The organism is Salmonella sp. 32070601201500089SM, assembly GCF_017573605.1.
In the GTDB taxonomy this organism is placed as follows: Bacteria; Pseudomonadota; Gammaproteobacteria; order Enterobacterales; family Enterobacteriaceae; genus Salmonella; species Salmonella enterica.
In genome coordinates, this window is the sequence record NZ_JAGETK010000014.1 from 56,912 (window position 1) to 113,019 (window position 56,108).

General features: G+C 52.3%; 51 protein-coding genes, 1 tRNA gene and 1 pseudogene (1 of these 53 cut by a window edge). 38 read left to right on the forward strand and 15 right to left on the reverse strand.

All coding sequences use genetic code 11. The features are described from left to right. The 4 genes from gcvT to J4728_RS19405 form a co-directional block, all read left to right on the forward strand. On the forward strand, positions 1 to 105 hold the end of the coding sequence (gcvT, locus tag J4728_RS19390) for a glycine cleavage system aminomethyltransferase GcvT (RefSeq protein WP_000068738.1). Its footprint begins 990 nt before the window's first position; the window shows 105 of its 1,095 coding nt (coding positions 991-1,095); the start codon falls outside the window, past its left edge; its stop codon occupies positions 103 to 105. A gap of 25 nt (positions 106 to 130) precedes the next feature. After that, positions 131 to 520, forward strand: coding sequence for a glycine cleavage system protein GcvH (gcvH, locus tag J4728_RS19395; RefSeq protein ID WP_001295377.1), 390 nt, complete (start codon positions 131 to 133; stop codon positions 518 to 520). Between the two features lie 162 nt (positions 521 to 682). Beyond that, a complete protein-coding gene (gcvP, locus tag J4728_RS19400; RefSeq protein WP_208212253.1) occupies positions 683 to 3,556 on the forward strand; it encodes an aminomethyl-transferring glycine dehydrogenase in 2,874 nt (957 codons plus the stop codon). 455 nt (positions 3,557 to 4,011) lie between these two features. Next, positions 4,012 to 4,905 carry a transporter gene (locus tag J4728_RS19405; RefSeq protein WP_208212255.1) on the forward strand — a complete coding sequence of 298 codons (894 nt, stop codon included), beginning with the start codon at positions 4,012 to 4,014 and terminating at the stop codon, positions 4,903 to 4,905. A gap of 47 nt (positions 4,906 to 4,952) precedes the next feature. On the opposite strand, the gene bglA is transcribed toward J4728_RS19405, so the two are convergent. Continuing rightward, the gene (gene bglA / locus J4728_RS19410; protein WP_001230140.1) at positions 4,953 to 6,386 is read right to left on the reverse strand and encodes a 6-phospho-beta-glucosidase BglA; all 1,434 of its coding nucleotides are present in this window, start codon (positions 6,384 to 6,386) and stop codon (positions 4,953 to 4,955) included. Positions 6,387 to 6,543: 157 nt separating this feature from the next. Between bglA and yqfB the strand changes: the two genes are divergently transcribed. Next, a complete protein-coding gene (gene yqfB, locus J4728_RS19415) occupies positions 6,544 to 6,855 on the forward strand; it encodes a N(4)-acetylcytidine aminohydrolase (protein WP_001182976.1) in 312 nt (103 codons plus the stop codon). A gap of 163 nt (positions 6,856 to 7,018) precedes the next feature. Continuing rightward, a complete protein-coding gene (gene trhA / locus J4728_RS19420; protein WP_000250289.1) occupies positions 7,019 to 7,678 on the forward strand; it encodes a PAQR family membrane homeostasis protein TrhA in 660 nt (219 codons plus the stop codon). Between the two features lie 115 nt (positions 7,679 to 7,793). Here trhA and ygfZ read toward each other — a convergent pair whose 3' ends face one another. Continuing rightward, positions 7,794 to 8,774 (reverse strand): tRNA-modifying protein YgfZ, encoded by a 981-nt coding sequence (ygfZ, locus tag J4728_RS19425; RefSeq protein ID WP_208212257.1) that lies wholly within the window; start codon positions 8,772 to 8,774, stop codon positions 7,794 to 7,796. Between the two features lie 249 nt (positions 8,775 to 9,023). Here ygfZ and sdhE point away from each other — a divergent pair, with 249 nt between their 5' ends. Both sdhE and J4728_RS19435 read left to right on the forward strand, forming a co-directional pair. Continuing rightward, positions 9,024 to 9,290 carry an FAD assembly factor SdhE gene (gene sdhE / locus J4728_RS19430; RefSeq protein ID WP_000351186.1) on the forward strand — a complete coding sequence of 89 codons (267 nt, stop codon included), beginning with the start codon at positions 9,024 to 9,026 and terminating at the stop codon, positions 9,288 to 9,290. Beyond that, positions 9,271 to 9,684, forward strand: a complete 414-nt coding sequence (locus J4728_RS19435; RefSeq protein WP_058116119.1) for a protein YgfX — start codon at positions 9,271 to 9,273, stop codon at positions 9,682 to 9,684. Before sdhE ends, J4728_RS19435 begins: the two co-directional genes overlap by 20 nt. A 52-nt stretch (positions 9,685 to 9,736) precedes the next feature. Here J4728_RS19435 and fldB read toward each other — a convergent pair whose 3' ends face one another. Further along, complete coding sequence (gene fldB, locus J4728_RS19440; protein ID WP_001055885.1) at positions 9,737 to 10,258, reverse strand: flavodoxin FldB; 522 nt, start codon at positions 10,256 to 10,258, stop codon at positions 9,737 to 9,739. Positions 10,259 to 10,370: 112 nt separating this feature from the next. Here fldB and xerD point away from each other — a divergent pair, with 112 nt between their 5' ends. The 5 genes from xerD (at position 10,371) to lysS (ending at position 16,473) form a co-directional block, all read left to right on the forward strand. After that, complete coding sequence (gene xerD, locus J4728_RS19445) at positions 10,371 to 11,267, forward strand: site-specific tyrosine recombinase XerD (RefSeq protein ID WP_000434302.1); 897 nt, start codon at positions 10,371 to 10,373, stop codon at positions 11,265 to 11,267. Positions 11,268 to 11,290: 23 nt separating this feature from the next. Beyond that, a complete protein-coding gene (gene dsbC / locus J4728_RS19450) occupies positions 11,291 to 12,004 on the forward strand; it encodes a bifunctional protein-disulfide isomerase/oxidoreductase DsbC (protein ID WP_000745614.1) in 714 nt (237 codons plus the stop codon). A 5-nt stretch (positions 12,005 to 12,009) separates the two neighbouring features. Continuing rightward, on the forward strand, positions 12,010 to 13,743 hold the full coding sequence (gene recJ, locus J4728_RS19455) for a single-stranded-DNA-specific exonuclease RecJ (RefSeq protein WP_000813394.1): 1,734 nt from the start codon (positions 12,010 to 12,012) through the stop codon (positions 13,741 to 13,743). Positions 13,744 to 13,847: 104 nt separating this feature from the next. Further along, positions 13,848 to 14,946, forward strand: a protein-coding gene (prfB, locus tag J4728_RS19460; RefSeq protein WP_010989230.1) for a peptide chain release factor 2 whose coding sequence is annotated in 2 segments (ribosomal slippage) — positions 13,848 to 13,922 and positions 13,924 to 14,946 — 1,098 coding nt in all. Because the reading frame shifts where the segments join, the coding sequence is not laid out codon by codon here. Between the two features lie 9 nt (positions 14,947 to 14,955). Next, a complete protein-coding gene (lysS, locus tag J4728_RS19465) occupies positions 14,956 to 16,473 on the forward strand; it encodes a lysine--tRNA ligase (protein ID WP_000003339.1) in 1,518 nt (505 codons plus the stop codon). 75 nt (positions 16,474 to 16,548) lie between these two features. Here lysS and idi read toward each other — a convergent pair whose 3' ends face one another. Next, positions 16,549 to 17,094, reverse strand: coding sequence for an isopentenyl-diphosphate Delta-isomerase (idi, locus tag J4728_RS19470; RefSeq protein WP_000133994.1), 546 nt, complete (start codon positions 17,092 to 17,094; stop codon positions 16,549 to 16,551). A 264-nt stretch (positions 17,095 to 17,358) separates the two neighbouring features. Here idi and actS point away from each other — a divergent pair, with 264 nt between their 5' ends. Together actS and J4728_RS19480 are read left to right on the forward strand one after the other, a co-directional pair. Next, on the forward strand, positions 17,359 to 18,117 hold the full coding sequence (actS, locus tag J4728_RS19475; protein ID WP_208212259.1) for an amidase activator ActS: 759 nt from the start codon (positions 17,359 to 17,361) through the stop codon (positions 18,115 to 18,117). A 79-nt stretch (positions 18,118 to 18,196) separates the two neighbouring features. Then, positions 18,197 to 18,270: transfer RNA gene (locus J4728_RS19480), tRNA-Gly, on the forward strand. Between the two features lie 131 nt (positions 18,271 to 18,401). On the opposite strand, the gene J4728_RS19485 is transcribed toward J4728_RS19480, so the two are convergent. Next, the gene (locus tag J4728_RS19485; RefSeq protein WP_001574939.1) at positions 18,402 to 19,208 is read right to left on the reverse strand and encodes a DUF1460 domain-containing protein; all 807 of its coding nucleotides are present in this window, start codon (positions 19,206 to 19,208) and stop codon (positions 18,402 to 18,404) included. A 195-nt stretch (positions 19,209 to 19,403) separates the two neighbouring features. Here J4728_RS19485 and vapC point away from each other — a divergent pair. The 9 genes and pseudogenes from vapC to J4728_RS19530 all read left to right on the forward strand — a co-directional run. Further along, positions 19,404 to 19,574 (forward strand): annotated as a pseudogene (vapC, locus tag J4728_RS19490) (tRNA(fMet)-specific endonuclease VapC); the annotation flags it as partial. Between the two features lie 803 nt (positions 19,575 to 20,377). Further along, a complete protein-coding gene (locus J4728_RS19495) occupies positions 20,378 to 20,914 on the forward strand; it encodes an STM3031 family outer membrane protein (protein ID WP_208212261.1) in 537 nt (178 codons plus the stop codon). A 46-nt stretch (positions 20,915 to 20,960) separates the two neighbouring features. After that, a complete protein-coding gene (locus J4728_RS19500) occupies positions 20,961 to 21,593 on the forward strand; it encodes a YfdX family protein (RefSeq protein ID WP_000835265.1) in 633 nt (210 codons plus the stop codon). A gap of 718 nt (positions 21,594 to 22,311) precedes the next feature. Beyond that, positions 22,312 to 22,893, forward strand: coding sequence for a fimbrial protein (locus J4728_RS19505; RefSeq protein ID WP_208212262.1), 582 nt, complete (start codon positions 22,312 to 22,314; stop codon positions 22,891 to 22,893). A 119-nt stretch (positions 22,894 to 23,012) separates the two neighbouring features. Further along, positions 23,013 to 25,502 (forward strand): fimbrial outer membrane usher protein StdB, encoded by a 2,490-nt coding sequence (gene stdB / locus J4728_RS19510; protein ID WP_208212264.1) that lies wholly within the window; start codon positions 23,013 to 23,015, stop codon positions 25,500 to 25,502. A gap of 40 nt (positions 25,503 to 25,542) precedes the next feature. Continuing rightward, on the forward strand, positions 25,543 to 26,286 hold the full coding sequence (gene stdC, locus J4728_RS19515; protein ID WP_208212266.1) for a fimbrial biogenesis chaperone StdC: 744 nt from the start codon (positions 25,543 to 25,545) through the stop codon (positions 26,284 to 26,286). Then, positions 26,283 to 27,365 carry an adhesion protein gene (locus J4728_RS19520; RefSeq protein ID WP_208212269.1) on the forward strand — a complete coding sequence of 361 codons (1,083 nt, stop codon included), beginning with the start codon at positions 26,283 to 26,285 and terminating at the stop codon, positions 27,363 to 27,365. The genes stdC and J4728_RS19520 overlap by 4 nt, the downstream gene beginning before the upstream one ends. A gap of 107 nt (positions 27,366 to 27,472) precedes the next feature. Next, entirely contained in the window at positions 27,473 to 27,979 is a 507-nt protein-coding gene (locus J4728_RS19525) for a CaiF/GrlA family transcriptional regulator (protein WP_064000870.1), read from the forward strand. Next, on the forward strand, positions 27,966 to 28,724 hold the full coding sequence (locus J4728_RS19530) for a transcriptional regulator (RefSeq protein WP_000134800.1): 759 nt from the start codon (positions 27,966 to 27,968) through the stop codon (positions 28,722 to 28,724). The genes J4728_RS19525 and J4728_RS19530 overlap by 14 nt, the downstream gene beginning before the upstream one ends. A gap of 209 nt (positions 28,725 to 28,933) precedes the next feature. On the opposite strand, the gene J4728_RS19535 is transcribed toward J4728_RS19530, so the two are convergent. Then, positions 28,934 to 29,776: a nickel/cobalt efflux protein RcnA gene (locus tag J4728_RS19535; RefSeq protein ID WP_000503710.1), complete on the reverse strand. Its 843-nt coding sequence runs from the start codon at positions 29,774 to 29,776 to the stop codon at positions 28,934 to 28,936. Between the two features lie 121 nt (positions 29,777 to 29,897). Between J4728_RS19535 and rcnR the strand changes: the two genes are divergently transcribed. After that, positions 29,898 to 30,170, forward strand: a complete 273-nt coding sequence (gene rcnR, locus J4728_RS19540) for a Ni(II)/Co(II)-binding transcriptional repressor RcnR (RefSeq protein ID WP_000019953.1) — start codon at positions 29,898 to 29,900, stop codon at positions 30,168 to 30,170. Positions 30,171 to 30,200: 30 nt separating this feature from the next. Here rcnR and J4728_RS19545 read toward each other — a convergent pair whose 3' ends face one another. Both J4728_RS19545 and J4728_RS19550 read right to left on the reverse strand, forming a co-directional pair. After that, a complete protein-coding gene (locus J4728_RS19545) occupies positions 30,201 to 31,430 on the reverse strand; it encodes an amino acid permease (protein ID WP_000036837.1) in 1,230 nt (409 codons plus the stop codon). 141 nt (positions 31,431 to 31,571) lie between these two features. Further along, positions 31,572 to 32,027 (reverse strand): multidrug/biocide efflux PACE transporter, encoded by a 456-nt coding sequence (locus J4728_RS19550; RefSeq protein ID WP_001519547.1) that lies wholly within the window; start codon positions 32,025 to 32,027, stop codon positions 31,572 to 31,574. Positions 32,028 to 32,130: 103 nt separating this feature from the next. On the opposite strand from J4728_RS19550, the gene J4728_RS19555 reads away from it, so the two are divergent. The 6 genes from J4728_RS19555 (at position 32,131) to J4728_RS19580 (ending at position 38,971) form a co-directional block, all read left to right on the forward strand. Then, complete coding sequence (locus J4728_RS19555) at positions 32,131 to 32,994, forward strand: LysR family transcriptional regulator (RefSeq protein ID WP_001270779.1); 864 nt, start codon at positions 32,131 to 32,133, stop codon at positions 32,992 to 32,994. Positions 32,995 to 33,116: 122 nt separating this feature from the next. Further along, positions 33,117 to 34,295, forward strand: coding sequence for an acetyl-CoA C-acetyltransferase (locus J4728_RS19560; RefSeq protein ID WP_208212271.1), 1,179 nt, complete (start codon positions 33,117 to 33,119; stop codon positions 34,293 to 34,295). Between the two features lie 429 nt (positions 34,296 to 34,724). Then, entirely contained in the window at positions 34,725 to 35,561 is an 837-nt protein-coding gene (kduI, locus tag J4728_RS19565; protein ID WP_000383270.1) for a 5-dehydro-4-deoxy-D-glucuronate isomerase, read from the forward strand. Between the two features lie 56 nt (positions 35,562 to 35,617). Further along, positions 35,618 to 36,379: a 2-dehydro-3-deoxy-D-gluconate 5-dehydrogenase KduD gene (kduD, locus tag J4728_RS19570; protein ID WP_208212274.1), complete on the forward strand. Its 762-nt coding sequence runs from the start codon at positions 35,618 to 35,620 to the stop codon at positions 36,377 to 36,379. Positions 36,380 to 36,732: 353 nt separating this feature from the next. After that, complete coding sequence (araE, locus tag J4728_RS19575) at positions 36,733 to 38,151, forward strand: arabinose-proton symporter AraE (RefSeq protein WP_000253650.1); 1,419 nt, start codon at positions 36,733 to 36,735, stop codon at positions 38,149 to 38,151. A 112-nt stretch (positions 38,152 to 38,263) separates the two neighbouring features. Next, positions 38,264 to 38,971 (forward strand): aspartate/glutamate racemase, encoded by a 708-nt coding sequence (locus J4728_RS19580; protein ID WP_000848633.1) that lies wholly within the window; start codon positions 38,264 to 38,266, stop codon positions 38,969 to 38,971. On the opposite strand, the gene J4728_RS19585 is transcribed toward J4728_RS19580, so the two are convergent. Continuing rightward, on the reverse strand, positions 38,943 to 39,878 hold the full coding sequence (locus tag J4728_RS19585; RefSeq protein ID WP_208212276.1) for a LysR family transcriptional regulator: 936 nt from the start codon (positions 39,876 to 39,878) through the stop codon (positions 38,943 to 38,945). The two genes, J4728_RS19580 and J4728_RS19585, sit on opposite strands and share 29 nt — an antisense overlap. A 117-nt stretch (positions 39,879 to 39,995) precedes the next feature. On the opposite strand from J4728_RS19585, the gene lysA reads away from it, so the two are divergent. After that, positions 39,996 to 41,258: a diaminopimelate decarboxylase gene (gene lysA, locus J4728_RS19590; protein WP_000056587.1), complete on the forward strand. Its 1,263-nt coding sequence runs from the start codon at positions 39,996 to 39,998 to the stop codon at positions 41,256 to 41,258. Between the two features lie 9 nt (positions 41,259 to 41,267). On the opposite strand, the gene J4728_RS19595 is transcribed toward lysA, so the two are convergent. Together J4728_RS19595 and galR are read right to left on the reverse strand one after the other, a co-directional pair. Next, positions 41,268 to 42,290: a LacI family DNA-binding transcriptional regulator gene (locus tag J4728_RS19595; RefSeq protein ID WP_000968338.1), complete on the reverse strand. Its 1,023-nt coding sequence runs from the start codon at positions 42,288 to 42,290 to the stop codon at positions 41,268 to 41,270. Positions 42,291 to 42,300: 10 nt separating this feature from the next. After that, positions 42,301 to 43,329, reverse strand: coding sequence for an HTH-type transcriptional regulator GalR (gene galR / locus J4728_RS19600; protein WP_000201030.1), 1,029 nt, complete (start codon positions 43,327 to 43,329; stop codon positions 42,301 to 42,303). Positions 43,330 to 43,921: 592 nt separating this feature from the next. On the opposite strand from galR, the gene aas reads away from it, so the two are divergent. Both aas and lplT read left to right on the forward strand, forming a co-directional pair. Next, the gene (gene aas, locus J4728_RS19605; protein ID WP_080150211.1) at positions 43,922 to 46,081 is read left to right on the forward strand and encodes a bifunctional acyl-ACP--phospholipid O-acyltransferase/long-chain-fatty-acid--ACP ligase; all 2,160 of its coding nucleotides are present in this window, start codon (positions 43,922 to 43,924) and stop codon (positions 46,079 to 46,081) included. Further along, complete coding sequence (gene lplT / locus J4728_RS19610) at positions 46,074 to 47,276, forward strand: lysophospholipid transporter LplT (RefSeq protein ID WP_000004680.1); 1,203 nt, start codon at positions 46,074 to 46,076, stop codon at positions 47,274 to 47,276. Before aas ends, lplT begins: the two co-directional genes overlap by 8 nt. 86 nt (positions 47,277 to 47,362) lie before the next feature. On the opposite strand, the gene J4728_RS19615 is transcribed toward lplT, so the two are convergent. From J4728_RS19615 to mutH, 4 genes are all read right to left on the reverse strand, one after another. Then, positions 47,363 to 48,403: an NADP(H)-dependent aldo-keto reductase gene (locus J4728_RS19615; protein ID WP_000558960.1), complete on the reverse strand. Its 1,041-nt coding sequence runs from the start codon at positions 48,401 to 48,403 to the stop codon at positions 47,363 to 47,365. Positions 48,404 to 48,593: 190 nt separating this feature from the next. Continuing rightward, positions 48,594 to 48,812 carry a YgdI/YgdR family lipoprotein gene (locus tag J4728_RS19620; RefSeq protein WP_000758662.1) on the reverse strand — a complete coding sequence of 73 codons (219 nt, stop codon included), beginning with the start codon at positions 48,810 to 48,812 and terminating at the stop codon, positions 48,594 to 48,596. Positions 48,813 to 48,981: 169 nt separating this feature from the next. Further along, positions 48,982 to 49,695 (reverse strand): TerC family protein, encoded by a 714-nt coding sequence (locus J4728_RS19625; protein ID WP_000895635.1) that lies wholly within the window; start codon positions 49,693 to 49,695, stop codon positions 48,982 to 48,984. Positions 49,696 to 49,875: 180 nt separating this feature from the next. Then, the gene (gene mutH / locus J4728_RS19630) at positions 49,876 to 50,571 is read right to left on the reverse strand and encodes a DNA mismatch repair endonuclease MutH (RefSeq protein WP_001274930.1); all 696 of its coding nucleotides are present in this window, start codon (positions 50,569 to 50,571) and stop codon (positions 49,876 to 49,878) included. A gap of 682 nt (positions 50,572 to 51,253) precedes the next feature. On the opposite strand from mutH, the gene rppH reads away from it, so the two are divergent. From rppH to thyA, 4 genes are all read left to right on the forward strand, one after another. Continuing rightward, positions 51,254 to 51,784 carry an RNA pyrophosphohydrolase gene (gene rppH, locus J4728_RS19635; protein WP_000564481.1) on the forward strand — a complete coding sequence of 177 codons (531 nt, stop codon included), beginning with the start codon at positions 51,254 to 51,256 and terminating at the stop codon, positions 51,782 to 51,784. Between the two features lie 12 nt (positions 51,785 to 51,796). Beyond that, entirely contained in the window at positions 51,797 to 54,043 is a 2,247-nt protein-coding gene (ptsP, locus tag J4728_RS19640) for a phosphoenolpyruvate--protein phosphotransferase (RefSeq protein WP_000957888.1), read from the forward strand. Between the two features lie 215 nt (positions 54,044 to 54,258). Beyond that, positions 54,259 to 55,134 (forward strand): prolipoprotein diacylglyceryl transferase, encoded by an 876-nt coding sequence (lgt, locus tag J4728_RS19645; protein WP_000204647.1) that lies wholly within the window; start codon positions 54,259 to 54,261, stop codon positions 55,132 to 55,134. Positions 55,135 to 55,140: 6 nt separating this feature from the next. Further along, positions 55,141 to 55,935, forward strand: a complete 795-nt coding sequence (gene thyA, locus J4728_RS19650) for a thymidylate synthase (RefSeq protein WP_000816247.1) — start codon at positions 55,141 to 55,143, stop codon at positions 55,933 to 55,935. Positions 55,936 to 56,108: the final 173 nt, after the last annotated feature.

The following is a 56,108-nucleotide window of genomic DNA, read 5'->3' on the forward strand; positions in this document are numbered from 1 at the left end:
CCGGCGGGCATCGGCGAGACGGCGATTGTACAAATTCGTAACCGTGAAATGCCGGTAAAAGTGACTAAACCTGTTTTTGTGCGTAACGGCAAAGCCGTCGCGTGATTCATCCTTTTTTGGAGATTAATTGATGAGCAACGTACCCGCAGAACTGAAATACAGCAAAGAACACGAATGGCTGCGTAAAGAAGCGGATGGCACTTACACTGTTGGCATTACTGAACACGCTCAGGAGCTGTTGGGCGATATGGTTTTTGTTGATCTGCCGGAAGTCGGCGCGACCGTAAGCGCGGGCGACGACTGCGCCGTGGCGGAGTCCGTAAAAGCGGCGTCCGACATTTATGCGCCGGTAAGCGGCGAGATCGTGGCGGTAAACGATGCGCTGAGCGACTCCCCGGAGCTGGTGAACAGCGAACCGTATGCCGGTGGCTGGATCTTTAAAATCAAAGCCAGCGATGAAAGCGAACTTGAATCGCTGCTGGATGCCACCGCGTATGAGGCATTGTTAGAAGACGAATAATGTTGTGCCGGATGGCGCTAATGCTTATCCGGCCTACTCACTGCAACGCGAATGATTTTGCGTATTCGTTTTCGCACGCGTAGGCCCGGTAAGCGTCAGCGCCACCGGGCAATTGAGTTAGAGACAATCACGATTCACTGCACGTTTCAGGAACCATCGCCCATGACACAGACGTTAAGCCAGCTTGAAAACCGCGGCGCTTTCATTGAACGCCACATCGGACCGGACGCCGCACAGCAACAAGAGATGCTGAATGCGGTTGGCGCCGAGTCGTTAAACGCGCTGACAGGTCAGATTGTGCCGAAAGACATTCAGCTCGCGACTCCGCCGCAGGTTGGCGAGGCGGCAACCGAATATGCCGCACTGGTGGAATTAAAAGCCATCGCCGGGCGTAACAAGCGCTTCACGTCGTACATTGGCATGGGCTACACCGCCGTGCAGCTACCGCCGGTTATCCTGCGCAACATGCTGGAAAATCCAGGCTGGTACACCGCTTATACCCCGTATCAACCGGAAGTCTCTCAGGGGCGTCTGGAAGCGCTGCTCAACTTCCAACAGGTGACGCTGGACCTGACGGGGCTGGACATGGCTTCCGCCTCGCTGCTGGATGAAGCGACCGCCGCCGCTGAAGCGATGGCGATGGCAAAGCGCGTCAGCAAACTGAAAAATGCCAACCGGTTCTTTGTCGCCTCTGATGTCCATCCGCAAACTCTGGACGTCGTGCGTACTCGCGCCGAAACCTTTGGCTTTGACGTCATTGTGGATGACGCGGCGAAAGCACTGGATCACCAGGATGTGTTTGGCGTGCTGTTGCAGCAGGTTGGCTCCACGGGCGAAATTCACGATTACAGCGCGCTGATTAGCGAACTCAAAGCCCGTAAAGTGATTGTCAGCGTCGCCGCCGACTTTATGGCGCTGGTGCTGCTTACCGCGCCGGGTAAACAGGGCGCGGACATTGTTTTCGGCTCTGCGCAACGCTTCGGCGTACCGATGGGGTACGGTGGCCCGCATGCGGCGTTCTTTGCCGCCAAAGACGAATTTAAACGCTCCATGCCAGGCCGTATTATCGGCGTCTCAAAAGATGCGGCGGGCAATACCGCACTGCGCATGGCGATGCAGACTCGCGAGCAGCATATCCGTCGTGAGAAAGCGAACTCCAACATTTGTACCTCGCAGGTACTGCTGGCTAACATCGCCAGTCTGTATGCCGTTTATCATGGTCCGGTTGGTCTGAAGCGCATCGCTAATCGTATCCACCGCCTGACCGATATTCTGGCGGCAGGTCTGCAACAGAAAGGCTTAAAGCTGCGTCATGCGCACTACTTCGACACCCTGTGTGTGGAAGTGGCTGATAAAGCTGCGGTACTGGCGCGTGCGGAAGCGGCAGAGATCAATCTGCGCAGCGATATTCATAACGCGGTTGGTATTACGCTCGATGAAACCACCACCCGTGAGAATGTGGCGCAGTTGTTCAATGTTTTGCTGGGCGGCAGCCACGGTCTGAACATTGAAACACTGGATAAAGACGTGGCGCTTGATAGCCGTTCCATTCAGCAAAGTATGCTGCGTGACGATGCGATTCTGACGCATCCGGTATTTAACCGTTACCACAGCGAAACCGAGATGATGCGCTATATGCACTCGCTGGAGCGTAAAGATCTGGCGCTGAACCAGGCGATGATCCCGCTGGGTTCCTGCACCATGAAGCTGAACGCCGCCGCCGAGATGATTCCTATCACCTGGCCGGAATTCGCTGAACTGCACCCGTTCTGCCCGCCGGAACAGGCCGAAGGATATCATCAGATGATTAGCCAGCTTTCTGACTGGCTGGTGAAACTCACCGGGTACGACGCCGTCTGTATGCAGCCTAACTCCGGCGCACAGGGGGAATACGCGGGGCTGCTGGCGATTCGTCACTATCACGAAAGCCGCAACGAAGGGCATCGCGATATCTGCCTGATTCCGGCCTCTGCTCACGGCACTAACCCTGCTTCTGCACATATGGCAGGAATGCAGGTGGTGGTAGTCGCCTGTGATAAGAACGGCAACATCGACCTGGACGATCTGCGGGCAAAAGCAGAACAACATGCTGCGAACCTTTCTTGCATCATGGTGACCTATCCGTCCACCCACGGCGTGTATGAAGAAACGATCCGTGAGGTGTGTGAAGTTATGCACCAGTTCGGCGGTCAGGTTTACCTTGACGGCGCGAACATGAACGCTCAGGTCGGCATTACCTCACCGGGCTTTATTGGCGCGGACGTTTCGCATCTTAACCTGCATAAAACTTTCTGCATTCCGCACGGCGGCGGTGGCCCAGGCATGGGACCGATCGGCGTGAAAGCGCATCTGGCACCGTTCGTACCGGGCCATAGCGTGGTGCAAATCGAAGGCATGTTAACCCGTCAGGGCGCGGTTTCTGCGGCGCCGTTCGGTAGTGCCTCTATCCTGCCAATCAGCTGGATGTACATCCGCATGATGGGCGCAGAAGGCCTGAAGCAGGCAAGCCAGGTCGCGATTCTTAACGCTAACTACATTGCCAGCCGTCTGAAAGATGCCTATCCGGTACTGTATACCGGTCGCGATGGCCGTGTGGCGCACGAATGTATTCTTGATATTCGCCCATTGAAAGAAGAAACCGGCATCAGCGAGCTGGATATTGCCAAGCGTCTGATCGACTACGGTTTCCATGCGCCAACCATGTCGTTCCCGGTGGCGGGCACGCTGATGGTAGAGCCGACGGAATCTGAAGGTAAGGCTGAGCTGGATCGCTTTATCGATGCGATGCTGGCTATTCGCGCAGAGATTGACCAGGTGAAAGCGGGTGTCTGGCCGCTGGAAGATAACCCGCTGGTGAACGCGCCGCACATTCAGAGCGAACTGGTCGCCGAGTGGGCGCATCCGTACAGCCGTGAAGTTGCCGTATTCCCGGCAGGCGTGGCAGACAAATACTGGCCGACGGTGAAACGTCTGGATGATGTTTATGGCGACCGCAACCTGTTCTGCTCCTGCGTACCGATTAGCGACTACCAGTAATTTACTGATTCGACTGTTTTCTAAAGGCGCTTCGGCGCCTTTTCAGCTTGTTAATAAAATGCGCTTTGTTTATGTCGGATGCAGTGTGAGTGCCTTATTCAGGCTACAAATTGTTACTAATTCAATATATTACAGTAAATCGTTGGCTCCTGTCAGGCAACCTGGCGTTTGTATCAGTGTATTAGCCAGAATTAAATTACCGGTTTTTTAGAGCCTAATGATTCATTGTGCATCATTTTTACCTTGCTGTTATTTAATCAAAACAACACAGTATATTTACATGTAGTTACAAATAGTTTCTCTCCGGAATCGTTATTTACCTCTCAATATAGTTACAAAAATTTCCGTATATTAAATTCATCAAGTTATTAATTTAAATTATAAATTAAAAATAAGCATAAATAACGTAAATATTTATTAACTTAGCGCTTTGTTTTTTATACCTGGAGGGAATAATGAAACGATTTATATTTCTGCCATTAATGACATATTTTCTATTAATGAATGCAATGGCAGCTAACGGAGAAAATAATCCCAGTAATCTATTAGGTGCACCAGTTAATACCGCTATTTCTGGTGGTTCAGTATTGCCGGAAGGAAAGTTATTAACCGCCGTGAATAGCTCATTTCGCGATAAAGATCATCAAATCGAGGGGCACGGAAGTCCGGATGTTTACTCCCAGATATGGTTATTGAAGATTCGTTACGGTTTGACCGACAGACTGGAATTATCAACTGTGGGTTCCTATATCAATAACAAACGAGACAATCTGTCTCCTGAGCACATAGAGGGAATGGGCGACCAATCGGTGGGGGTCAATTATGCTTTAATGAGCCAGCGAATAGGTGATCCGTTTTGGGTTACGGTAGGCGGGGCATTATTACTACCCACCGGGCAAGATGGAGATAATCATTTGCCTGGGAATAGCGCCTGGGGAGGAAGAGTAACACTCACTTTAACAAAATTATTTACTCCTAACATTAAAGGGGATATGGGTTTTGTCTATCAGGGACCATTTGAGCGCGGTAATCAGGACGTGAAACGAGGTAACGAATTCCAGTGGAATACCCAGGTGCGGTATATGTTTAGCGATTTACCGCTGGATCTTGGTCTGGAAAGTGCCTACAGCAATAATGCCTCTGGAACGAAAAAACTGTCTAATGGCAGCGTAATTAATAACCATTCTGGAACTACCGAATGGGTTGTTGGTCCGTCATTTAATATTGCCGTCGATTCACTGAAATTATGGTTTGGTGCCGGAGCCTTCTTCCCGGTAATGCAGGAGGCGAAGTCGCCAACCAAAATGGAAGATGTACGCTGGGAATTTAAAATAGGTAAGGCCTGGTAAGACTCGTTCAAAGTATTACCCGCCGACTGGCGGGTAACGTGCAGGAGTTAAAGCTTCTCGCCGTTGCTGGCAATCACCTCTTTGTACCAGTTGAAGCTCTTCTTACGCGAACGCGACATATCGCCCGTACCGTCATCGTGCTTGTTCACGTAGATGAAGCCGTAGCGCTTGCTGTACTGACCGGTGGTGAACGACACGCAGTCGATGCAGCCCCACGGCGTGTAGCCCATCAGGTCGACACCATCGTAAGTCACCGCTTTTTTCATCTCTTCAATATGGGCGCGCAGGTAGTCAATTCGGTAGTCGTCGTTGATGCTGCCATCTTCTTCTACTTTGTCGTAAGCACCAAAACCGTTTTCGACAATAAACAGCGGCTTTTGATAGCGTTCGTACAGTTCACACAATGAATAACGCAGGCCCACCGGGTCAATCTGCCAGCCCCAGTCAGAGGCTTTAACATAGGGGTTCGGTACGCTGCCTTCAAAACCGGAAATCGCATCGCCGCTACCGCCTTCGGCTTTGACCGCGTTGGTCATGTAATAACTGAAACCAAGATAATCGCAGGTGCCTTCGCGCAGCACTTCAAGATCGCCATCGTCCATTTTGATGTTAAATCCGCGGCGCTCCCACTCGTTCAACACATAGGACGGGTAGTAGCCGCGCAACTGCACATCAGTAAAGACATAGCGTTCACGCATCGACTCCTGAGCAAACATCACATCTTCTGGTTTACAGGAGAAAGGATACAGCGCGACCATCGCCAGCATACAGCCCACTTTCATCTGCGGGTTAATGCGACGTGCCGCTTTTACCGCCAGCGCGCTGGCGACAAACTGATGATGTAAGACCTGATACATGGTTTCTTCTGGATTCTCATGCTCGGTATACACCACGCCCGAACAGCAGTAGCCAAACAGCGGCGCGCGCCAGTTTCGCTGGTTGTTAATTTCGTTGAAGGTCATCCAGTATTTGACCTTATGTTTGTAGCGTTCAAACACGACTTCAGCAAAACGGACAAAGAAATCAACGACCTTACGATTGGTCCAGCCGCCGTAGTGCTGTACCAGATGTAATGGCATTTCAAAGTGGGAAAGGGTGATGACCGGTTCGATGTTGTATTTGAGTAACTCATCAAACATGTCGTCGTAGAATTTCAGACCGGCCTCGTTTGGCTGGGATTCGTCGCCATTCGGGAAGATACGCGTCCAGGCAATAGAGGTACGGAAGCATTTGAACCCCATTTCGGCGAAAAGACGGATGTCTTCTTTGTAATGTCCGTAAAAATCCACCGCCTCGTGGTTCGGATAGTATTTGCCAGCAACGACATTCTGGGTGATTTCGCGTGGCACGCCGTGTGCGCCGCCGGTTAGCACGTCGCAGATGCTGGGGCCTTTACCGTCTTTATTCCAGCCGCCTTCAACCTGGTGTGCAGCAACCGCGCCGCCCCATAAAAAATCTTTTGGCAAGGTGAGTTTTCTCATTGTTGCATAATCTCAATTTATTTAGTCTGTTATCATTCATTCTGCACCAAATGACATGTAAAGCGTACGCAAAATTCCAGGGTGCTCGCGTGTCGGGACAAGAGCATATTCAGATCGTAACATTCACTTCAACGGGGCATATTCAAGGGATAACCACATGCAGCCAAACGACATTACTTTCTTTCAACGTTTCCAGAATGACATTCTGGCAGGGCGTAAAACCATCACTATTCGTGATGCCTCCGAGTCCCACTTTAAAGCAGGCGATGTGCTACGCGTGGGGCGGTTCGAAGATGATGGCTATTTTTGCACAATTGAAGTGACAGGAACGTCAACTGTGACGCTGGATACGCTGAACGAAAAACATGCGCAACAGGAAAATATGTCACTTGATGAGCTGAAACGGGTCATTGCTGAAATCTATCCCAACCAGACGCAATTTTATGTGATTGATTTTAAATGCCTTTGATAAATATGAACGCGTGTTAGTTGAGTTTTTGTAATTAACTTATTGAATGATAAACAAAATTTAATTTTGCGAATTTATTTTAGCTAACATGTGTTCACTGGAACCATTCTCAGTTACGCTAGAGGTGCAGTTCATCGTTATGAACGTTTCTCCGGAGTAAGTTATGGTGCAAAAACCATTAATGACGCAGGGGTATTCGCTGGCTGAGGAAATCGCCAACAGTATTAGCCACGGCATTGGATTGGTATTTGGTATTGTCGGCCTGGTGCTGTTGTTGGTTCAGGCGGTAGAGGCGAATGCGGGTATGACGGCTATCGCCAGCTACAGTTTATATGGCGGGAGCATGATCCTGCTTTTTCTTGCCTCAACGCTTTATCATGCCATTCCTCATCAGCGGGCAAAAATCTGGTTAAAGAAATTTGATCACTGCGCTATCTATCTGCTCATTGCCGGAACCTATACGCCATTTCTGCTGGTAGGTCTGGATTCGCCGCTGGCGCGCGGACTAATGATTGTGATCTGGAGCCTGGCGCTATTCGGTATCCTCTTCAAGTTGACGATTGCGCACCGATTTAAAGTGCTTTCACTGGTTACGTATCTGGCAATGGGCTGGCTGTCGCTGATAGTGGTTTATCAGTTGGCGATTAAGCTGGCGATAGGCGGCGTGACGCTGCTGGCGGTAGGTGGCGTCGTTTACTCGCTGGGCGTAATTTTCTATGTTTGCAAACGCATACCTTATAACCACGCCATCTGGCATGGCTTTGTGCTGGGCGGCAGCGTGTGCCACTTCCTGGCTATCTATTTGTATGTGGGACAGGCGTAATTCCCGGATGCCCGTGCCGGATGGCGGCGCTGTCGTACCTTATCCGGCCTACGAGAGCAGCACGTGCGAGCCTGATGGCGTTGCGCTATCAGGCTATCCGGCTTTTAACGTGATATCACTCTTCCAGCGAGTAAGGCAGCGGGACGATATGCAGGGTGTTGGCATCGTCGCGAACGCGGAAGACGCTTTCGGCTTCTAAATCGTTATTCATGACGGCCTGAACCAGTAACTGACCGTCGTCTAACTGCGTCGCCGCCAGAATAGCGCCGGTACGACGCCAGTTCTCGCCCATCTGTAGCTCCAGAGCTTCTCCTGCTTCCGGTACCCGGCTGGCTTTGCCCGCCAGCAACCAAAGCGCGCGTTTATTGGCGCCGCGGAATTTTGCCCGTGCGACCATCTCCTGTCCGGTGTAGCAGCCTTTCTTGAAGCTGATGCCGCCCAGCGCCTGTAGGTTAGTCGCCTGGGGGATAAACTGACCGCTGTTCGCCGCGTCAATCACCGGAATGCCTGCTTCAATATCCAATGCCAGCCACTGTTGGCTGTTATTCAGTTCGGCTTCGCCATGTAACTTCTCCGTTAACATGTTGGCCGTCGCGACATCGGTGACAAGCAGGAATCGTTCCGCAGGATGTTCAAACCATAGCAGCGTGGAGGCGCCGTCTCTGACCACCTGATTTTCGCTATTGGGCAGTTCGCTAAAGACATTAGCCAGCGCCGCGCGGGCCTGAAAACCGGCCACGCCAAGCAATACGCGTTCGTCATCCGGCGCGATGACCACTTTGGAAAATACGGCGTACTTTTTCAGCTCCGTTAATTGTGCTTCACGCACGCTACGGCGTTCAATCCAGGCGAAACCGTCGTGCTCACGGAACAGGCGCAGAGTGCTCCACATCTTACCTTTAGCATCGCAGTGGGCGGCGAGAAGGTGTTGCTGTTCGGTCATCTGGCTTACGTCAGCGGTGACCTGGCCCTGAATATACTTTTCACTGTCTACGCCGGTAATGGTCGACAGCGCCCAGTCGTCAAGCGCGATCAGCGTCAGCGGCAGGCGGGCTGACGATGAAGGATGACGTGGTGGAAAGGAGATAAAAGCCATAAATAATGTCCTGGTTAGCTGCAACAATAATGGTTAATGGTAAAAGAGCCATCGGTCATTGCAAGTGCTTTAAATAGCCCATTGAGAGCGGATTGATCGTTTTGCGAGACGGTATCCAAAATGGATGAACATATTGATTCCCAGCCTTTTATTTCGCGATCGCGTTCCAGATTACTGAGATTCCCGTAAAACAACGCCAAAAACACGTTACAATAGCCCGGTACTTCATTTTCGCGAGGCAGGAAGAACATGGATATTCACAATAAAGCACGTATTCACTGGGCATGTCGTCGCGGTATGCGCGAACTTGATATTTCCATCATGCCGTTTTTTGAACATGAGTACGATAGTTTAAGTGATGAAGAAAAGCGTATTTTTGTCCGTTTGTTGCAGAGTGATGACCCGGATTTATTTAACTGGTTAATGAATCACGGTAAACCGGCTGACGCTGAACTGGAACAGATGGTCCGACTCATTCAGACACGGAATCGGGAACGTGGTCCTGTGGCAATCTGATTTACGCGTCTCATGGCGCGCTCAGTGGATCTCATTGCTCATTCATGGGCTGGTTTCTGCGGTGATTTTATTGATGCCCTGGCCGCTGAGTTATACCCCGTTATGGATGATACTACTGTCGCTGGTCGTGTTTGACTGTGTACGTAGCCAGCGCAGGATTAATACCTGTCAGGGAGAGATCAAGCTACTCATGGACGGGCGCTTACGCTGGCAGGGGCAGGACTGGACGCTCTTGCGTCCGCCCTGGTTACTGAAGAGCGGGATGGTGTTGCGTTTACGCGCAGAGTCTGGACGTCATCAGCATTTATGGCTGGCGGCGGATAGCATGGAAGAAGCGGAATGGCGTGAGTTGCGTCGGATACTGTTACAGCAGCCGATATCGCGCCAACACTGACGGAACGGCGTAAACGCGGTTCCGTCGAGAGGGAAATACAGCGAGTAAGGCTTCAGGCGTAGTGTTCGGCCATTTCGCCGAGAATTTGTTCACACCAGGTCTGTATACGCTCATCGCTGAGATCGTACTGGTTCGTTTCATCCAGCGCCAGGCCGACAAACAGTTGCCCATCCGCAATGACCGGTTTATTGCTGGTAAATTCGTAGCCTTCTGTGGGCCAGTAGCCGACAAATTTAACGCCTTTGAGGGCAAGTTTGTCATGCAACATACCCAGCGCATCCAGGAACCACTCACCGTAGCCGAGCTGGTCGCCCATACCGTAAAGCGCAACGATTTTGCCTTCCAGATTGAGATCGTCCAGTTGCTCCCAGACGGCTTCCCAGTCCTCCTGAATTTCGCCAAAATCCCAGGTGGGGATGCCTAAAATGAGCACGTCGTACTGCTCCATTAAGGCGGGGGCGTCATCCTTGAGGTTATGTAATGTCACCAGCTCCGGGCCGAGAATATCGCGAATTTTCTCTGCGGCCATCTCGGTGTAGCACGTGCTGGAACCGTAAAAAAGACCCATGTTCATTACGTTACATCTCGATTCTGCTATAGCGTTGCGGGTAGTGTAACAGAATCGCTGCATTCACGGCACAATGAGGCATAATGCACCAAAAGTCAGCGTGAAGTGGGGAGCGCGAATGGAACAGGATTTAGCGCGTATTGAGCAGTTTCTGGATGCCCTGTGGCTGGAACGAAATCTGGCGGAAAATACATTAAGCGCGTATCGTCGCGATTTATCGATGGTCGTTGCGTGGTTGCATCATCGCGGAAAAACGCTTGCGACGGCGCAGGCTGATGATTTACAAACGCTGCTGGCTGAACGGGTGGAGGGCGGATACAAAGCGACCAGTTCCGCACGCCTGTTAAGCGCTATGCGGCGCTTCTTCCAGCATCTGTACCGTGAAAAGTATCGTGAGGATGATCCGAGCGCGCAGTTGGCCTCGCCTAAGCTTCCGCAGCGTTTACCGAAAGACCTTAGCGAGGCGCAGGTTGAGCGGCTCTTGCAGGCGCCGCTTATTGATCAACCTTTGGAGTTGCGCGATAAAGCTATGTTGGAAGTGCTGTATGCCACCGGTTTGCGCGTGTCGGAACTGGTGGGGCTGACAATGAGCGATATCAGTCTGCGGCAGGGCGTGGTGCGGGTTATCGGTAAAGGCAATAAAGAGCGGTTGGTGCCGTTAGGCGAAGAGGCGGTATATTGGCTGGAAACGTATCTGGAGCATGGGCGTCCCTGGTTACTCAATGGCGTATCGATTGACGTATTATTCCCCAGCCAGCGTGCGCAGCAGATGACGCGGCAGACCTTCTGGCACCGTATTAAACATTATGCGGTACTGGCTGGAATCGATAGCGAAAAACTATCGCCGCATGTTTTACGTCACGCTTTCGCCACGCATTTGCTGAATCACGGCGCCGACTTGCGCGTTGTACAAATGCTACTTGGGCATAGCGATCTTTCGACGACACAAATTTATACGCATGTCGCAACGGAGCGTTTGCGTCAACTTCATCAACAGCACCATCCGCGGGCATGAGTGCTGACAGGAAAGGATAGTTTATGAAAAAGCGTTTTATGATGTTCACTTTACTGGCGGCGGCGTTTTCAGGCGTGGCCCATGCGGATGATGCGGCTATCCGTCAGTCGCTGGCTAAGTTGGGTGTTCAGAGTACGGAAATTCAGGCCTCGCCAGTGGCAGGGATGAAAACCGTCCTCACTCACAGCGGCGTACTGTACGTCACTGATGACGGCAAACATATTATTCAAGGGCCGATGTATGACGTGAGCGGCGCGCATCCGGTAAACGTGACGAACAAACTGCTGATGAGCCAGCTAAATGCGCTGGAAAAAGAGATGATCGTCTATAAAGCGCCGGATGAGAAACATGTCATTACTGTTTTTACCGATATCACCTGCGGCTATTGTCATAAGCTACATGAAGAGATGAAAGATTATAACGCGCTGGGGATCACGGTACGTTATCTGGCCTTCCCGCGCCAGGGGCTGGAAAGCCAGGCGGAGCAGGATATGAAATCTATCTGGTGCGCCAAAGACAAAAACAAAGCGTTTGATGACGCCATGGCAGGTAAGGGCGTGAAACCGGCAAGCTGTGACGTGAACATTGCTGATCATTATGCGTTGGGCGTGCAGTTGGGCGTTAGCGGTACGCCAGCCATTGTATTGAGTAACGGCTATGTGGTGCCTGGCTATCAGGGACCGAAAGAGATGAAAGCGTTTCTTGATGAGCATCAAAAACAGACCAGTGGTAAATAATACGCGTGAAACAACAGAGACAACTTCGTCGGCGCGAGGCTGATGAGACGGCGGAACTCCCCGCCGATCTTCCTCCATTACTACGACGTCTATATGCCAGCCGGGGCGTTCGTAGCGCCCGCGAACTGGAGCGCAGCGTGAAAGGAATGCTGCCCTGGCAACAGCTTAGCGGCATAGATAACGCGGTGGAGATCCTCTACAACGCCTTTCGCGAAGGTACCCGCATTATTGTTGTTGGCGATTTTGACGCCGACGGCGCGACCAGTACTGCGCTAAGCGTATTGGGAATGCGTGCGTTGGGATGTGACAACATCAGTTATCTGGTGCCTAATCGCTTTGAAGACGGCTACGGTTTAAGCCCGGAAGTGGTCGATCAGGCGAAGGCGCGCGGCGCGCAGCTTATCGTCACCGTAGACAACGGCATTTCATCCCACGCCGGCGTAGCGCATGCAAAGACGTTGGGGATTCCGGTGATCGTGACCGATCACCACCTGCCAGGCGACACGTTGCCGGATGCCGAAGCGATTATTAATCCCAATCTGCGCGACTGCGAATTCCCGTCTAAGTCGCTGGCGGGCGTCGGCGTGGCGTTTTACCTGATGCTGGCGTTGCGAACATTTTTGCGCGACAAAGGATGGTTCGACGAGCGCAACATCGCGCCGCCGAATCTGGCGGAGCTGCTGGATTTAGTGGCGTTGGGTACGGTAGCAGACGTTGTGCCGCTGGACGCTAACAACCGTATTCTGACCTGGCAAGGGCTAAGTCGTATTCGTGCCGGGAAATGCCGTCCGGGAATTAAAGCGTTGCTGGAGATATCGAATCGCGATCCGCAGCAGCTTGCCGCCAGTGATTTAGGCTTCGCGTTGGGGCCTCGCCTGAATGCCGCCGGCAGGCTGGATGATATGTCCGTTGGCGTGGCGTTACTGTTGTGCGACAACCTCGGCGAAGCGCGTGTTCTGGCCAGCGAGCTGGATGCGCTTAACCAGACGCGCAAAGAAATAGAGCAGGGGATGCAGGCGGAAGCGCTTATCCTGTGCGAAAAGCTTGAGCGCAGTAGTGAAACGCTTCCGGGCGGTCTGGCGATGTATCATCCTGAATGGCATCAGGGCGTGGTCGGAATTCTGGCGTCGCGCATTAAAGAGCGTTTTCACCGCCCGGTGATCGCCTTTGCACCTGCGGGCGACGGCACGCTAAAAGGCTCAGGCCGTTCGATTCAGGGGTTGCATATGCGCGATGCGCTGGAAAGGCTGGATACGCTTTACCCTGATCTGATGATCAAGTTCGGCGGTCATGCGATGGCGGCGGGATTGTCGCTGGAAGAGCATAAATTCGAGCAGTTTCAGCAACGTTTTGGCGAGCTGGTGACGGAATGGCTCGATCCTGCCCTGTTGCAAGGCGAGGTGATCTCCGATGGTCCATTAAGCGCGGCGGAGATGTCTATGGAAGTGGCGCAACTGTTGCGGGATGCCGGACCGTGGGGGCAAATGTTCCCGGAACCGTTATTCGATGGTCGTTTCCGTCTGCTACAGCAGCGTCTGGTGGGCGAGCGTCACCTCAAGGTGATGGTGGAGCCTGTCGGCGGCGGCCCGCTGTTGGATGGCATCGCATTTAATATTGATACGACCTGTTGGCCGGATAACGGCGTGCGGGAGGTAGAACTGGCTTATAAACTGGACATTAACGAGTTTCGCGGCAACCGTAGTTTACAGATTATTATCGATGATATTTGGCCGCTATGATCGGGGCGATTTAACAACACTTTCGCTGTAATTAAGGGGCGAAATCCGCTAATATTTCGCCCTTATAACCGCATTTTGACAAGTCAAATAAAAGAAATCAGACCATGTTTGAAATTAACCCGGTGAATAACCGCATTCAGGACCTCACGGAACGCACCAACGTTCTTAGGGGGTATCTTTGACTACGATGCTAAGAAAGAGCGTCTGGAAGAAGTAAACGCCGAGCTGGAACAGCCGGATGTCTGGAACGAACCTGAGCGCGCGCAGGCGCTGGGAAAAGAGCGTTCATCGCTCGAAGCGATCGTCGATACGCTTGATCAAATGACTCAGGGGCTGGACGACGTTTCCGGGCTGCTGGAACTGGCGGTAGAAGCTGACGACGAAGAGACGTTTAACGAAGCCGTCGCGGAACTGAATACGCTGGAAGAGAAGCTGGCGCAGTTGGAATTCCGCCGGATGTTCTCCGGCGAGTACGATAGCGCCGATTGCTATCTCGATATTCAGGCCGGTTCCGGTGGTACTGAAGCGCAGGACTGGGCCAGCATGTTGCTGCGTATGTATCTGCGTTGGGCGGAAGCGCGCGGCTTCAAGACGGAAGTCATTGAAGAATCGGAAGGGGAAGTCGCCGGTATTAAGTCCGCGACTATCAAAATCTCCGGCGAATATGCCTATGGCTGGCTGCGCACTGAAACCGGCGTACATCGTCTGGTGCGTAAAAGCCCGTTTGACTCCGGCGGTCGCCGTCATACCTCGTTTAGCTCCGCGTTTGTGTACCCGGAAGTGGACGACGATATCGATATCGACATTAACCCGGCGGATCTGCGTATCGACGTCTATCGCGCGTCTGGCGCAGGCGGTCAGCACGTTAACCGTACGGAATCCGCCGTGCGTATCACCCATATTCCAACCGGAATCGTGACGCAGTGCCAGAACGACCGTTCGCAGCACAAAAACAAAGACCAGGCCATGAAGCAGATGAAAGCGAAGCTTTATGAACTGGAGATGCAGAAAAAGAACGCTGAAAAACAGGCGATGGAAGACACTAAGTCCGATATCGGCTGGGGAAGCCAGATTCGTTCCTATGTCCTGGACGATTCCCGCATTAAAGACCTGCGTACTGGGGTGGAAACCCGCAATACACAGGCGGTACTGGACGGTAGTCTGGATCAATTTATCGAAGCAAGTTTGAAAGCAGGGCTATGAGGAATCAACATGTCTGAACAAAACGCACAGGGCGCTGACGAGGTAGTCGATCTTAACAATGAAATGAAGGCACGTCGCGAGAAGCTGGCTGCACTGCGTGAGCAGGGTATCCCGTTCCCGAACGATTTCCGTCGTGACCGTACCTCAGACCAACTGCACGCAGAGTTTGACGCGAAAGAAGCTGAAGAACTGGAAGCGCTGAATATTGAAGTGTCCGTCGCGGGCCGTATGATGACTCGCCGTATTATGGGTAAAGCCTCTTTTGTTACCCTGCAAGACGTAGGCGGCCGCATTCAGCTGTATGTGGCACGCGATGATCTGCCGGAAGGCGTTTACAACGAGCAGTTCAAGAAGTGGGATCTTGGCGATATCCTCGGCGCGAAAGGTAAGCTGTTCAAAACCAAAACCGGCGAGCTGTCTATCCACTGCACCGAACTGCGCCTGCTGACGAAAGCGCTGCGTCCGTTGCCGGATAAATTCCACGGCCTGCAGGACCAGGAAGCGCGCTATCGCCAGCGTTATCTGGATCTCATCTCTAACGATGAATCCCGTAACACCTTCAAAACCCGTTCGAAGATCCTGGCCGGTATTCGCCAGTTTATGGTTGCTCGCGGCTTTATGGAAGTCGAAACCCCGATGATGCAGGTGATCCCAGGCGGCGCGTCTGCCCGTCCGTTTATCACCCATCACAACGCGCTGGATCTGGACATGTACCTACGTATCGCGCCGGAACTGTACCTCAAGCGTCTGGTGGTTGGCGGCTTCGAACGCGTATTCGAAATTAACCGTAACTTCCGTAACGAAGGCATCTCCGTGCGCCATAATCCTGAGTTCACCATGATGGAACTCTATATGGCGTATGCGGACTACAAAGATCTGATCGAACTGACAGAGTCTCTGTTCCGTACGCTGGCGCAGGATGTTCTGGGCACCACCCAGGTTCCGTACGGTGATGAAGTGTTTGACTTCGGTAAGCCGTTCGAAAAACTGACCATGCGTGAAGCGATCAAGAAATATCGTCCGGAAACAGATATGGCTGATCTGGACAACTTCGATTCCGCGAAGGCGATTGCTGAAAGCATCGGCATTCACGTCGAGAAGAGCTGGGGTCTGGGCCGTATCGTCACCGAGATCTTTGACGAAGTCGCTGAAGCGCATCTGATTCAGCCGACCTTCATCACCGAATATCCGGCTGAAGTGTCTCCGCTGGCGCGTCGTAATGATGTGAACCCGGAAATCACTGACCGCTTCGAGTTCTTTATCGGCGGTCGTGAAATCGGCAATGGCTTTAGCGAGTTGAACGATGCGGAAGACCAGGCGCAGCGTTTCCTGGATCAGGTTAATGCAAAAGCGGCGGGCGACGACGAAGCCATGTTCTACGACGAAGACTACGTGACGGCGCTGGAACACGGTTTACCGCCGACAGCGGGTCTGGGAATTGGTATTGACCGTATGGTGATGCTGTTTACTAACAGCCACACGATTCGCGACGTTATTCTGTTCCCGGCGATGCGTCCGGTGAAATAAGATGTAAATTGCCGGATGGGGCATTAGCCGCCATCCGGCATCTCTTTGTTCAGGCGTAGCGCCATCAGGCAATCTTTAACGCTGGCAGTAATTGAGCAGTCGTTCACGCGCTTGTTCGTCTGACGCTTGCATGACCATCCACGGGCTAAATGCCCACGGCGTAGCGAGAAGGCTTTTCCATACGCTTTTAAATTCGCTCCACTGATAGTCCATCACCTCTTCGCTGTTAACCTGTAACACACTGGTTGCCCGCGCGGCAAATACCGGACAGACTTCATTTTCCACAATACCGTTTGGATCTGTCGCTCGATAGCTGAAGTGCGGATAGACGGGGGTGAGATCGGTAATTTCCACGCCGAGTTCGAACCGACAACGGCGGATGATCGCCTCTTCGGTGGTTTCGCCTTGTTGCGGATGACCGCAAACCGAATTCGTCCACACGCCTGGCCAGGCTTTCTTGCTCAGCGACCGTCGTGTTACCAGCAACTGACCATCTTCGTTAAATAGCCAGCAGGAGAAAGCCAGATGCAAAGGCGTATTAAGCGTATGAGCCGCATACTTTTCCAGTGTGCCGGAAGGCTTATCCTGCTCATCCAATAAAACGACATGTTCCTCAGTCATGAAAGCTCCTGAAAATTAAAATGACCCGGCAGCATGGCCAGGCCATATACTCAGACGATCAGCGTAGCGCATAACAGAAAGAAAGGCATTACCAAAACAGGCCCTGACAGAACGCAGACGAGCGCCATTGTGCCGTGAGTCGATATTATGCTGGCATATCGGATATTCGCGGCATCATCATCCACGCGGCCCCTTTCCGGCGTCAATGGATTGGGCATACGGCATTTGGCTGCTATCATAAGGCGTCTGTCAATAGAGTGAGGAATGGTTTTGAGCGCAGGACGCCTGAACAAAAATAGCCTGGGTATTGCGGTGCTGTTATGCGCAGGGCTGCTGCTGGCGGGGTGTTCCAGTAATTCCGGCTCAGGAACGTATTCCGGCTCCGTCTATACCGTTAAGCGCGGCGATACGTTGTATCGTATATCGCGCACCACGGGAACCAGCGTGAAAGAACTGGCCCGACTGAATGGCATTTCTCCGCCTTATACTATTGAGGTGGGGCAGCGAATTAAAGTGCGCGGCAGCGCAAAGAGTAGCAGTTCAACACGCAAAACCAGCAATAAAACAGCAACAAAAACTGCTGCGGTCAGACCGTCATCTTCGGTGCCAAAATCCTCCTGGCCGCCGGTGGGGCAGCGTTGTTGGGTATGGCCTGCTAACGGTAAAGTGATTTTACCTTATTCCACCGCGGAGGGCGGAAATAAGGGGATCGATATTGCGGGCGCGCGCGGAACGCCTGTTTATGCGGCGGGAGCGGGTAAAGTTGTCTATGTCGGGAACCAGCTGCGCGGTTACGGCAATCTCATCATGATTAAGCACAATGAAGATTACATTACGGCTTACGCTCATAATGACACCATGCTGGTTAATAATGGACAAAGCGTTAAAGCGGGGCAAAAAATCGCTACGATGGGCAGCACGGATGCCGCATCCGTAAGACTACACTTCCAGATTCGCTACCGGGCGACGGCCATCGATCCGCTGCGTTATCTGCCGCCGCAGGGGAGTAAACCGAAGTGCTGACGGCGAATTAATCGCCAGTCAGCCAGTAAGTCTCTTGCCAACCAGAGCGTAAGGTTTATAATGCCTTACGCATCTCAAAGCGGGCGTAGTTCAATGGTAGAACGAGAGCTTCCCAAGCTCTATACGAGGGTTCGATTCCCTTCGCCCGCTCCAGACAAATATCTTCTAGTATTTACTAAAACCACGAATTTACAGCAATTTTCCGTGTCGGCCCCACAGTACACAGGGTTTCAATACCTATGTCGGACGGCTATTATCAGCTGGCGACTCCGGTAATGACTTTATCATTCAGCCCGCAGCACAACGATGCCCGGTCTGGAATGCATGTATTCCATAAACGGTGTATCCACCACTTTTCTGTTTGCGGCCAATGAGGAGGCGTTCCTGAACCACACCTGTTCATCATGGCGAACTACGATACCCACATGTGAAACGTCCAGCCCGTCAAGCGGGGAGTAGACACCGATATAATCCCCGTTTTTTAGGTGGTTCATGACCTGCTGGTTGATGGCTCTTCCGGGAATGTAATTTATTTTACGAGGATGGATGCCCAGACCAGGAATGTACTCGCCGCCATCAGGTTTATGGTTAAGCTGCTTGTCAACAACGACATAATCAGGGCTGATATCCGGCGTTACATCCCGTGCATTACGCGGTGTTGCGGCGAACCAGTCAGAGAAGAAGTGCCGGCGGCTGAGATAAGCAACTTTGCCCGCGGCGTAGCGAGTCCTGGCAAGATTATGCAGAAACGATTTCTGATTATCGCTGCGGGCCAGGGCTTCAACGTAATCAGCCAGGGTAAAGCAGTCCACGCCGTTGAAATTCGCTACAAGGACTTCGGGGATGCCGGGCCCACCGATGAGCGTATCCGCCTGATAAGGTGTTCCGAGAAAAGCAGACGATACGCGGCTGATAACTTCTCCATGGTTTTCGCCTTTATAAGGAATGACATCCGACTGGATAATCCGGCTTATTTTTTCTGCCGTAACGCTGTCCATGCTGGTCTGATATTTTTCTGTGCCAGGGACGGCACAGGCCGTCAGATGCGCCGACATAAGCAAAATTGTCCATGTATTTACCTTCATTATCATCTCCGGAAAGGTTCAAATTCCTTTTTTACCTTTACCGGAAATGGTTGTGATGGATACAGAAAAACGCCAGAGGTTGATTACAGGTTGAGTAATATGAACGCTGATGATGATAAATGTGAAGATCATCATACGACTTTATTTTATTCGCCGTTGTTTTTTGCCTGATCGTCAAAGCCAACATGCCCCTTCAGGCTGGCGATACATACCGGTCAAATCCGTGCCGAACTGGCCCGCAAGGGAACACCTGTCGGGCCTTATGACCAGATGATTGCTGGCCATGCCCGTAGCCGCGGACTGGTCGTCGTCACAAACAATCTCCGCGAGTTTGAACGCATTCCGGGTATCCGAATCGAAGACTGGTGCTAATTTCTGCATCAGATGTTATCCCCGGATTCAAACTCTTTTCCGGATTTAGTGGCACAGTCAATTTGGTTACCTGCTTAATGGTGGTTTGCATCACATTTTTAGCTGGTGGTATTTTTTTATGTTGACTGGAGATATCTGCCAACAGCATAACTTTTACGGCCAGATAATAAATAAAAGAGTACCAAAATGTCGTATTCTGACATGTTTACGAAGGGAGTACCGCTCCCTTCTTTTTTTTCCTGGATACTCACTGAACAATGCCGTTACTGCCCGATAACTGCCGCCCCCCCCTCTCCATAGCCGTTTCCTGCAACTTAAATCACAGACGTTGATTTACCAGGCCGATATGCCTTCTTTCCCGTTATATACCCTTCATACTTCAAGTTGCTTATGTGTTGGCTACGGATTACCCGGCCCATCCATGGGCCTCGCCCTGACGGGGCGTCGCACGCGACGTTCAAATCTGCTCCCGGCAGATTTGTCGCTCACCCCAGTCACATCGTTATCTATGCTCCTGGGGACTCACTCCCTTGCCGCCTTTAAGCAACTCAAATTATTTTTGGTATATATCTGTGAACTTCTATTTTTGTCAGTTTTTATTTTTCAGTTTATTTATTATTAAATACTGTTTCTGGCCTGGATATATTTCCGTGAATAGCCTCCCGACAGCCGGAGATAAAGGTATTTGCTGGCGTAACAGCGCTCATAATTTAAAAGATTTATTTATAGTTTGTTATCACGGAAAGATTTTAACTTAATACATGCCAATAAGGCATCAGGTAAAAATAACCGGAGAGAAGAAGATGAACAAAATGCTATTAGCCGGAAGTGCCGGTATTGTTCTGCTGTCTGCTGCAGCCAGTCCGGTATGGGCAGACGATAATGCCAGTACATTTTCACTTGGATACGCCCAGTCCCATACTAATCACGCCGGGACGTTGCGTGGGGTACGGCTGGCAAACAACTATGAAATGTCACCGGACTGGGGGCTGACAACCTCATTTGCATGGCTAAATGGAAGCCAGCGCTATTCCTATGAAAGCAGTAATGGTCGTGTAACAACCCGTTATTACTCCCTGCTTGCAGGCCCCTCATGGAAAATAAATAACCAGTTAAGTCTGTATAGTCAAGTGGGCCCCGTATTATTGCATCAGCGTGATCACGGGATAAATGAGTCTGACAGTAAGGTCGGATATGGTTATTCTGCTGGCGTGGCTTATACCCCGGTCAGTAATGTCGCTATAACTCTGGGTTATGAGGGCGCGGATTTTGATGCTACCCATAACAGCGGAAGCCTTAATAGCAATGGTTTTAATCTTGGCGTGGGTTACCGGTTCTGAATAGGATAATCCGATAAAAAATGTTACTTTGTGGAGATGATGGATTATGAAAAGCCATATTATGCCAGGCGTTGCGCTGATGGTTATCCTGTTTTCAGGAAATATTATGGCCGCAACAAACATGACTGATAACGTTACTCTGAATAATGACAAGATATCCGGACAGGCCTGGCAGGCCATGCGTGATATCGGAATGTCGCGATTCGAGTTGTTTAATGGTCGGACCCAAAAGGCGGAACAACTGGCTGCGCAAGCAGAAAAACTCCTGAACGATGACAGCACTGACTGGAATCTGTATGTCAAATCAGATAAAAAAGCCCCAGTTGAAGGAGACCACTATATTCGGATAAATTCATCGATTACGGTAGCAGAAGATTATCTCCCTGCGGGCCAGAAAAATGATGCTATTAATAAAGCAAACCAGAAAATGAAAGAAGGAGATAAAAAAGGGACTATAGAGGCCCTGAAACTAGCAGGCGTCAGTGTTATTGAAAATCAGGAACTCATTCCTCTTCAGCAAACCCGTAAGGATGTGACCACAGCGCTTTCCTTGATGAACGAAGGAAAATACTATCAGGCAGGTCTGTTACTGAAATCAGCTCAGGATGGCATAGTTGTAGACTCTCAGTCAGTTCAGGAGTCACCCACGCACTCCGTGCAGCACGACGCCGCGCATTAATATCCCCCAGCCTGCTGTATACATTACAGCAGGCAGCATTATGTCTGACAGCTATTACCAGTTTGTTCTTTGCTGTCGGCATTGTTTTTAAATTTCATCCGCGAAGTTCAGAAATGTCAGGGTACCTGCATTTATATCTATTGTGATGCCCATCACAAATACAGAAGAATATCATTTCATTTATTATTTTTTATTCCTTCCACTTATGATGGTTCATAATGATTTATTAAGTTAATGTTTTGGAATTAAATGCCTTTTACTTGCGTTATATCCAGTTTTTTATGCTACCAGTAATTTCATTGTTATATATGATTAGTATTATGTTTTGTAAATATCCAGTGTAATGGAAAAACAAAACATACATTCCAGATAATATATTACAAAATATTTCATGTCCGCTGCGAATATCTGTCTGTTAGGTATTCACCCGCTTATAATTACATTAAAAAGTATTTCTTTGATGATTATTCTTAAATTACGATCATAATCATCGATCGTATCGATCTATTTTTATTGTTTTAATTTGAATAAGAATTTTCTTACAACTGATTAGGCATTAGCTGAAATCAATATTTTTCGATGGAAAGTTCAGGTGCTTCGTTTAACACCAGGCGTTTATTATTCATACGAATCTTTTCTGAACGCTTTCATTAATACCCTCAGAGTTGTTTTCAGCCTTTGCAAAATAATTCTCATTCACCCAAAGGACATATTATCTATGCGTAATAAAATAATACTTGCCATGGCGGCTGCCGGTATGATGTATGGCGCTTCTGTATATGCAGTCGATCCACCCACAGCAGGCCCGTTCGGCTCAGGTAAAATTACCTTCACTGGCACCATCACCAACTCCCCCTGTGATATCGCGCCGGGTGACGATGCGATCACCGTTCCGTTTGGACAGATTTCTTACCGTAAACTGAATACCGCCGACGCAACTACGGAATCAAAACCGTTCACCATTCATCTACAGAACTGTGCTTTCGATCCGAATACCCCGGACACAGCTGGCTCCGCAGGGAAAATGTCCAAAGTAACCGTATCTTTCTCTGGCGCAGCGAATACCAGCAAAAAGGCTTACACCACCAGCGGTATCGCACAGCATGTTGGTGTCCAGCTACTGAAGAGTGACAACGCCACAATTATCGATCCCAACACCCCGATGCAGGATGGCGACGCTCAGCAACTGCAGGCCGGAAACAACGAACTCAACTTCTTTGCCCGACTAATAGCACTGGATAATGGCGTCACTCCCGGTGACTTCAACGCATCCGTCACCTACACCCTGAAATACCTGTGATTTCACGCGGTAAATAACGACAGGGAGAAGCCGTCCACGGAGGGGATCGGACGGCTTTTATATCTGACTGTGCCTGCGGGCTGTCTGTTACACGGACGACAACACGAAAGCGCCATGCCATGAAAATTACCCGGCTTGCCATTCTGATTACCCTGACATTTTCCGTCCTGAAGTCGCAGGCCACGGAGTTCAATGCCAGCCTGCTGGACAGCGGGAACCTGTCCAACGTGGACCTCACGGCCTTCAGCCGCGAGGGGTATGTGGCGCCCGGTAACTATATTCTCGATATCTGGCTCAATGACCAGCCGGTACGGGAACAGTATCCGGTCAGAGTTGTACCGGTTGCCGGACGCGACGCGGCCGTCATCTGTGTGACAACAGACATGGTGGCCATGCTGGGTCTTAAGGATAAGATTATTCATGGCCTGAAACCCGTTACCGGTATCCCGGACGGGCAATGCCTTGAGCTGCGCTCCGCTGACAGTCAGGTACGGTACAGCGCTGAAAATCAGCGTCTGACCTTCATTATCCCCCAGGCCTGGATGCGTTATCAGGACCCGGACTGGGTGCCTCCTTCACGCTGGAGCGACGGCGTCACCGCCGGCCTGCTCGATTACAGCCTGATGGCCAACCGCTATATGCCGCAGCAGGGGGAGACCTCTACCAGCTACAGCCTCTACGGCACCGCCGGGTTTAATCTCGGCGTCTGGCGGTTGCGGAGCGATTACCAGTACAGCCGTTTTGACAGTGGGCGGGGCGCATCACAGTCCGATTTTTATCTGCCGCAGACGTATCTGTTCCGTGCCCTGCCAGCACTGCGCTCAAAACTGACGCTCGGACAGACGTACCTCAGCTCCGCTATTTTTGACTCCTTCCGCTTTGCCGGGCTCACTTTGGCCAGCGATGAGCGCATGCTGCCGTCCTCTCTTCAGGGGTATGCCCCGAAAATCAGCGGCATTGCGAACAGTAATGCACAGGTTACCGTCAGCCAGAATGGCCGCATTCTGTACCAGACCCGGGTGTCGCCGGGGCCTTTTGAGCTTCCCGACCTGAGCCAGAATATCAGCGGCAACCTGGATGTCAGCGTCCGGGAAAGCGACGGTAGCGTCCGGACCTGGCAGGTCAACACGGCCAGCGTCCCCTTTATGGCACGCCAGGGACAGGTTCGCTATAAGGTGGCCGCCGGACGTCCGCTGTACGGCGGGACGCATAACAACAGCACGGTCAGCCCTGACTTTCTGCTCGGGGAGGCCACCTGGGGAGCATTTAACAACACGTCGCTGTATGGCGGCCTCATTGCCTCCACCGGCGACTACCAGTCCGCGGCGCTCGGGATCGGCCAGAATATGGGGCTGCTGGGCGCTCTGTCTGCGGACGTCACCCGCTCAGATGCGCGGTTGCCGCATGGGAAGAAGCAGTCCGGTTACAGCTACCGTATCAACTATGCCAAAACGTTTGATAAAACCGGCAGTACCCTGGCGTTCGTCGGATACCGCTTCTCGGACCGCCATTTTCTGTCCATGCCGGAGTACCTGCAGCGTCGGGCCACCGACGGCGGCGATGCATGGCATGAAAAACAGAGCTACACCGTGACTTACAGCCAGTCCGTTCCGGTACTCAATATGAGCGCGGCCCTCTCGGTAAGCCGGCTCAATTACTGGAATGCGCAGTCCAACAATAACTACATGCTCAGCTTCAACAAAGTGTTCAGTCTCGGCGACCTTCAGGGGCTCTCGGCCTCGGTGTCGTTTGCCCGTAACCAGTACACCGGCGGGGGGAGCCAGAACCAGGTCTACGCCACCATCAGTATCCCGTGGGGAGACAGCCGCCAGGTGAGTTACAGCGTACAGAAAGATAACCGGGGCGGCCTGCAGCAGACCGTGAATTACAGCGATTTCCATAACCCGGACACCACATGGAACATCAGCGCCGGTCATAACCGCTATGACACCGGCAGTAACAGCAGCTTTAGCGGCAGCGTGCAGAGCCGTCTGCCGTGGGGGCAGGCGGCAGCGGACGCCACCCTGCAGCCCGGACAGTACCGCAGCCTGGGCCTGAGCTGGTACGGCTCGGTGACCGCCACCGCCCACGGCGCCGCCTTCAGCCAGTCGATGGCCGGGAATGAGCCTCGCATGATGATAGATACCGGAGACGTGGCCGGTGTGCCGGTGAACGGCAACAGCGGGGTGACCAACCGCTTCGGGGTGGGCGTGGTGAGCGCCGGCAGCAGCTATCGCCGCAGCGATATTTCGGTTGATGTGGCCGCCCTGCCGGAGGACGTGGACGTCAGCAGCTCCGTCGTCAGCCAGGTGCTGACGGAGGGCGCGGTGGGCTACCGGAAGATTGACGCCAGCCAAGGGGCGCAGGTGCTCGGTCATATCCGGCTGGCTGATGGCGCAAGTCCGCCGTTTGGCGCCCTGGTGGTGTCCGGGAAAACCGGCAGAACCGCGGGGATGGTCGGAGATGGCGGTCTGGCCTACCTGACAGGTCTCAGCGGGGAAGACCGCCGGACCCTGAATGTGTCCTGGGATGGCCGGGTGCAGTGCAGACTCACCCTGCCGGAAACGGTGACACTCAGCCGGGGGCCGCTGTTACTGCCCTGCAGATAAAAATATCCCTGTCACAGAGCAGGTCTAAAGGAGAAAACAGGTGAAAAACAGCAGAAGAAGCCGTGTGATTTTACTCGCACTGGCGGCAGCATGGAGCCAGTACAGCCCGGCGGCCGTCAATGTTGACCGGACCCGTATTATCATGGATGCGCCACAGAAAACGGTGGCCATCACGCTGAATAACGATGACAAAACCACGCCGTTCCTGGCGCAGTCCTGGGTGACGGACGCTGACGGGGTGAGAACCGATGCGCTGATGGCGCTGCCGCCGCTGCAGCGTATTGATGCCGGACAGAAATCCCAGGTCCGCATTACCCAGGTTCGTGGGCTGACAGATAAGCTCCCTCAGGACAGAGAAACACTGTTCTGGTTTAACGTGCGGGGCGTTCCCCCGAAGCCGGAAGACGACAACGTCCTGCAGCTGGCCATGCAGAGCCAGCTGAAACTGTTTTACCGTCCGAAAGCCATTATCAGAAGCAGCAGTGACCAGCCGGAAAGAAAGCTGACTGCTGAGCGAAATGCGGGACATCTGACCCTCAGAAACCCGACACCGTACTACATCACTGTGGCGTGGCTGGGAGCAGACCGTAGCCACAGGCTCAGTGGTTTCCGCGAGGGCGTGATGGTGCCACCCCTGGGGAGCCTGCCTTTAAAGGCTTTTCTGCCGGCAGAAACCCGGACGCTGTGGGTGGGGTATATTGATGATTACGGTGGACTGCAGATGAACCGCTACACCTGCGATGCCCTGAATTGCGCGTTTAAGGACGCAGGGGCGACATCATGACAGGACGATTATTCGATATGAAATCACTGATACTGTCAGGTGTGTTTCTTTTCTTTGCTGTCTGTGATTCTGCGCGGGCAAACTACGACTGGTCAAAATGTGATGCCAATGGAAATATAAATATTCAGAATATCAATCTGAGGGGAGGACAATATTTACAGGGGCAGGAACTGCAGAAGATTACTGTTCCCATAAGTTATACCTGTACTACAACATGGAGCAGTATTGGTTCACTTGTTTACTCTACAGCAGTTTCGCTTTCCAATATGAAACAGGTAGCCACTGCGCTAAAAGATCGTGGTCTTGGAATGGATATCGTTATTCAGGAAGGGAACGGGACTCCCGTGCTATTTTCATGGAAGGATATACAGGCAGGGTTTTCCGGTTGGTCCAGTTCAAAAGCATTCGGAGAACGTATGGAAGCGCAAAAAACATATAACCGGAGCGGAACGATTACAGTACGTATTTTTGTTGAACAGGTTTTCAGTAATAATTTTGTGGACATAAATATTCCGGAAAGTAAAATTAATATATATCCCTATAGCCCGTCACAACCCTCAATATCTGTTGGGCCACCAACTGTTCCATTCAGACCTTTAACTGTTTCTGCGTTTAATCTCAGGTTTATTCCTGACAACTCAGGCACGGTTATTATCTCTCCTTCTAATACTATCAAAATGGGGCATTTTTATACGGAATATAAGGAAACCATGGTGCCCAGGGAAGTACCTTTCACCGTTACAGCACAACAGAATGTCGGAACGCAGATCCCGTTCGACGCCCCACTGGCTATAGAGTTCAGGACCAACGGTCTGACACTGGCAGATGCTGACAGCACCGTGATTCTTAAGAATAATAAACAAGAAAACAATGGATTCAGACTGTCGGTAATTGATGTGGATAATAACATACCAGTTAAATTTAATATGAAAACAGATATGGGATCTATCCATCTTGATAACGGTGCCGGTGGCAAAATTATAAAACAGTATAAAGCAAAGGCCGAAGCTATACCCGGTGCGGTAATTAAAACAGGTGCTTTTTCAGCCGCAATGACAGTGATTGTTACTTACAATTAGCAGAATTAAATACCATTTCCTGATAGTTAATTAAAAATAGATATAAATTTATCTTTATGATTATTTTTTTCTTCTCGGTCTTTTTCACTAAAAAACGGAGAGTCTGCATGTCTTCTGATAAATCAAAAGAGAAGATAGTTTTTTCAGGTAACGATATTCATTATCCCGGACAGACCAACCATGATGCCTGTTTTATTCCGGTAAGTGTCCGCCAGTATGCCGGCGAGCCCCTGTATATCATCGTGGCACACTGGTGCCTGTTGCAGCAGAACTGGGTTCAGCGTAACCAGATAGCAGAGGCGTTTCACATCACGGCCAGACGGGCCAGCTACCTGATTGCCTATCTGCGAAGCAAAACATCGCGGGTGGTCAGCATCTGCCGTCACCAGACCCTGCCCAATAAAGCACGACGCTATGAGATTTATGTTATCCGGGTTCTTGACAGTCCCACCCCGTCCACGCGCCGTGAAAAAGCCGGACCGCCGCTGGTATCAAAACGCCGGGTCGGTAATGGTGACAGGTCGATGGCAAATGAACTGTGGAACCGGCTGTGCAGTAACAGAAATGCGGGGAAAATCCTGAAAAAGAAGGAGGATGAGGATGACGGAACATAACCGGATGCCGGCCCGGCAGATTATCGTTTACGGTGACTGCTGGCCGGTGACGATCGCCGTGGCACACCTGGTCCGGAGATTTCTGCCGGGCTGCAACTGTGAAACCGCATACAGTCTGCCTGTTCTGTTGCAGCAATTACGTCGGAAACCGGAGGCCATACTGATACTGTGTCTGCGTCCCCGTGAACATCTCTTTTTGTTCTATTCCCTGAGACAGATACTGCCGGACTACCCGGTTATGATTATCAGCGATGAGCTGTTTTTCAGCGACCGGGTGGTACTGAAGGTATACGGCGGCATCCCGGCGCTGCTGGAGCAGGAACTGGCGGAGATACTTATTCGGTGGCGGCGGGATGAACAGTGGGCCGGGGGCGCACGCCTGCGCAGGACAGGAGCGCTGGACGCCTTTTTGTTATCTCCGGATCCGGTGACGGGCTTTCTGGAAGTGCCACCGATATTTAACAATCCGAAGCGGTTGATGAACTATATGGATCAGTTGATGCACCGGGAGATACTGGCATGCGGAGTGAGCCTGGCCCAGTTACGCTTGCTTCAGGAAGTTTACCGTGGACGAGGAAGGTTGTCAGCGTTGTGTGGAAGGCTGAATACACAGGAGAAGCAAATCTGGCAGGACAAATACCGGTTACTGGTGAAGCTGGGAATGCGGAACCGATTACGGGAACTGCTGTTTGGTACCCGGTTTTGTAAATCACTGCAGCGAACTCCGTTTATCGCTCCGCAATAACCCGCCTCCGGCGACCCTATCCAGAAACACTGACACGCCGGCTAAACCCGGTGGCGGTGGGGTATTTTTTGCCTGTGGTGTAGTGGAGTAAAATACAGAATTCAGGCGGGACGCTGAATGTATGGCCTTTCATACCGTTTGATAAGTAAAAACGCTTCTGGAATGAAACCCGACGTGAATGATACGGCCTGAGCAGAAGCGTTACATATTTACTGCATGATCCCGGTATAGCCATGAATTCCCATATACACGCCGACCAGACCAATCAGAATGCTCGAAAAATAGGGCGCCCGCCGGGCAAGCGTCGAAAAACCACTCCAGCGCTTTGCTGCCTGTTGAACGCTTATCGCCGCGCCAACGCCTACCGTCACCAGCGTTAATGCCAGGCCAAGACTAAAGCTCAGCACCATCGTGGCGCCCAGTGTAAACGCTTTAAGCTGGATACAAATCAGTAAAACGGTGATCGCAGCCGGACAGGGGATAAGCCCTCCGGTCAGGCCGAATAGCAGGATCTGTCCATTAGTCACTGTTTGACCATCAAAACGGCGTTGAATATCGGCAGCATGGGCGCGTTCATGGGCATCCTGATACGCTTTTGACGTTGCACCTTCCGGATGTATGTGACCATGATGGTCGTGGTCGTGGTCGTGGTCGTGGTCGTGGTCGTGGTCGTGGTCGTGGTTGTGATGATGGTTTCCCGCCAGCCACTGCTGCTCGCCTCGCCATGTCCGCCAGAACATCCAGCACGCGGTGCTCAGAATAATGATCGCAGAAATTAACTGCAGCCATGGTTCCACTGATTGTGCGGTGAATGCCCGGCTAAGATACATCCCACCCAGAGCGATTAACCAGACGATCGCGGTATGAGAAAGCGTTGCTGCCAGACCGAGCATGACAGCCTGTTTAACCGTACCTTTAATGGCAATGATAAAAGCCGCCATCATGGTTTTGGAGTGCCCTGGTTCAAGCCCGTGCAAAATACCTAATAAAATGGCGCTGGGAATGAAGAACCAGCCGTTTCCTTGCTGAAGAAGTGTCGAAAATTCACCCATGAGAATGATTCTTAGTTGTTTTATGTGGACGTCATTCTACTCCCCCCCAGTATGGAATACTACCCCCCAGTAGCATCGTAATGCTATAATTTGTATTCGTTAATGTTAGTGAGGTGTTGTAATGTCACATACCATCCGGGACAAACAAAAGCTTAAAGCCAGAACCAGCAAGATTCAGGGGCAGGTGATAGCGCTAAAAAAAATGCTGGATGAACCGCATGAATGCGCGGCCGTGTTACAACAGATCGCGGCGATTCGCGGCGCGGTAAATGGCTTAATGCGCGAGGTGATTAAAGGGCATCTGACCGAGCATATCGTTCATCAGAGTGATGAAGCCAGACGTGAAGAAGATCTGGACGTAATATTAAAGGTGCTGGATTCTTATATAAAATAGCCGGGAGTTATATCCCGGCTATCTTTTACTTTAGCCGAAAAACATCACCGATACGCAAAGTAAACCGACGACCAACGTAATGAAATTGCCTACTGAACGGTAGGGTTTCAATGCCGGTATCAGGTACGTTGACAACGTGGGCATAATAAACAGAATCATCGCGATGAGCGGGCCGCTAATAGCATAAATCATAGAGATGGCATTCGGGTTAATACAGCAAATAATAAACGTAATCCCGGAGACCAGCATGATAGACAGCGCGCGATTGAACGCCCGGCTTTTTTTCACGCCAACCTGCTGTAGGGTGGTTCTTACCATTTCGGTTGCGCCCTCAATGACGCCGAAATAGGTGCCGAGGAAAGATTTCGACATGGCCACGACGGCAACGATAATACCGGAAATAGAGAGCCAGGCCGGCGCATTGGGCATCATCGAGAGCGCGGAAAGGATGGTAACGCCTTCGTTGCGCGCGTCTTCAATGTATGACGGCGGAATGGAGAGCAGGCAGCTAAAGACAAAGAACAGCACGCTCAGGCAGATAATCAGATAGGCGACCTTCATGATCTTTTTGCATTTATCCATGGCCTGATCGCCAAAATTTTCCCGTCTGTCGATGGCAAACGTCGAAATAATGGGCGTATGGCTAAAAGCAAAAACCATCACCGGAATAGAAATCCATACCTGGTGCAACGTGTGACTATCCAAAGACATCTGCCCGGTCAGTAACGAAGGTTGCCAGCTTCCGGTTAAGTAGAGCGAAAGGAACAAGAAGTAAGCGATAAGTGGAAAGACTAAAAAGCCCATTACGCGAAGAGTGGCATGTCTTCCCATTAAGAAAATCATATTCAGGATAAGTACTACGCCGAAGCTAACTGCCATCCGGATGCGAATATCTATCTGAATATGCTTCGCTAATTGCTCTGTCAGGGAATTGGTAATCGCCACAGCATAAATTAATACCACGACAAAAAACGCAATGAAATAAAGCGTGGTAATAATACTGCCGATTTTCTTGCCGTAATAATGAGTAACGGCGCCAGTAATTCCCTCACCGGCAGAAGTCTTTGAGGAAAGAATAAACTGACACAGCGCCTTATGCGGCCAGTATGTCAGCGGCCAGGCGACCAGCGCGGTAATAAATAGCACGATTGCGCCTGCCGATCCCAACTGGATGGGAAGGAAAAGAGTGCCTGCGCCTACAGCCGTTCCGTATAATGCAAAACTCCAGAGAGTCTCATCTTTTGACCAAATTTTAGACATTATTTGAATTTATCAACTATAAAACACACAAAAAGAAGCGCAATTTACCATAAATAGCGTCAGTTGGGGGCGTTTTAAGCAGATGGATGTCGTGGAGGAGGAGGGCCGGGAGCGTTGCGATCCCGGCAAAAAAGAGCAATATCATGCACTAACGCGCTGTTGGCGGCGAGTCACTATTCGTTGGCGTAAAACATCGTATGCCCAGTTGTACAGCATCGTGTACGGCAAAAAGAACAGGAAGAAACCAATTTCCAGGGTGAATGCTTGTAGCAGGCTGACATTCAGTACCCAGGCGACAATACTCACGCCAATGACAATAAACCCACTTTCAAATCCTAACGCATGGAGTGCACGCACTTTGGCGGTTCGTCTCACCTGATGCGCAGGCCACAGTCGATCAAACAGAGCGTTATAAATGATATTCCAGATCATGGCCGTCGTTGCCAGCAATATCGTCAGGCCGCCCATCTCCAGCACCGAGCGCTGCATTAGCCAGGCGGTCGTTGGCGCCAGTATTGCAGTCGCAATACCTTCAAAACAGACAGCATGGAAAATACGCTCCGGCAGCGAGCGACGTTGTATGGCGTCATGTTGCATAAACGAAAAAACCTTACTCTTAATCGAACTAAAGAAATTTCCGCTATTTTATCGTTTAATATGATACCTAAAAGATAACATCCATCGATAAAGTAGATAGGTTATGCGTTACTCACCTGAAGCGTTAATGGCATTTGTTGAGACCGTCTCTTGCGGTTCGTTTTCTGCGGCGGCGCGCCGCCTGCGTAAAAGCCAGTCCACCATTAGTACCGCCATTGCGCATCTGGAGGCGGATCTGGGATTTTCATTATTTGATCGATCTTCGCGCCAGCCCGTTCTGACCGAAGAAGGAAAACGGGTGCTTAGCTACGTTCAGGCTATTTTATCGGCGAGCGACCGTCTGGATGAGGTGGCGCTGACGTTATCCGGCGAGACGGAGGCAAGGCTCACGTTCGTCCTCTCTGATACCCTGCACCCTGACAGTCTGGAAGAGTTAATGGCGCAGTTTGATCGTCAATTTCCGCATACCGAGTTTGAATGCTTGATCGGAGAAAATGATGATGTTATCGACCTGCTGCAAAAAGGGCGCGCCCAGATAGGCCTGATTGAAGCGCGTGATGACTATCCCACAAACATTGGCGCGACGCGTCTGCCTGTTCAAAGCTGGATGGGGGTTTATGTGGCGACCACGCATCCGTTGGCGTCGCAGACGAACCTGCAATGGGAGCAACTGCATACCTGGCGCGAGCTGCGTCTGAATACCTACCTTGAATCTAATGCCAACATTACGCGCGGCCCGGCCTGGTCAGCGCCAAACTATTTATTACTGTTGAGCATGGCGGTTCAGGGATTTGGCTGGTGCGTATTGCCCTGCGCGCTGGTGGAAGAGTTTGCGGCGGAAAAACCGCTGGCGCAGCTGGATGTTCCTGGCTGGCCGAGGGCGATTGCTATTGATTTGTTGTGGAACAAGAAGACGCCGCCCGGAACGGCGGGGAACTGGCTTCGCTACCATTTGCAGCAGAAATAAGCTGCGCCACCGTCAAATCAGCGTCATTTCCTTTGTGATAAAACTCACTTTTTTTAAACAATCAAGATAACTAATTTTAACAATGCTCTACTATGGCGGTGTCATTTTGCGCTGAGGTGGTAATGAAAGAGGTTGTGATAGTGGGGGCTTTACGGACACCCATCGGCTGTTTTCAGGGAACGCTGGCCCGTCATTCCGCCGTCGAGCTGGGGAGTATGGTCGTAAAAGCGTTAATTGAGCGCACCGGCGTGGACGCTAACGCTATCGATGAGGTCATCCTCGGTCAGGTACTGACGGCTGGCGCCGGGCAGAATCCGGCGCGCCAGTCAGCCATCAAAGGAGGGCTGCCGACTACCGTTTCCGCTATTACCATTAATGACGTTTGTGGTTCCGGTTTAAAAGCGTTGCACCTGGCGACGCAGGCTATTCAGTGCGGCGAAGCGGACATTGTTATTGCGGGCGGGCAGGAGAATATGAGCCGTGCGCCGCATGTCCTCAATGACAGCCGTACCGGCGCGTTGCCTGATGCCGACAATCTGGTGGATAGTCTGGTACATGATGGCTTATGGGATGCCTTCAACGATTATCACATTGGCGTGACGGCAGAAAACCTGGCACGGGAATATGGCATCAGCCGCGAGTTACAGGATGCTTATGCGCTCAGTTCGCAACAAAAAGCCAGGGCCGCGATTGATACCGGACGTTTTAAAGATGAGATTGTCCCCATCGTCACGCAACGTAATGGGCAGACCGCAATTGTCGATACGGATGAACAACCGCGGGCCGACGCCAGTGCGGAGGGGTTAGCCCTGCTGCATCCGGCGTTTGATAGTTTAGGTTCGGTGACGGCGGGTAATGCCTCCTCAATCAACGATGGCGCCGCCGCGGTGATGATGATGAGCGAGGCGAACGCCCAGGCGCTGGGGCTGCCGGTGCTGGCGCGCATCCGCGCGTTTGCCAGCGTCGGCGTCGATCCTGCGCTAATGGGGATTGCGCCGGTATATGCTACCCGGCGCTGTCTGGAGCGCGCCGGCTGGCAACTGACGGAGGTCGACCTTATCGAAGCCAACGAAGCGTTTGCCGCCCAGGCGTTGTCGGTAGGAAAAATGCTGGAATGGGATGAGCGACGGGTAAACGTTAATGGCGGCGCGATTGCGCTGGGGCATCCTATTGGCGCTTCCGGTTGTCGAATTCTGGTTTCACTGGTGCACGAAATGGTTAAACGCGACGCGCGTAAAGGCCTGGCGACGCTGTGTATCGGTGGCGGCCAGGGCGTTGCTTTAACCATTGAACGCGACTGATCCTACGCCAGCCATCCTTTTCCTGCTTTAGTATTCCTGTCATAAAAAGCCCTCTATCACGAGGGCAAAGCCAGTGACAGACCCCCTTTTTCGTTATAGCGCAGAACGACTTGCCGCGTCGGGCATTGCAGACGCATACCGCTTTTAATTCAATTCGCACATCAGACTCCGTTCCAAAACAAGCTCCAATTTTTATCTGAGTAACCGCATACAGCATCTGGCGCGCATGTCTGAAAATCAGACAAGTGCGTAAGTTTTAGCGCCGTTCGTGATCGCTACAGCAGTTTTAAAAATAACCAACCATATAAATGAAACGTTGTTTTATTTATTGTTGAAAACCTTTATCCAGGCGACTATGATGCCGTTAAATAAATCAAAACAGTGTTTTGATTTTATGCCATTGCGATCGATTTATCATTGGAGGGAAAAGTGGACGTAAGGCAAAGCATCCATAGCGAGCACGCTAAAACGCTGGACACCCAGGCGCTGCGACGCGAGTTTTTAATAGAAAATATTTTTGTCGCAGATGAATATACGATGGTCTACAGCCATATCGACCGTATTATTGTCGGCGGCATTATGCCCGTCAGCCATCCCGTTGAAATCGGCGGAGAAGTAGGTAAACAGCTTGGCGTTTCCCGGTTACTGGACCGCCGCGAGCTGGGCGTCATTAATATTGGCGGCGCGGGCGCCATTATTGTTGACGGGCAGCGCCATGACATTGGTCATCGTGATGCTCTGTATATTGGTAAAGGGGCGAAAGAGCTGGTCTTCGTCAGCAATGAGGCGAGCAGACCGGCGAAGTTTTATTACAACTGCGCGCCAGCGCACACCGCTTATCCGACGAAAAAAGTGTCGCCTGCCGACGTTGCGCCCGTCACCTTAGGCGATAACCTCACCAGTAACCGTCGCACCATCAATAAATACTTCGTACCGGATGTACTGGAAACCTGTCAGCTCAGTATGGGACTCACCGAACTGGCGCCCGGCAATCTATGGAACACCATGCCATGCCATACCCATGAGCGCCGTATGGAAGTGTACCTCTATTTCAATATGGAAGAGGACAGTTGCGTTTTCCATATGATGGGGCAGCCTCAGGAAACCCGTCATATTGTGATGCGTAATGAACAGGCGGTTATTTCCCCAAGCTGGTCAATACATTCCGGCGTTGGCACCAAAGCCTATACGTTTATTTGGGGCATGGTGGGAGAAAATCAGGTCTTCGATGACATGGATCACGTTGCGGTACAAGATCTGCGCTAGTCGCGACCGGTGATAACGCCTGTGCGTGACAGGCATGACAAAAATAAGGATTAACAATGATTTTGAATGCATTTTCTCTTGAAGGTAAAGTCGCGGTTGTGACGGGGTGCGATACCGGATTGGGGCAGGGGATGGCGTTAGGGCTGGCGGAAGCGGGCTGTGACATTGTCGGTATTAACATTGTTGAACCGACGGACACTATTGCGCGTGTCACCGCTCTGGGACGTCGTTTTTTAAGCCTGACGGCCGATCTGCGCCAAATCGATGGTATTCCGGCGCTACTGGAACGGGCGGTGGCGGAATACGGTCATATTGATATTCTGGTGAATAACGCGGGTTTGATCCGTCGTGAAGATGCGATTGATTTCACGGAAAAAGACTGGGATGACGTCATGAACCTGAACATCAAGAGCGTGTTCTTTATGTCTCAGGCGGCGGCAAAACATTTTATTGCCCAGGGCAACGGCGGCAAAATTATTAATATCGCGTCTATGCTTTCCTTCCAGGGCGGCATTCGCGTTCCGTCTTATACCGCGTCGAAAAGCGGCGTAATGGGAATAACGCGTCTGATGGCGAACGAGTGGGCGAAACACAATATCAATGTAAACTCCATCGCGCCGGGCTATATGTCCACAAATAATACCCAGCAATTGCGCGCTGATGCACAACGTAGCGCCGAAATTCTCGACCGTATTCCGGCTGGACGTTGGGGGCTACCGGGCGATTTAATGGGGCCGGTAGTCTTCCTGGCATCCAGCGCCGCTGATTATATTAACGGCTATACCATAGCGGTAGATGGCGGTTGGCTGGCGCGTTAATCCGCTACTGACAAATGCGTTTCTGGGAAAATCGACTCTTTGGCCGAAAAAACTGATAAAGCCCTGTCCTCGTACAGGGTTTTTTTATGATCTCATTAACATAGTCCATATTGTGGGTTTAACTTAATCCATATATTGTTAAATAATAGCTATGATCAATGCTTTAACTTATTGAAATATTGGTGGTTTGAAAAAATACCCGGCAACGGCGTTAAATTTAAAAAGTGTAATATCCATCACATATCGCTATAGCGTAGCCATTTAATCCATATTTATGCCGTTTCCAGCCTGACACTTGAGGAAGAGTATCCCGTACTTTCAGGCTATGTCTTACTCTGTTGTGGCAGGAAAATATGGTCTCTATTAATCATGACTCTGCTTTAACGCCGCGTTCGCTTCGCGACACACGACGTATGAATATGTTTGTTTCGGTTTCTGCAGCGGTAGCGGGACTGTTATTTGGTCTGGATATCGGCGTTATCGCCGGGGCGCTGCCTTTTATTACCGACCATTTCGTGCTGACCAGTCGGCTGCAGGAATGGGTCGTCAGCAGTATGATGCTTGGCGCGGCAATTGGCGCCTTATTTAACGGCTGGCTTTCATTCCGGCTGGGGCGTAAGTATAGCCTGATGGCCGGCGCGATTTTGTTCGTGCTCGGCTCGCTGGGGTCGGCGTTTGCTTCCAGCGTGGAAGTATTGATTGGCGCCCGCGTGATACTGGGCGTAGCAGTAGGGATTGCCTCCTATACCGCGCCGCTTTATCTCTCTGAAATGGCAAGTGAAAATGTTCGCGGCAAAATGATCAGTATGTATCAACTGATGGTGACGTTAGGCATTGTGCTGGCTTTTTTATCCGATACGGCATTCAGCTACAGCGGCAACTGGCGCGCGATGTTGGGCGTGCTGGCGCTGCCTGCGGTGTTGCTCATTATTCTGGTGGTATTCCTGCCGAATAGTCCGCGTTGGCTGGCGCAAAAAGGTCGCCATATTGAAGCGGAAGAGGTGCTGCGTATGCTGCGCGATACCTCGGAAAAAGCCCGTGATGAACTGAATGAGATTCGGGAAAGCCTCAAACTCAAGCAGGGCGGGTGGGCATTATTTAAAGCTAACCGCAATGTTCGCCGCGCCGTGTTCCTCGGTATGCTGCTACAGGCAATGCAGCAGTTCACCGGCATGAACATCATTATGTACTATGCGCCGCGCATTTTTAAAATGGCCGGCTTTACCACCACGGAACAGCAAATGATCGCCACGCTGGTGGTCGGACTGACCTTTATGTTCGCGACGTTTATCGCCGTCTTTACGGTCGATAAGGCCGGGCGTAAACCGGCGTTAAAAATCGGTTTCAGCGTAATGGCGTTAGGGACATTGGTGTTGGGCTACTGCCTGATGCAGTTTGATAACGGTACGGCATCAAGCGGTCTCTCCTGGCTTTCCGTTGGGATGACGATGATGTGTATCGCCGGTTACGCGATGAGCGCCGCTCCGGTGGTGTGGATACTGTGTTCGGAAATCCAGCCGCTGAAATGCCGTGATTTTGGCATTACCTGTTCAACCACGACAAACTGGGTATCGAACATGATCATCGGCGCGACATTCCTGACACTGTTGGACAGCATTGGCGCGGCAGGTACATTCTGGCTCTACACCGCGCTGAATATCGCTTTTATCGGTATCACTTTCTGGCTGATTCCGGAAACCAAAAATGTCACCCTGGAGCATATCGAACGCAAGCTGATGGCGGGCGAGAAGCTAAGAAATATTGGCGTGTAATCACCCCTCCCATGCCGGATGACGCCTGTTATCCGGCATGATGAAAAATAGACTGGAAACGGAGGTGTAAGTTTGCTTCACTGCCATAATGCTTTACAAAAAGGAGAGCGCAGTGAAAACGATCGGACTGTTGGGTGGTATGAGCTGGGAATCGACTATCCCTTATTACCGTTTAATCAATGAAGGCATTAAACAGCAGCTGGGAGGCCTGCACTCGGCGAGCTTACTGCTGCATAGCGTAGATTTCCACGATATTGAAGTATGTCAACGCCGCGGCGAGTGGGATAAAGCGGGCGATATCCTGGCGCAAGCCGCCCAGGGGTTACAGCAGGCGGGCGCAGAAGGCATTGTGCTGTGTACCAACACCATGCATAAAATCGCGCACGTTATTGAATCTCGTTGTTCGCTGCCTTTCCTACACATCGCGGATGCTACCGGGCGAGCTATCGCCCGTCAGGGGTTGCATCGCGTGGCGCTATTAGGGACCCGCTATACGATGGAGCAGGATTTTTATCGCGGGCGGCTGGAACAGCAATTTGCGATTGAGACCATCGTGCCGGAGGCGGACGATCGGGCGCGTATCAATCAGGTCATTTTTGACGAGCTCTGTCAGGGGACATTCACCGACGCGTCGCGCCACTATTATTTACAGGTTATCGAACAACTGGCTGCGCAAGGCGCGCAGGGCGTTATTTTTGGCTGCACTGAAATAGGTTTGCTTGTTCCCCAGACGCAAAGCGCGCTACCGGTTTTCGATACCACGGCAATTCATGCCGCAGATGCCGTGAGCTTTATGCTTTCGTCATCGGCCCCAGAATAACCTCCAGCGGTTCGACCAGGCGCGAAAGATGCGTTTGTAAATGCTTACTGAAGGCGTCAACCAGCGCGGAGGCGGGGCGGTGTAGCGGGCGAATCAGGCTGACGGTAAAGGGCACGTCAATGCTGAAGCGGCGAACGGTGACGCCGCTGGCGGCATAGTCCAGCGCGGTCAGCGGGTTAACGATCGAAACGCCCGCCCCGGCGCGCACCATCGCGCAGACGGAGGCCGCGCTATGCGTTTCCACCACCATTCTGCGCTTCACCTGATGTTCGGCAAATAACGTATCCAACAACTGTCGATAGCTGTCCAGGCGGGAGAGGCTGATAAAATTTTCCCCCTGAAAATTGTCTGGCGTCAGTACCGTTTTGGCGGCAAGCGGATGGTCGCAGGGCAGTACGCACACTTCATTTAGCGTTAGTAACTCGGTACGGGTTGTTCCTGCCGGGGCATGAAGCGTCTCCGTCAGCCCTAAGTCGTGGCGCTGGGCGGAGAGCCACTCTTCCAGCAACGGCGACTCCTGCGGCACAATATTCAGGCTGACATCCGGATAACGCGCCAGAAAAGGCGGTAGTAGCGGCGGCAAAAAGGATTGTGAAAAGACCGGCAGGCAGGCGATAGAGAGTTCGCCCTGACGGAACTCGCGCAGACTTTCCGCCGCGCTGACGATGCGATCCAACCCATACCAGGAGCGTTGTACCTCTTCGAACAGGCGTAGCCCTTGCACCGTCGGATGTAAGCGCCCGCGTGTGCGCTCAAACAGCGTTAATCCCAGCACTTTCTCAAAACGCGCCAGCTCGCGACTGACGGTAGGCTGCGAGGTATGCAGCAGCCGCGCCGCTTCGGTGAGATTTCCGGCGGTCATTACGGCATGAAAAATTTCAATGTGACGTAAATTAACGGCAGCCATACGTTTCCCTGAATCATTTATCCCATATCATTTTTGCATAGACTGACAATAAAACGATATTTTTTATTCTTTCTAAGGTATGGCGTAATCGTTAAAAAGCCTGTTCCGGAGTTTGTTATGTCATTGCCGCATTATCACGCTGAAACTGACCTTAACGCTGAAAATTTGCTCAGATTGCCTGCTGAATTCGGCTGTCCGGTCTGGGTCTATGACGCGCACATTATTCGCCGTCAGATAGCCGCCCTGCAGCAGTTTGACGTCGTGCGTTTTGCGCAAAAAGCCTGTTCGAACATTCATATCCTGCGCTTAATGCGCGCGCAGGGTGTCAAGGTGGATTCTGTTTCATTGGGGGAGATCGAACGTGCGCTGGCGGCGGGCTACGATCCGCAAACGTGCCCTGATGATATCGTTTTTACCGCCGATGTGATTGACGCCGCCACGCTGGCGCGCGTCAGTGAACTGCATATTCCGGTCAATGCCGGCTCGGTAGATATGCTGACGCAGCTTGGTCAGGTTTCGCCTGGGCATCGCGTCTGGTTGCGCGTGAATCCTGGCTTTGGTCACGGCCACAGCCAGAAAACCAACACCGGGGGCGAAAACAGCAAACACGGCATCTGGCATAGCGATCTTCCGGCGGCGCTGGCGGTAATGCAGAAATACCGACTGAAACTTGTCGGTATCCATATGCACATTGGTTCCGGCGTCGATTATGGCCATCTGGAGCAGGTTTGCGGCGCGATGGTACGCCAGGTGCTGGAATGTGGTCAGGATGTGGAGGCGATTTCGGCAGGCGGCGGACTCTCGATACCTTATCGTGAGGGAGAAGAGCCCGTTGATACGCGCCATTACTATGGCCTGTGGAACGCGGCGCGCGAGCAAATCGCCCGCCATCTGGGACATGCGGTCAAACTTGAGATCGAACCCGGACGTTTTCTGGTGGCGCAATCGGGCGTGCTGGTAACGCAGGTGCGTAGCGTAAAACAGATGGGAAGCCGCCATTTCGTGCTGGTAGATGCGGGTTTTAACGATCTGATGCGCCCGGCGATGTACGGTAGCTATCACCGTATTTCGGCGCTGGCGGCGGATGGTCGCGCGCTTGAAAATGGCCCGTGGGTCGAGACGGTGGTCGCCGGGCCGCTATGCGAATCAGGCGATGTTTTTACGCAGCAGGAAGGGGGAATGGTTGAAACACGCGCCTTACCTGCGGTCATCCCCGGCGATTACCTCGTATTGCACGATACCGGCGCGTACGGCGCGTCTATGTCATCGAATTACAACAGCCGCCCGCTCCTGCCGGAAGTACTGTTTGACAATGGACAGGCGCGGCTGATCCGCCGTCGTCAGACCATTGAAGAGCTGTTAGCGCTGGAGATGCTCTGAAGCGCATCATTAGGCCGGACGTTGAAAAAACGGGCCTGCGGCGACGGACTCGCGCAGAATCAGCGTGCCGGTAAAGGGTGGGATCGGGGCGACCGGCTCGCTGTTCGCCAGGCGAACGGCCTGATCGATCGCGGTGGCTATCATATCCTCGATGGGTAAATAGACTGTTGAAAGCCCCGGTTCAAGCCAGGTTGCGCCCGGCGCATCGTCAAAACCAAACAGCGACACATCCTGCGGGATGCGTAATCCGGCCTGGCGCAGCGCTTTTGCCGCGCCCAGCGCCGTGTCATCATTACAGGCGAATAGCGCGCTAAACGTGACGCCTTCCTCCAGTAATTCCCGGCAGGCGTCATAGCCGCGCGTCAGCGTGTAATCGCCGTATTTCACTTTTGCCGGTTGCCAGGGAATACCATACTTTTCCAGCGCCTTGCGATAACCCGCTACGCGTGATGTGCCAGTGGGAGTATGAACAGGCAGCGTAATACAGGCGATATCGCGATGGCCTTGCGTAATCAGATATTCCACCGCCTGGAATGCCGCCGTCTCCTGCTCGAAGAAAATAGCGCGATCGCGGGCCTGAGTGACGTTGCGATTAATAATCACCAGCGGCATTTCCGTGGCGTCAATCAACGACAAAATCGCCGGCTCATCCATATAGCGAGTGTAAAGAATAATAGCGTCGCACTGTCTGTCGGCCAACATTTGTACGGCTTTCTGCTCTCGTTCCGGCGTATCGTGACCATCGGTGACGATCAACTGCTTGTTATGAAACTCCGCCTGGCGCGACGCCCGGCGCAACAAACTGCCAAAATAGAAGCCGTCAAACGTAGAGACGACCAGACCGATGCTGTTGCTGGTGCGATTCGCCAGCGAGCGTGCCAGCAGGTTGGGGCGATAGTCCAGAGCCTGCATCGCCGTAAACACTTTCTGGCGCGTGCTTTCTTTTACCTGCCCCGTCCCATTCAGCACTCGTGAGACGGTGGCCTTTGATACGCCCGCATGGCGGGAAACATCCAGCATTGTCGCCATCATGCTACCCTGATTAATCGGTTGTCGACAGGTGCCCGGTATCCGTCGGCGTGGACACCGAATGTCGGCGTACCAGTGTCGGACTAAATACATGAGTTACTTCTGGCGTAGGGCATTTCCCTGCCAGCGCTAAGGCCAGCTCCGCCGCCTGTGTCGCCATGGTGACGATCGGATACCGAATGGTGGTCAGTCGGGGGCGCACATAGCGTGAGACCAGTACATCATCAAAACCGATGAGCGATACTTCGCCCGGCACCCCCACGCCATTATCATTTAATACTCCCATCGCGCCGGCCGCCATCGAGTCGTTATAGCAGGCCACCGCGGTAAAATTTCTGCCGCGACCTAATAACTCAGTCATCGCCTGCTCGCCGCCGCTTTCATCCGGTTCGCCGAACGTCACCAGCCGATCGTTAGCCGGGATATGGCTTTCCGCCAGCGCATCGTAATAGCCCCTCAGGCGATCTTCGGCATCAGAGATGGTGTGGTTGGAACAGATATACCCAATACGCGTATGACCTTGCTGGATCAGATGTCGGGTCGCCAGCCATGCCCCGTAACGGTCATCCAGCGCGACACAGCGGTGTTCTAACCCCGGTAAAATGCGGTTAATCAGCACCATGCCGGGGATTTGCTTCATTAATGAGGCCAGGTCCGCATCCGGAATCATTTTGGCGTGTACCACTAACGCTGCGCAACGATGACGAATCAACTGTTCAATAGCCTGACGCTCTTTTTGTTCGTTATGATACCCGTTGCCAATCAGTAAAAAATTGCCGGTGTGATACGCCACCTGTTCAACGGCTTTCACCATCGCGCCGAAAAAAGGATCGGAAACGTCGCCGACCACCAGACCGAGGGTTTCCGTTGCCTGCTGTGCCAGCGCGCGCGCGTTGGCGTTAGGGTGATAGCTCAGGGACTCCATTGCGCTGGTCACCGCCAGCCGGGACGCTTCGCTGGCTTTTGGCGAATCGTTAATAACGCGAGAAACGGTGGCGACTGAAACACCGGCCAGTCGGGCTACATCTTTTATGGTCGCCATGATAATACCTATAGTGGGTAAACGCTTACATTACGCCAGTTTTACGGAAAATGAACGTCTGTTCAAGCCTCTTGCCCCGCCGTGTCGGGCAAATGTGACCTGCACGGGAGAAATGCGTCTGTAAAGTGACAATACAAATCTTTCGTTACAGTTTGCGAAGCGCTGTTGCGATTGTCTGCTGGCAGGCCAGCGAGTCAGGTTGATAGAGTGGTGATCCCAGAGGTATTGATAGGTGGAATCAACGTCATTGTTGATCACACGAATTACACCAACCTGCGTAGAGATGCGCAGGTTTTTTTTTGTTTCGCCTGAACCTGTAACAGTAACGGATAATTTACACAACTCGTTGCATTTCCGTTTATTCCTTTGCGTTTTCGGACTGGCGATGCAGACGCGCGAAGCCCACAATCAAGATCCCAGAGGTATTGATTGGTGAGATTATTCGGTACGCTCTTCGTACCTGTCTCTTGCACCAACCTGCGCGGATGCGCAGGTTTTTTTTCGAACCTATTTTGCTATCGCTCCTGTTACGCAACTCGTGTAATCTGCCACAATTCATGTTTTAGCGAATTGTCGGCCAAAGGGAGTTGAAATGCTGTTTGGATTTTTCCGTAACCTGTTTCGCGTGCTTTATCGTGTGCGCGTCACTGGCGATGTCCGGGCGCTACAGGGGAACCGGGTCTTAATTACCCCCAATCACGTTTCATTTATCGATGGTATGTTACTGGCGCTGTTTTTGCCGGTACGGCCTGTCTTTGCGGTATATACCTCCATCAGCCAGCAATGGTATATGCGCTGGTTAACGCCGCTGATCGATTTTGTGCCGCTCGACCCCACTAAACCCATGTCCATTAAACACTTGGTGCGTCTGGTGGAACAGGGGCGTCCAGTGGTGATTTTCCCGGAAGGGCGGATTTCCGTGACCGGCTCGCTGATGAAAATTTATGACGGCGCAGGCTTTGTGGCGGCAAAATCGGGCGCAACCGTCATTCCGCTCCGCATTGACGGCGCGGAGCTTACCCCTTTCAGTCGCCTGAAAGGTCTGGTTAAACGGCGCTTATTCCCCCGCATTCAGCTTCATATTTTACCGTCGACGCAAATACCGATGCCGGAAGCGCCGCGCGCGCGCGACAGACGTAAGATAGCGGGTGAGATGCTGCACCAGATCATGATGGAAGCGCGTATGGCGGTGCGCCCGCGCGAGACGTTATACGAATCGTTGCTGGCGGCGCAATATCGTTACGGCGCGGGTAAAAACTGTATTGAGGACATTAACTTTACGCCGGATACGTATCGTAAGTTACTGACCAAGACGCTTTTTGTTGGCCGGATTCTGGAAAAGTACAGCGTTGAGGGCGAGAAAATCGGTTTAATGCTGCCGAATGCCGCCATCAGCGCGGCGGTGATTTTCGGCGCGGTTTCTCGTCGCCGCATTCCGGCCATGATGAACTACACGGCGGGGGTAAAAGGGCTGACCAGCGCGATTACCGCGGCGGAAATTAAAACGATTTTTACCTCCCGCCAGTTCCTCGATAAAGGTAAATTGTGGCACCTGCCGGAACAGCTAACGCAGGTTCGCTGGGTTTACCTGGAAGATTTAAAAGCGGACGTCACACCCGCCGACAAGCTGTGGATTTTTGCCCACCTCCTGGCGCCGCGACTGGCGCAGGTAAAACAGCAGCCGGAAGACGCGGCGATCATTCTTTTTACCTCCGGCTCGGAAGGGCACCCGAAAGGGGTGGTGCACAGCCATAAAAGCATTCTGGCGAACGTCGAGCAGATAAAAACGATTGCGGATTTCACCGCCAATGACCGTTTTATGTCGGCGCTGCCGCTCTTTCACTCGTTCGGTTTGACGGTGGGCCTGTTTACGCCGTTGTTGACCGGCGCGGAAGTATTTCTTTATCCAAGTCCGCTGCACTACCGCATTGTGCCAGAACTGGTCTATGACCGTAACTGTACCGTGCTGTTTGGTACATCAACCTTCCTCGGCAACTATGCGCGCTTTGCCAATCCGTATGATTTTTATCGCCTGCGCTATGTGGTGGCCGGTGCGGAAAAACTTCAGGAGAGCACCAAACAACTGTGGCAGGATAAATTCGGTCTGCGCATTCTTGAGGGCTACGGGGTAACGGAATGCGCGCCAGTAGTCTCGATTAACGTGCCGATGGCGGCTAAGCCGGGCACTGTTGGCCGCATTCTGCCTGGCATGGACGCGCGTCTGCTGGCGGTGCCCGGTATTGAAAACGGCGGTCGGCTACAGCTGAAAGGGCCGAATATCATGAATGGCTATCTGCGCGTGGAAAAACCGGGCGTGCTGGAGGTGCCGTCAGCGGAAAACGCCAGAGGCGAAACCGAGCGCGGCTGGTACGACACGGGCGATATTGTACGCTTCGATGAAAATGGTTTTGTGCAGATTCAGGGGCGCGCGAAACGCTTTGCGAAAATTGCTGGCGAAATGGTCTCGCTGGAGATGGTCGAGCAACTGGCGCTTGGCGTTTCGGCGGACAAAATGCACGCTACCGCCATTAAAAGCGATGCCAGCAAAGGTGAAGCGCTGGTACTGTTTACGACTGACAGCGAACTCACCCGAGAAAAGTTACAGCACTATGCCCGTGAACACGGTATTCCGGAACTGGCCGTCCCGCGTGATATCCGTTATCTGAAACAGCTTCCCTTGCTTGGCAGCGGGAAACCCGATTTTGTGACGCTGAAAAGTTGGGTGGATGCGCCGGAACAACATCATGAGTGAGTCAGTACGTACTAACACCTCCATCTGGTCGAAAGGGATGCTGTCGGTGATTGTCGCGCAGTTTCTCTCGGCTTTTGGCGATAATGCGCTGCTGTTCGCGACGCTGGCACTGCTGAAAGCTCAGTTTTACCCGGACTGGAGCCAGCCTGTTTTGCAAATGGTGTTTGTGGGCGCTTACATTCTTTTTGCGCCGTTTGTCGGCCAGATAGCGGACAGCTTTGCCAAAGGCCGGGTGATGATGGTCGCCAATGGTCTTAAACTGGCGGGAGCGGCAGGTATCTGCCTCGGTATAAATCCTTTTGTCGGTTATACGTTGGTCGGGATCGGCGCGGCGGCTTATTCTCCGGCGAAATACGGTATTCTGGGCGAACTGACGACGGGCGATAAGCTGGTGAAAGCCAATGGCATGATGGAAGCCTCTACGATTGCGGCGATTTTGCTCGGTTCCGTCGCGGGCGGCGTATTGGCCGACTGGCATGTCATCGCCGCGCTGGTTGCCTGCGCGTTGGCCTACGCTGGCGCAGTGGCGGCGAACCTGTTTATCCCGAAGCTTGTGGCGGCGCGTCCAGGACAATCCTGGCGGTTGTCGGCGATGACGCGTAGCTTCTTCAGCGCTTGCGTTGTCCTTTGGCGTAACGGTGAAACGCGTTTTTCGCTGGTGGGGACCGGGCTATTCTGGGGCGCAGGCGTGACGCTGCGTTTTCTGCTGGTGCTGTGGGTGCCGGTGGCGCTGGGGATTACGGATAACGCCACGCCGACTTACCTGAACGCCATGGTGGCGGTAGGCATTGTGGTCGGCGCGGGCGCGGCGGCAAAACTGGTGACGCTGGAGACCGTATCGCGCTGTATGCCCGCCGGGATTTTGATTGGCGTTGTGGTTGCGATCTTCTCATTACAGCACGCATTGCTGCCTGCTTATGCCTTGTTGCTGTTGATAGGTATGCTGGGCGGCTTTTTTGTGGTGCCGCTCAACGCTTTGCTCCAGGAGCGCGGTAAGAAGAGCGTTGGCGCCGGGAATGCCATTGCCGTACAAAATCTGGGCGAGAATAGCGCCATGCTATTAATGCTGGGACTGTACTCGCTGGCGGTGCTGGTTGGCGTTCCGGCAGTGGCGATAGGTATCGGCTTTGGCGTGCTGTTCGCGCTGGCGATCGCGGCGCTGTGGATCTGGCAGCGCCGGCAGGCATCATACTGAGTGAATATGCCGGGCGGCGAGTGCGCGTTATCCGGCTTACATTGTCTCTGTAAGCCCGGAAGCGTAGCGCCACCGGGCACTGACTATCACGGCGCCGGGTAGGTATAAACCTGATGCGCCGCCTCAATCTCCGCCAGAACCTCTTCGCTTAACGTCAGATGCAGACTTTCCACATTCGTCTTGAGCTGCGCCATCGTGGTTGCGCCCAGTAACGTACTGGCGACAAACGGCTGGCGGCGAACAAAGGCCAGCGCCATCTGCGCCGGATCAAGATTGTGACGCTTCGCGATATCGACGTAGGCGGCAACGGCTTTTTGCGCCTGTTCGCCGCTGTAACGTGTGAAGCGGCTGAACAAGGTATTCCGCGCGCCTGCGGGTTTGGCCCCGTTCAGGTATTTACCGGTTAATGTGCCAAACGCCAGACAGGAGTAGGCGAGCAATTCAACACCTTCATACTGGCTGACTTCCGCCAGCCCGACCTCGTAGCTGCGGTTTAACAGGCTATAGGGGTTCTGGATCGTGACAATACGCGGCAGGTCATGTTTTTCCGCCAGATGCAGATAGCGCATAACGCCAAACGCTGTCTCATTTGAAACGCCAATATAACGAATCTTACCCGCTCGCTGAAACTCACTTAGCGCGTCTAACGTCTCCAGTAGACTTACTACTGGCGTGGAGTCCGTCCAGTTATAGCCGAGTTTACCGAAGCAGTTAGTGGGGCGCTGCGGCCAGTGCACCTGATACAAATCCAGATAGTCGGTCTGCAATCGGGTCAAACTGTCGTGTAGCGCTTCGCGAATATTTTTACGATCCAGCGCCTGATGAGGCCGGATGCCTTGATCATTATTACGTGCCGGTCCGCTAACTTTGCTGGCGATGATCAGTTTTTCACGGTTGCCGCGTTTGGCGAGCCAGTTACCGATATAGGACTCCGTCAGCCCTTGTGTTTCCGGGCGCGGCGGTACCGGATACATCTCGGCGGCATCGATAAGGTTAATGCCATTTGCGATGGCATAGTCGAGCTGTGCGTGAGCGTCGGCTTCGCTGTTTTGTTCACCAAATGTCATTGTGCCCAGCCCTAGCGTACTTACTTCGAGCGAGCTGTGGGGTATACGGTGATAGTGCATAGCCGTTTCCTTTTTATTATGAAGTCAGAAATTCCCGACAAAGGACAATAAAAATGGCAGAGGGAAGGCAAAAGGGAAAGTAAAATTGCAGGCTGCGCGGCGTAATTGTTACCGGGCGTGGTCGCCACGCACCGTTACGGGACGCAGCCTGAAGGCTTGCAGAACGCTGACCTCGATCACAGGCCACCGCTTAACGTTCGATGATTTGGGATACTTCGTCACGGTTGATTTGCATCTCGTTTCCCTGTGCATCGGTATAGCTGACCAGACCGGTATCATCGTCAACTTGTGGTTTTCCATCGGTCAGGATCATACGACCATCTTTCGTCGCCATTACATAATCGCTGCTGCATCCGGATACCGCAAAAGCCAACCCTACTGCGGAAATTACAACTGCCCACTTTTTCATCCGTTTGTCCTCACATAGCCTGCATCTGATAATAGTCTGTTAATCATATGTCTGATAATAGTCTAGTAATAACGCGCAGCTCTGCATGTCGGAAGCAGCAAAATCTTAATCTGTGAGAAGAAAGGAAATAAAGTGAGTATTCGCTCCCCGGCGGGGGAGCGAGACAGGATTACAGCGGATTCTTTTTATTACGCAACAGGTTCAGGCTCTCTACTGCGATAGAGAAGAACATGGCGAAATAGATATAACCTTTCGGAACGTGAACGTCGAAACTTTCCAGAATCAGGGTAAAGCCAACCAGGATCAGAAAGGAGAGCGCCAGCATTTTTACCGACGGATGACGATCGACAAACTCGCCGATGGGCCGTGCCGCAAACATCATGACGCCCACGGCAATAACGACTGCCGCCATCATAATAAACAGATGATCGGAGAGGCCAACCGCTGTGATAACTGAATCAAGGCTGAAAATAATATCCAGCAGCATAATCTGCACTATTGCGCCCAGGAAAGAAGAAACCCGGGTTTTTAACCCTTCTTCTTCGCCTTCGATGGACTCATGGATCTCCTTGCTGGCTTTCCAGATTAAAAATAACCCGCCCAGTAACAGAATGAGATCGCGGGCGGAAATCGCTTCGCCGAAAAGCTCAAACAGCGGATTAGTCAGCCGAGTGACCCAGGCGATTGACGCCAGCAGCGCCAGGCGCATAACCATCGCCGCCGCCAACCCAAGCCGCCGTGCGTGGTTTCGTTGCGCCGTAGGAAGTTTTGCTACCACCAGAGAAAGAAAAATAATGTTGTCGATCCCAAGTACAATCTCCAGCAGCGTCAGCGTACCGAGCGCCAGCCAGGCATTAGGATCGGTTATCCATGCAAATAACATCGAACAAAGTCCTGCCAAAAAAAGAAGCGGTAATTATAGGCCCGTCGAGTGACGGGCGAAAGCCCAGGCTGAATTTGCGCAACCAGGAACGGTGTAAAATAGCGGCGACAATACGCTTACGTTTATCCGGCGTCGGCCCGATGCGTAGCCATAGCGGGGCGCATTTGCGTGTAATGGACGTTACGGATTCTGCAATAAAAAATGGCGAGCCAGCAGCGCCTGCGTAAAATTTTTTTTCAGATAAAATCCACGCGGTAGCGTCAAAATAGGTTCCCCGCGCGCGCCGATAGCCTCGGTGAGCGCCCTGGCATTGGCGGCTTTGGGTCGTAGTTGCAAGACTTCGCCATGGCGGGCGGTAATGCGTTCCACCTGGCCCAGCACTATCATGTCCATCAGCTCTTCCCAGTCGAGGCGTAGCTGCCTGTCCTCTTCTTCACTCGGACTCCAGAGTAGCGGCGAACCTACGCGGCGTTCGGCTAACGGTATGCTGCGATCGCCTTCGACCGGCACCCATAGCACGCGCTTCAATTTATGCCGTACGTGACTTGTCTCCCAGGTCACGCCGCTGTTACCGGTTAACGGCGCCACGCAAACAAAGGTTGTTTCCAGAGGACGACCCAGACTATCCACCGGGATGGTTTTCAGTTCTACGCCTAATGCGGCGAAATCCTGCTCCGGCTTGCTCCCGGCGCTGGCGCCGAGCCAGATCTCCAGCAAGACGCCGATCCAGCCTTTGTCTCGCTTCAAATCTTTAGGCGTGGTAATGCCGGCCATCGCCGCCAGCTCGCCTAACGTATAGCCGGAAAGCTGCCGCGCCTGGGCTAACAGCAATGCTTCCGAAGCAGGCGGAGTCAGTAGCGGACAAAGAGCGGACATGACAATTACCTTAGGTCAAAAAATGAGCAGTGATTTTATACCGTATGGGCAGAGTTTATCTTTTTCTGTGTCTTATATTCAATAGACTGATTTTTATTGCCTTTTTTGTGTTGTTTCTTCGTGTTGCGCAACGCTGAAGCGGGTTTTCCAATTCTGGTCACTGACAATAAACAGGATCTTACACTATGTTATCCACAGAAAGTTGGGATAACTGTGTAAAACCACCACTACTGTTTCCATTTACAGCCTTGACGTGCGACGAAAATCGAAAATTCAGACAAATAGTGCGTAAGTTATTGGCACAATCTGTGGATAAAACCGACGCTGGTTGATCTTTCATCAGCATAAGGATCTTAGATGTGATGCTGGTCACGCTTTATGAAGGTAGCATGTAAGATTTGTCTATAACGCAATGAATATAAGGCACTATTTTTACTGTCTCCAGCATGAGGAATTCAGACTGTTCTGGGTTTTCCCGTGGTAATTCCATACTTCTTCACAACTATATCCACAGAAAAGGTGAATAAAATGGCGCAAGGGCGTCATCATCTGTTTATAACTCGGCTATTTACTGTGAGTTATTCAATTGTTATTAGGCTGTGTCACTATTACAGAGTGGTTTACCGCCTCACTGGAGTATGAAACAATCGTTCATATATAAGGTTTATGTTGAGGTAGTCCGGTGATTGATGACGATGGCTACCGCCCAAATGTAGGTATCGTAATTTGTAATCGTCAGGGGCAGGTGATGTGGGCCCGGCGATTTGGTCAGCACTCCTGGCAGTTCCCGCAGGGCGGGATAAATCCAGGGGAGTCGGCAGAACAGGCGATGTACCGGGAACTGTTTGAAGAAGTTGGGTTAAGCCGTAAAGATGTGCGGATCCTTGCTTCTACTCGCAACTGGTTGCGTTACAAGTTACCAAAACGTTTGGTGCGTTGGGACACAAAGCCGGTATGTATCGGCCAGAAACAAAAGTGGTTTCTTTTGCAGTTAATGAGCGCCGACGCCGAAATCAATATGCAAACCAGCAGTACGCCGGAGTTTGACGGCTGGCGCTGGGTAAGTTACTGGTATCCGGTTCGACAAGTGGTGTCATTTAAACGCGATGTCTACCGCAGGGTAATGAAAGAGTTTGCAAGTGTTGTCATGGCGCTTCAGGATAATCCCCCTAAGCTACAAAGCGCGCCTGCTTATCGACGTAAAAGAGGTTAAGCCACGCAAATTATGCTCACTCGCCTGCGCGAAATAGTCGAAAAAGTGGCCAGTGCGCCGCGTCTGAACGAGGCGCTGAATATTCTGGTCACGGATATCTGTCTTGCGATGGATACAGAGGTTTGCTCGGTTTACCTGGCCGATCATGACCGACGCTGTTATTACCTGATGGCGACGCGGGGGTTGAAAAAACCGCGTGGTCGAACCGTTGCGCTTGCGTTTGATGAGGGGATCGTCGGTCTGGTGGGCAGACTGGCGGAACCCATTAACCTTGCCGATGCGCAAAAACATCCCAGCTTTAAATACATTCCTTCGGTAAAAGAGGAGCGTTTTCGCGCGTTTCTCGGCGTGCCGATCATTCAGCGTCGCCAACTTCTCGGCGTGCTGGTCGTACAGCAGCGCGAATTGCGCCAGTACGATGAAAGCGAAGAGTCTTTCCTCGTCACGCTCGCTACGCAGATGGCGGCTATCCTGTCACAGTCGCAGGTCACAGCGCTGTTCGGGCAATACCGGCAGACGCGAATCCGCGCGCTTCCTGCGGCGCCGGGCGTGGCTATCGCAACGGGCTGGCAAGACGCGACCATGCCGCTGATGGAACAGGTTTACGAAGCGTCTACGCTGGATACCTCTCTTGAACGCGAACGACTGACCGGCGCGCTGGAAGAGGCGGCGAACGAGTTCCGACGATACAGCAAACGCTTTGCCGCCGGCGCGCAAAAAGAGACGGCGGCCATTTTCGATCTGTACTCACACCTGCTTTCAGACGCCAGACTGCGTCGCGAACTCTTCGCCGAGGTCGACAAAGGCGCTGTTGCGGAGTGGGCCGTTAAAAAAATCATCGAAAAATTTGCCGAGCAATTTGCGGCGCTAACCGATAACTACCTCAAAGAACGTGCGGGAGACTTACGCACGCTGGGGCAGCGGCTGTTATTCCACCTTGATGATTCAGTTCAGGGGCCAAACGCCTGGCCGGAACGTTTTATTCTGGTCGCGGATGAGCTGTCGGCGACCACCCTGGCGGAGCTGCCGCAGGACAGGCTGGCGGGCGTTGTGGTGCGCGACGGCGCGGCAAACTCGCATGCGGCGATTATGGTGCGCGCGCTCGGTATCCCGACCGTCATGGGCGCTGATATCCAGCCTTCGGTGCTACATCGCCGTACGTTGGTGGTGGATGGCTATCGCGGTGAATTACTGGTCGATCCTGAACCCGTGCTTATTCAGGAATATCAGCGGCTCATTAGTGAAGAGATAGAACTCAGTCGTCTGGCGGAGGACGACGTCAATCTTCCCGCCCAACTGAAAAGCGGCGAGCGAGTCAAAGTGATGCTGAATGCCGGGCTCAGTCCCGAGCATGAGGAAAAGTTAGGCAGTCGGATCGACGGTATCGGCCTGTACCGTACTGAAATTCCCTTTATGCTGCAAAGCGGGTTTCCCTCGGAAGAAGAGCAGGTGGCGCAGTATCAAGGGATGCTGCAAATGTTTAACGATAAACCGGTGACGCTGCGGACCCTGGATGTGGGAGCGGATAAGCAACTGCCCTATATGCCGATCAGCGAGGAGAACCCGTGTCTGGGCTGGCGCGGGATCCGCATTACGCTGGATCAGCCGGAGATCTTTTTGATCCAGGTCCGCGCGATGCTGCGCGCCAATGCGGCGACTGGCAACCTCAGCATTTTGCTGCCGATGGTCACCAGTATTGATGAAGTCGATGAAGCGCGGCGTCTGATCGAACGCGCCGGGCGCGAGGTCGAGGAGATGATCGGCTATGCGATCCCGAAACCGCGTATCGGCATTATGCTGGAAGTACCGTCAATGGTATTTATGCTGCCGCATCTGGCTAACCGGATCGACTTTATCTCGGTCGGCACCAACGATTTAACGCAATATATCCTGGCGGTAGATCGCAACAATACCCGCGTGGCCAGTATTTATGACAGTTTGCATCCGGCTATGCTGCGCGCACTGAGCATGATTGCGCAAGAAGCCGAAAAAAATGGCCTCGATCTTCGCTTGTGCGGCGAGATGGCGGGCGATCCGATGTGCGTGGCGATTCTTATCGGTCTGGGATATCGCCATCTTTCGATGAATGGCCGTTCGGTAGCGCGTGTGAAATATCTGCTGCGGCATATCGATTTTGAAGACGCGCAAACCCTTGCCAGACGCAGCCTTGAGGCGCAGATGGCGACCGAGGTGCGTCATCAGGTGGCGGCGTTTATGGAGCGCCGCGGGATGGGGGGATTGATTCGCGGAGGGTTGTAACGACTGGAGCGGGAAAAGAGAGTGACTGTGGATTCACGGCGCAGACAACACGCCTGCAAGATGAAAGACAATGCGTATACATATCTTTTAACGGTAATCGGCATCTCGCTTTTAACCCTTGTGCTATTATTCGCACCTTTGGAGCGTCTGCAACGCGCAGGCGCGCTTATCAATCGCTATCTCTTCAGCGAAATAACAAGAAATTGTGGTGACAGATGACCAGTAGCTATCTGCATTTTCCGGACTTTGATCCGGTCATTTTCTCAATTGGGCCCGTCGCGCTTCACTGGTATGGCTTGATGTATCTGGTGGGGTTCGTTTTCGCGATGTGGTTGGCGGTGCGTCGCGCTAACCGTCCGGGAAGCGGTTGGACCAAAAACGAAGTTGAAAATTTACTCTATGCAGGTTTCCTGGGGGTCTTCCTGGGGGGACGTATTGGCTATGTCCTGTTTTATAACTTCCCTCTGTTTCTGGATAACCCGCTCTATTTATTCCGCGTCTGGGACGGCGGCATGTCCTTCCACGGCGGGCTTATCGGCGTGATACTGGTGATGATTATCTTCGCCAGGCGCACGAAGCGCTCGTTCTTTCAGGTGTCTGATTTTATTGCGCCGTTAATTCCGTTCGGCCTGGGCGCCGGGCGTCTGGGCAACTTTATCAACGGTGAATTGTGGGGGCGCGTCGATCCTAACTTCCGGTTTGCCATGCTCTTTCCTGGCTCACGCGCGGAAGATATTGCGCTGCTGCCGTCACATCCGCAATGGCAGCCTATTTTTGATACCTACGGCGTATTGCCGCGCCACCCTTCCCAGTTGTATGAACTGGCATTAGAAGGCGTGGTGCTGTTTATCATCCTTAATCTCTTTATTCGCAAACCGCGTCCGATGGGCGCAGTCTCCGGATTATTCCTGATTGGCTATGGCGCGTTTCGTATCATTGTTGAATTCTTCCGCCAGCCGGACGCGCAATTTACCGGCGCGTGGGTACAGTACATCAGCATGGGGCAGATTCTCTCTATCCCGATGATTATCGCTGGCGCGATCATGATGGTTTGGGCATATCGCCGCCGCCCGCAGCAACACGTTTCCTGAGGAACCATGAAACAGTATTTAGAACTGATGCAAAAAGTGCTGGATGAAGGCACACAGAAAAACGACCGTACCGGCACCGGCACGCTTTCCATTTTTGGCCATCAGATGCGTTTTAACCTGCAGGAAGGCTTTCCTCTGGTGACGACAAAACGCTGCCATTTACGCTCAATTATTCACGAACTGCTATGGTTTTTGCAGGGCGATACCAACATCGCTTACCTGCACGAAAATAATGTCACCATCTGGGACGAATGGGCCGATGAGAACGGCGATTTAGGCCCGGTTTATGGTAAGCAGTGGCGTGCATGGCCAACACCGGATGGCCGCCATATCGATCAGATCGCCACGGTCTTAAGCCAGCTTAAAAACGACCCGGACTCTCGCCGTATTATCGTTTCTGCGTGGAACGTCGGCGAGCTGGATAAGATGGCGCTGGCGCCGTGTCACGCCTTTTTCCAGTTTTATGTCGCAGATGGAAAACTCTCCTGTCAGCTTTATCAGCGCTCCTGCGATGTGTTCCTCGGTCTGCCGTTCAACATTGCCAGCTACGCGTTACTGGTGCATATGATGGCGCAACAGTGCGACCTGGACGTCGGCGATTTTGTCTGGACCGGCGGCGACACGCACCTGTACAGCAACCATATGGAGCAGACGCACCTGCAATTAAGCCGTGAACCGCGCGCGCTGCCGAAATTGGTCATTAAGCGTAAACCCGATTCGCTTTTTGACTACCGGTTCGATGATTTCGAAATTGAAGGCTATGATCCGCACCCCGGTATTAAAGCGCCGGTCGCTATCTAAGCGCTGACGATCCTGCCATAACCGACGTCATCGCGCGTCGGTTTTTTTGTCTATGGAAAACCCCCAGCTAGGCTGGGGGTTCCGGAAAGCTTTCAGCTTTAAGCCAGTTATTAAAACCCCTTTTGATTTGTTAAAACATCTTGCGGTCTGGCAACTGCAAAAGTTCAACAAGA

Coding starts and splice junctions, on each gene's coding strand:
- araE (WP_000253650.1), top strand. CDS start 36,733: ATGGTCTCTATTAATCATGACTCTGCTTTAACGCCGCGTTCGCTTCGC.
- J4728_RS19535 (WP_000503710.1), bottom strand. CDS start 29,776: ATGGGTGAATTTTCGACACTTCTTCAGCAAGGAAACGGCTGGTTCTTC.
- sdhE (WP_000351186.1), top strand. CDS start 9,024: ATGGATATTCACAATAAAGCACGTATTCACTGGGCATGTCGTCGCGGT.
- thyA (WP_000816247.1), top strand. CDS start 55,141: ATGAAACAGTATTTAGAACTGATGCAAAAAGTGCTGGATGAAGGCACA.
- J4728_RS19550 (WP_001519547.1), bottom strand. CDS start 32,027: ATGCAACATGACGCCATACAACGTCGCTCGCTGCCGGAGCGTATTTTC.
- aas (WP_080150211.1), top strand. CDS start 43,922: ATGCTGTTTGGATTTTTCCGTAACCTGTTTCGCGTGCTTTATCGTGTG.
- stdB (WP_208212264.1), top strand. CDS start 23,013: ATGAAAATTACCCGGCTTGCCATTCTGATTACCCTGACATTTTCCGTC.
- lplT (WP_000004680.1), top strand. CDS start 46,074: ATGAGTGAGTCAGTACGTACTAACACCTCCATCTGGTCGAAAGGGATG.
- J4728_RS19500 (WP_000835265.1), top strand. CDS start 20,961: ATGAAAAGCCATATTATGCCAGGCGTTGCGCTGATGGTTATCCTGTTT.
- J4728_RS19405 (WP_208212255.1), top strand. CDS start 4,012: ATGAAACGATTTATATTTCTGCCATTAATGACATATTTTCTATTAATG.
- xerD (WP_000434302.1), top strand. CDS start 10,371: ATGGAACAGGATTTAGCGCGTATTGAGCAGTTTCTGGATGCCCTGTGG.
- J4728_RS19495 (WP_208212261.1), top strand. CDS start 20,378: ATGAACAAAATGCTATTAGCCGGAAGTGCCGGTATTGTTCTGCTGTCT.
- fldB (WP_001055885.1), bottom strand. CDS start 10,258: ATGAACATGGGTCTTTTTTACGGTTCCAGCACGTGCTACACCGAGATG.
- yqfB (WP_001182976.1), top strand. CDS start 6,544: ATGCAGCCAAACGACATTACTTTCTTTCAACGTTTCCAGAATGACATT.
- J4728_RS19505 (WP_208212262.1), top strand. CDS start 22,312: ATGCGTAATAAAATAATACTTGCCATGGCGGCTGCCGGTATGATGTAT.
- J4728_RS19595 (WP_000968338.1), bottom strand. CDS start 42,290: ATGATGGCGACAATGCTGGATGTTTCCCGCCATGCGGGCGTATCAAAG.
- J4728_RS19625 (WP_000895635.1), bottom strand. CDS start 49,695: ATGTTATTTGCATGGATAACCGATCCTAATGCCTGGCTGGCGCTCGGT.
- gcvP (WP_208212253.1), top strand. CDS start 683: ATGACACAGACGTTAAGCCAGCTTGAAAACCGCGGCGCTTTCATTGAA.
- bglA (WP_001230140.1), bottom strand. CDS start 6,386: ATGAGAAAACTCACCTTGCCAAAAGATTTTTTATGGGGCGGCGCGGTT.
- J4728_RS19520 (WP_208212269.1), top strand. CDS start 26,283: ATGACAGGACGATTATTCGATATGAAATCACTGATACTGTCAGGTGTG.
- J4728_RS19525 (WP_064000870.1), top strand. CDS start 27,473: ATGTCTTCTGATAAATCAAAAGAGAAGATAGTTTTTTCAGGTAACGAT.
- lysA (WP_000056587.1), top strand. CDS start 39,996: ATGTCATTGCCGCATTATCACGCTGAAACTGACCTTAACGCTGAAAAT.
- dsbC (WP_000745614.1), top strand. CDS start 11,291: ATGAAAAAGCGTTTTATGATGTTCACTTTACTGGCGGCGGCGTTTTCA.
- lgt (WP_000204647.1), top strand. CDS start 54,259: ATGACCAGTAGCTATCTGCATTTTCCGGACTTTGATCCGGTCATTTTC.
- kduD (WP_208212274.1), top strand. CDS start 35,618: ATGATTTTGAATGCATTTTCTCTTGAAGGTAAAGTCGCGGTTGTGACG.
- J4728_RS19485 (WP_001574939.1), bottom strand. CDS start 19,208: ATGATAATGAAGGTAAATACATGGACAATTTTGCTTATGTCGGCGCAT.
- galR (WP_000201030.1), bottom strand. CDS start 43,329: ATGGCGACCATAAAAGATGTAGCCCGACTGGCCGGTGTTTCAGTCGCC.
- trhA (WP_000250289.1), top strand. CDS start 7,019: ATGGTGCAAAAACCATTAATGACGCAGGGGTATTCGCTGGCTGAGGAA.
- J4728_RS19560 (WP_208212271.1), top strand. CDS start 33,117: ATGAAAGAGGTTGTGATAGTGGGGGCTTTACGGACACCCATCGGCTGT.
- lysS (WP_000003339.1), top strand. CDS start 14,956: ATGTCTGAACAAAACGCACAGGGCGCTGACGAGGTAGTCGATCTTAAC.
- J4728_RS19545 (WP_000036837.1), bottom strand. CDS start 31,430: ATGTCTAAAATTTGGTCAAAAGATGAGACTCTCTGGAGTTTTGCATTA.
- idi (WP_000133994.1), bottom strand. CDS start 17,094: ATGACTGAGGAACATGTCGTTTTATTGGATGAGCAGGATAAGCCTTCC.
- J4728_RS19615 (WP_000558960.1), bottom strand. CDS start 48,403: ATGCACTATCACCGTATACCCCACAGCTCGCTCGAAGTAAGTACGCTA.
- J4728_RS19585 (WP_208212276.1), bottom strand. CDS start 39,878: ATGGCTGCCGTTAATTTACGTCACATTGAAATTTTTCATGCCGTAATG.
- J4728_RS19555 (WP_001270779.1), top strand. CDS start 32,131: ATGCGTTACTCACCTGAAGCGTTAATGGCATTTGTTGAGACCGTCTCT.
- rcnR (WP_000019953.1), top strand. CDS start 29,898: ATGTCACATACCATCCGGGACAAACAAAAGCTTAAAGCCAGAACCAGC.
- mutH (WP_001274930.1), bottom strand. CDS start 50,571: ATGTCCGCTCTTTGTCCGCTACTGACTCCGCCTGCTTCGGAAGCATTG.
- ygfZ (WP_208212257.1), bottom strand. CDS start 8,774: ATGGCTTTTATCTCCTTTCCACCACGTCATCCTTCATCGTCAGCCCGC.
- gcvH (WP_001295377.1), top strand. CDS start 131: ATGAGCAACGTACCCGCAGAACTGAAATACAGCAAAGAACACGAATGG.
- ptsP (WP_000957888.1), top strand. CDS start 51,797: ATGCTCACTCGCCTGCGCGAAATAGTCGAAAAAGTGGCCAGTGCGCCG.
- actS (WP_208212259.1), top strand. CDS start 17,359: ATGGTTTTGAGCGCAGGACGCCTGAACAAAAATAGCCTGGGTATTGCG.
- J4728_RS19620 (WP_000758662.1), bottom strand. CDS start 48,812: ATGAAAAAGTGGGCAGTTGTAATTTCCGCAGTAGGGTTGGCTTTTGCG.
- J4728_RS19530 (WP_000134800.1), top strand. CDS start 27,966: ATGACGGAACATAACCGGATGCCGGCCCGGCAGATTATCGTTTACGGT.